The following is a 52,605-nucleotide window of genomic DNA, read 5'->3' as shown; positions in this document are numbered from 1 at the left end:
TAAAAAATCACAAATTACCAAAACAGAATTGTTGGCTCAACCAGAAGCGTTTGATTTAAGGCCAAAACCCGTGTACACGCTTTAAATCTAAATCAATGGAAGTATTTTGGGTTTTTACACAGCCTCGGTCGAGAAGTGACTGATTGTCTGAATAGAGCCCAAAGTCCCAGATCGGTCAAATTCGGACAGAGTACTAACTCTTAAGCAATTTGGATCTTTTTAAAACAAAAATAAGGGAGGCAAAGCCTCCCTTATTAATGCAAAGTTATTGCCGTATAAACTAAAACAGGTCTGCGTTCATAACCTTAGTCCAAGCAGCAACAAAGTCATTCACAAACTTCTCCTTGTTGTCATCTTGCGCATAGACTTCTGCGTAGGCGCGCAGGATAGAGTTAGAGCCAAACACCAGATCGACTCGAGTAGCAGTCCATTTCTTGTCGCCTGTATTGCGCTCAACAATGTCGTAGCTATTTCTGCTGGTAGGTTTCCACTGGTAATTCATATCAGTTAGGTTGACAAAAAAGTCATTGCTTAATACACCTTCTCTTCCTGTGAATACCCCGTGTTTCGTTCCGCCATAGTTTGTGCCAATTACACGCATGCCTCCTACCAGCGCAGTCATCTCTTGGGCGGTGAGTCCCATTAACTGCGTACGGTCTAAAAGCATTTCTTCTGGCATCACAACATAGTTTTCTTTTAACCAATTGCGATAGCCGTCTGCGAGTGGTTCAAGAACTTCAAATGACTCTACATCTGTCATTTCCTGGGTAGCATCACCACGGCCAGGAGTAAATGGTAACTTGACGTCAAATCCTCCAGCTTTGGCGGCCTGTTCAATGCCGATATTGCCACCCAGTACGATGGTGTCAGCAATGCTGATGTCGGATTCTGTGGCAATTTTTTCATAGACCGACAGTACTTTTGCCAAACGCTCAGGCTCGTTTCCGGCCCAGTTTTTTTGAGGTGCCAAACGAATGCGTGCACCATTAGCGCCGCCGCGTTTATCTGAGCCGCGATAAGTGCGAGCGCTATCCCAAGCGGTGGTTACTAGATCGCTGATAGATAGACCGCTTGCTTTGATCTTGGTTTTCACGGCCTCAATGCCATAGTCTTTTGGGCCTACTGGCACAGGGTCTTGCCAGATTAAATCTTCCTGAGGTACATCTGGGCCGAAGTATCTCGCTTTAGGTCCCATGTCGCGATGGGTTAACTTAAACCAAGCCCTAGCAAACGTTTCGGAGAAATAAGCTTGATCCTTGTGGAACTTCTCTGAGATTTTGCGATATTCAGGATCCACCTTCATTGCCATGTCTGCATCGGTCATCATTGGCATGCAGCGAATAGAGGCATCTTCAACACCGACAGGCTTATCTTCTTCTTTAATGTTGATAGGTTCATATTGCCAGGCACCCGCCGGACTCTTAGTCAGCTTCCATTCGTAATTCAATAACAAATGGAAGTAACCGTTATCCCACTGGGTTGGATGTGTTGTCCAGGCGCCTTCAATGCCGCTGGTGACGGTATCCCTGCCAATGCCACGAGTCTTATGATTCATCCAGCCAAGACCTTGCTCATCAATCGGAGCAGCTTCTGGCGCTGGTCCAAGATTGACTGCGTTGCCATTGCCATGTGCTTTGCCGACGGTATGTCCACCAGCCGTAAGCGCAACAGTCTCTTCATCGTTCATGGCCATGCGAGCAAAAGTTACCCGAATGTCATGAGCCGTTTTTAATGGATCTGGATTGCCGTCTACACCTTCTGGATTTACATAGATTAAACCCATCATGACGGCGGCAAGAGGATTGGCTAAGTCTCGTTCGCCAGAGTAGCGACTACCTTTACCACCACTTTTTTGGAGCCATTCTTTTTCAGAGCCCCAATAAATATCTTTTTCTGGATGCCAAATATCTTCGCGACCAAATGAGAAGCCAAATGTTTTCAGGCCCATAGATTCGTAGGCAATAGTGCCAGCCAGGATCATCAGATCGGCCCAGCTGACTGTATTGCCGTATTTCTTTTTGAGGGGCCATAAGAGGCGACGGGCTTTATCGAGATTAGTGTTGTCAGGCCAAGAATTCAATGGGGCAAAGCGTTGATTACCTGTACCGGCTCCACCGCGACCATCAGCAATACGATAGCTACCTGCAGAGTGCCAGGCCAAACGAATCATCAGACCGCCGTAGTGCCCCCAATCTGCTGGCCACCAATCTTGGCTATTGAGTAGCAGCTCTTTCATATCTTTCTTGAGCGCACCTACATCGAGTTTTTTTAATTCATCTCGATAGTTAAATGACGGACCCATTGGATTTGTCTTTGTATCTTGCTGATGAAGAATGTCTAGGTTTAGAGACTTTGGCCACCATGCCATAGGGGTGTTACTTGATCCGGTATTGGCGCCGTGAGCTACTGGGCACATTCCTTGTGATGTCATTTAGATCTCCTTGTAGGTAAATCATTTGTGGTTTTTCAACCTTGACTAGTTCAGACTAACTGATAAAGCAACTGTTCGTATGTATTGGGCTGACTTATCTATTCACCAGCCATGAATATAATAAGAATATTCATCATTTATCTCCTGTGATGGGTCCAAGCTTCGAATTTCTTACCAAATCCCTTTCGTATTGATATTTAAGGAAATACAAGCCTTCTGCTATCCCAGCCAATCGATTTTGAATTGTCATCTTTAACTCCCTTGTGTTTTGTGTTGCGATGGACTTATCTTGTTCCTTAGCAATTGATCTGTCTAATAAATTAATATGAACTTATTAATCGATTAAATCGATAACAAAATTCAAATCATTTTTTTCAGTCCATGCTAATCCAGATGGTTGGGAATAAAGATGATTGCTTGTTGGTGGTTAACGCTTAAGTCCCCCTTGAGTCGGACTCTGCAAGTGGCGGTTAAGTAAGGGCGAGCGACCGCTCTACACCTTATAGCTGCCTTCCGAGTAATAAGGTCAAACAGGCCCTAGTGACAGTTGTAAACCAGCCGCCTTATTGCAGAATAGAAGTGATTGTTAGTTACTTATTTTTTGGGAACGGCCGACGTAGGACCCTTGCTCTATAAGGGGCCTAATCTTCAAATTAATTCCCAAAAAAGCCCGCAGAGCCATATAGAATATGACTTGCATACCCAGATTGTGATTCTGGTTGTCGCGGGTTCGAGCCCCGTCGTTCGCCCCACAGTATTAAAGTAAAAAAGCTCCTCAATGGGAGCTTTTTTACTTTTCGCCACCCATATCTCTTTTGCTCTTATCTCTTACTTCTGGCCGATCTAGCCGATTCAGCGGCAAGGTTAGACATTTTTACAGCTTCGGCGGCGGCCATGGCTGCGCGCTTAGTGGCTTCAGCAGCTTCAGCTGAGGCAAAGATTGAGGACTCCTCGGCTTGATGAGCAACAGCGGCAGCAGCAGCTGCGGCAGCAGCGGAGGCGGCAGCGGCAGCCTCAATGGCAGCTTCGGCGGAGGCAGCAGCGGCATCAGCAGCCGCCTCTGCGGCATCTACTACTGCTTCTGATGCGGCTAGCTTGGCCGCGGTTGCGCAATTCTTGGCGGAGAGGGAGGCTTTTTCAGCGGATATAGCGGCTCTCTTAGCGGCTTCAAGTGCGCTCGAGGTCAAAGCCTTGAGGGTAACTATCGCATCAGCATAGCGAGCATTAACGGTGATGTATCCCTGACGTAGGTTGCTCACCTCGGATTCCAAGCCGATCAGCTTTGCATAGATTTTTGTCAATATCTTCTTTCATATTCCCTTGTTAGTAGTTTACGTTTTCATACTCTGCCTATTTATTGGCAATTGCAAGCCTTTTAGGGCGATTTAGAGCCATAATAAAAAGATGAAAACAAAGCCTATAAATCAGCATAACTTATCTTCTGATTTAGCCATTCGTGACGAGTTAGAAAAGCGAGGCTGGGCTTTATCCGCACTTTCAGAAGCGGCTGCTGCACTGGCACGTGCAAACTCTACTGAGTTATTGATTCAAGAAGTTTGTCAGGCGATTGCTGCACAAGGTCCATACATTCTTGCTTGGGTGGGACAAGCTGAGGGTGACGCCTTTAAGACCGTCAAAGTAGTTGGGGTTGCTGGGGCTGCCTCTGGCTACATTAAAGATATTGTGGTGAGCTGGTCCAGCGCTGAAGTAACTGGACGCGGACCTGCAGGTAGTTGCATTCGGAGTAATAAAACGAGCGTAGTTATCGATGATGAAATAGATCCTGGATTTGTTGCTTGGCGCGAGCGTGCCAAAGAGTTTGGCATTCGTTCGGCAATCGGTTGTCCAATTCCTGATGGTATTACTGGGATGCCCTTTGGTGTACTGATGGTGTATTCGAAAGTTCCGAATACATTTGGAGCTTCTGAAGTTCAGTTATTTGAAAGTCTTGCTAAAGAGATTGGATTTGGACTGCGCTCTATTGAACGTCAACATAAGTTAGATGACCAAATTCATGAAAAAGAAGTAACGCAAGAGCGCCTTGCAACTGCATTACGCGCAACTATTGAGGCTATGTCCAAGACTATGGAGTGGCGCGACCCCTATACTGCCGGTCATCAAAAGAGGGTAGCCAGTATTGCGATGGCTATTGGCCGTCAATTAGGTTGGGACAATGAGCGTATTCAGGCTATCTATATGGCAGCAATGGTGCATGACATTGGCAAGATGGCAGTACCATCAGAAATTTTGACCAAGCCCTCACGATTGACTGACCTGGAAATGCAAATGGTGCAAGGGCACGTAGAGGCTGGCTATCAAATTCTGAAAGATATTCCATTTCCCTGGCCAATCGCAGATATGGTTCGTCAACATCATGAGCGTTTAGATGGCAGTGGTTATCCAATGGGCTTGAAAGACAAGCAGATCAGCCAGGAGGGACGGGTGTTGGCCGTAGCCGATACGATCGAGGCAATGGCAACCCATAGGCCCTATCGCCCCGCTAAGGGATTAAATTCGGCAATGGATGAAATTCAAGCTGAGGCAGGCACCAAGTTAGATGCGAAAGTTGTCGAAGCTGCATTTAAGTTGCTTGAAAATGAAAATGAGCTGCAAAAGATATTAGATACGCATTAACGATGATGATTAAATGGATCGCACTCGGCGCATATTATTTGACTTTACTTGCGCAAGTTTTTGCAACGATATTTGCGCTCAAGATATTTTTTAAATCAAAAGCGTATCGTCTGGCTAGCGGCGCCTTAGCGCTCGGTTTTGGTTTGATGATAGGAAGGCGAATTACTCCTCTTCTGCATTTTTATCTAGATGGCTACTACAACCTCTTGGACGCAGCTTTAGCCTTTTCTATTTCAGTACTGCTTTTTTTGGGTCTGATGCAAATCCAAAAAATTATTTTAGAGTTAGAGGAAAAGAATTTTCTACTTGATCACATTTCAAAGACAGATTCATTAACTCAAGCGTTAAGTCGATTGGAAACTTTCCATCAAGCAGAATTGGAGATTGAAAGATCTTTGCGTAATGGGGAGCCGGTAGCTTTCCTAATGCTGGATATTGACCACTTTAAAAATATCAATGATGAGTATGGCCATCCGCTAGGCGATATCGTTCTGACAAATCTTGTGAAGCACTGCCAAAAAGAGCTCCGTGTTATTGATATCTTCGGGCGTGTAGGGGGCGAGGAATTCTTCGTTGTTTTGCCAGGGGATGATATTGGGAGTGCTTTTGAGGTCGCTGAGCGCTTGCGTAAAAGGGTGCTCTCCACCCCTTCAGCTCTTGTGGGTGGCAAAGAGATCTTCATATCAATCAGTATCGGCGCTGCTAGTTTCAGCCCCAAAATGGATGGAGAGACCAAGTCCAGTCTGGTTTTAAGGACTTTTTATGCCAAGGCCGACCAGGCCATGTACATGGCCAAGTCTAAAGGCCGGAATCGAACGGAGATTTGGACTCAATAGGCTAATAAAATAGCTTATATTCCTAATAAAATTGATAGTAATGCAAAAAAAGCGAAATATTATTCATGCAACTATCAATGCAATTGATGGTGCCAAAGAGCTCATTCTTCAAAAAGCGGCCCGTAGAGAGTTAATTCTTGTGGTGATTGCCATCGGATTTTTTTGTTATCGCCCAAATGTATATACCGTATTAATAGCTGTTCTATCCCTGGTTTTACTAGCGGTTGAAGCTCTTAATACAGCTATTGAAAAGATCTGCGATCTCATTACCTTGGAAGAGCATCCTGAGATTAAAAAGATCAAAGATCTTGGTGCGGCAGCAGTGATGATTATCGTGCTGGCTATTGTTCTCATCTTTATTCGCTACTTATCACCATTCTTCTGATGAGTAACTTTTTAAGTGCCTTTCATATACATATCATTCCTAGGGGTGATGTGGAGTCACCGGACGAATCATCTCTTCAAGCTATTCGCGAGAACTTGCTTCTTTTGATTGCAAGAATTTGTAAAGATTTTCGCGGTGCACCATTTGAAGAGTCTCGCGGAAAAATCATTTATGCATTTGAGCAAATCAGTTTCGCAGCTCAAGCAGCTATGGCCATTCAAATAGAGGCAGATGCGTTGAATGCAAAAAATCATTCAGACCCTATATGTTTGGCCTCGATTGGGATTGTTGCTCTGATTAACCCATTCACTGGATTCAGGGAGGAGGAGCGCTCGATCCAGCTAGCCTCGTTCATGGCAGAGGCTGCTGGCCCTGGAGAGCTTTATCTATCCGAGGGCGCGCATGATTCCTTAAAAAACCCAGGCTCACTTCTATGTCGCTTTACACGACAGCTACTGAGAACTGGTGAAGATAGAGCCCTCAATGCCTATGAAGTCTTTTGGAATCCAACAGAGGTTGATCCAGGAAGGCTCCATAAAGATCCTAATAGCATCGATTTGGAGCTTCAGCCAATTCGCTCCTTTGGTCTGAAATTGGCTGCCGGAGTTTTGCTACTCTTCTTTGGAGTGCTTTTGCTGACTGTAGGCTGGGAAGCACTTTGGGTCTGGTTTATTGCGGTGGTGAATCGCTAATGTTTATGCGCGATCGTCATTTTAGAATCACTGCAAGCTTATGCATGTTTGCCTTGGGTATTGGCGTCATGATTTACTTCGCCGAGGAATTGCTTAATTTTGGTGGCCAACTCTATTTAGGTTGGGGCTCTTTCTTCATCATCTTCTTAATGTCGAAGGTGAAGTATTTCCGCAATCAACCTTGGCGTTCTTTATTCATTGTTTTAGCGCTCTTTGTTAGTTGCCGTTATATGGCATGGCGTATTTTTGACACCTTAATTTATACCGGTTTCTTTGATTTTATCGGGACCGCTCTATTGTTCCTGGCGGAGCTATATGGCTTCACCTTATTTCTACTAGACATGTTTGTGAACTTCTCGCCAATGTCTAGTGAAATCGTTCCCTTATCTCAAGACGAGTCTTCTTATCCCTCTGTAGATATCTTTATTCCTACTTACGATGAGTCTGAAACCATCGTTCGCATGACGGTGACTGCAGCGACTCAGATTCAATACCCTGAAGAAAAGCTCAATATTTATATCCTGGACGACGGCGGGACCCATGCCAAGCGTCGCAGCAAGGAAACGGGCCATCAAGCCTGGAGACGCCATTACAACTTAAGAAGACTTGCTAAAGAGTTGGGTGTGCAATACATCACCCGCGATACCAATCAAAAAGCTAAGGCCGGCAATATCAATCATGCTTTGCAGCATAGCAAAGGCGATCTCATTTTAATTTTGGATTGCGATCAAATACCGACCAAAGATATATTGCACAACACAGTGGGGCAGTTTATAAGCGATCCCAAAATGTTCTTGGTGCAAACCCCGCATTTCTTCATCAATGAAACTCCAGTCAATAATGTGATTACTGGCGTTTCTAATCGCCCGGATGAGAGTGAGATGTTTTATCGCAAGATTCAACCCGCGATGAATTTTTGGAACTCGGCCTTTTTCTGTGGCTCCGCAGCAGTTCTGCGTCGTCAGTACCTCATGGAAGTAGGCGGTATTGCGATTAAGACAATTACGGAAGATTGTGAGACTTCACTGATTCTCCATGCGCATGGCTATAACAGCAGTTATATCAATAAGCCCATGGTCTGCGGTCTTTCCCCAGAAACTCCATCTGACTATCTAACCCAGCATTCTCGTTGGGCCAAGGGGATGCTCCAGATCTTGATGCATTACAACCCCTTGTTTATGCGTGGGCTGAGTCTGCCCCAACGCCTGGCTTATTTTTCTTCGTCATACTCTTGGCTTTTTGGATTTGCTCGCTATATTTTTTTCTTGGCGCCATCAGCATTTTTAATCCTAGGGCTGAATGTGTATTCAGCCAATTGGCACGAGATGGTAGATTTCACCGTTCCTTATGCGCTGAGTATTTTGGTGGTGATCTCATACTTCTTTGCTGGTTCGCGTCAACTCTTCTTCTCGGAAATTTATGAAACTGTAAAAGGTTTTAGGATGATTCGAGAGCTTATGCCAGTTCTCCTAAATCCTTGGAAGCAAAAGTTTCTGGTAACACCAAAGGGTCTTACTTTAGAAAAAGAGCAGCTCAGCTGGGACGCCTTCCCGTTATTTATCCTGGTAACCATCAACGCTGTTTCTATTCTTATTGCTGCTCTTCGCTGGCATTACGAGCCTATTTGGCATGACAACATTGTCATTACTGCAATATGGTGTTGTATCAATATTTGGTTGGGCTTAATGTCTCTAGGTGCCTTTTGGGAAAAACGTCAAGTCAGAGCCTATTACCGAATTGGTGGCGGCGGTACAGTTACGGTGCTTCGTGGTGATGGCCTAGCTGTTATCGAAGCAAATTTAGAGGATGTTTCGGTAAGCGGCATTGGGTTCGTTCTTCCATTCAATACTGACCTGAAAGTTAGCGAATCTATTCAATTGGCCGTGAATGATAGTTATGGAAATCACTATACATTTAGGGCAAAAGTAGTTCGTATGCAAAAAGAGGCCGACCATTATTTTTGTGGCACACAGTTTGTAGAAGAGCAAATTGGAAGTCCTGGCGCTATTGCTTTCGTATATGGTGATAGTGGTCGTTGGCAGTATATATGGGATGCTAGTGCGGAACTCAAGCATGCAAAACTTCAGCTGTATTTGTTAACGAAGTTAGGGTTTAAGGCCGTACGCGAAAACTCTGCGGGCTATTTTGCATACATCACAAAAAGTCTAGGTACTTTTATCGTGATGCTATTTAATCCCTATGTTTGGTTTTACGCGGTCACTGGCTTAACCAATTGGATTATTTATCTATTCTATTTATTTGTGGTCTACACCATTGGTTTGGTCGATCATGAGCAAGCAAGAACCTTCCCTCGTTTACAGGCTGGGGAAAAGATGACCGTGTATTTCCCTAAGTTGGATGCCACGTTAGAGGGATGGGCCTTTGATATATCCCTTACAGGTATCGGTATCAAGGTGAATCTACCGTTCTTAATTGACGATAACGAATTAATAGAGGTTTCTGTATCTGGCGTAATAAAAGCCCAGCAACGCATGGATTGCATGATTCGCCGAGTGATTAAACAAGGCGATGAAGTTATCCTGGGCGCTGAATTTATTGTGGATAACAGTAATTTCTTCAAGATCGTGAGCTTTGTTTATGGCCAAGGATCGAAAATGGTATTTTCATTGGCGGTTCAGAACTTAAGAAGAATTTTGTCTTATCTCTTTTTCACCGGAGAGCTATCTGATGAACGCAAGAGTGTCACTTCCTCTAAACCTTTGGGTTAATGGCTCTTTGAAAATAAAAGCCCTTCATCTCTGTCTAGGTTTTGCATTGCTCTCTTCAGTTGGGATAGCGGAGTCCATCTACGCTTCGGATAGCGCCCTTAGTAGGCAGGAGATTTCAGAAGCCAGAAGGGTATTAACCCAAGCTACGATTCTGCAAAAGAGTGGCAAGTCAGCTGAGGCAAATGCATTTCTAAAAGAGAAGTTCCCAAACGGACCCCCTGCGGGCGATTTGGCGGTTGGCTATTACAAAATTATTGCCAGCTTGCCTGGGGGGTGGAATGAGGCGCGCTCAGGATTGGAGGGCTTAGTTAAATCTGATTCTAAAAACTTGCAATACACCTTAGCTTTAGACGCTTTATTAGGCTCAAAGCCTGAAACCCGTGATCTTGCGTTTCAAAATTTGGCTGCAACATACAAAGTTCGTAAGGTAGATAAGCAGAGAGTGCTTCAAGTTTGGAGAGAGGTGCTCAATGCCCAACAGATTGGCCCAGAACTTATCCCCCTTTATGAGCAGTATCTAAAGTTAGATCCCCATAATCAAGAAATAACCGGTCGTTGGATTATGGAGAAGGATGCGCTTGAAGAGCGTAAACGCATTGCAAGCGATCCTTTACTTAGACGTCGTCAGGTTGGTTTAGACCTACTGGATAAGGGAGATATTGTAGGTGCAGAAGCGCCACTCATGGATACCCTGAAGGCTAGGCCAAAGGATTATTTGGCATTGGGTGGTATGGGCTTAATTCGGATGCGGCAGGGTAACTATGAAGAAGCTGTTGCTTACTATCAGAAAGCCTTAGCACTCAATCCTGAAAACAGCGGCAAGTGGAAGAGTCTGATATCCACCAGTCAGTACTGGGGTCAAATTCATCAGGCTGAAGATGCCCGGGATAAGAAGAATTACTCCTTGGCGATGGAGAAAATCCGCGCCGCTATTCAGCTGGAGCCGCAGGGTGCAGAAGGGATTGCTGTATTGGGCACTATTGAAGCTGAGCGTGGAAATAACAAAGAAGCTGAAAAGCAATTCCGAGAAGCCTTAGCCATTAAATCTGATAACGGGATTGCATTACGGGGATTAGTTCAGCTATTAATTAATACTGGTAGGCGAGATGATGCTCTGGCATTAATTAATGCGCAGGCGCCTGCAAATAGCCCTGCTGGTAAGGGATATGATTATTTGCGTATCAAGATTTTGAGTTCACAGGCAGATGATTTAATAAATAAAGGGCAGGGTGAGGCCGCTATCCCCTATCTTCAGAGCGCGCTAAAGCTTGATCCACTCAATCCTTGGTTGCGCTTTCAGCTGGCTGGAGTTTATGAGGGTCTGGGCTCGGTCGATAAAGGTTTGGTTGTAATGAAAGAGGGCTTGCGACTTGCCCCCAATGATCCCGAGATGACTAATGCGAATGTCCTATTCTTATTAAGTGCAGATAAAACTGAGGAAGCTTTAAGCCTGATGCGCAGTGCGCTGGCTAAACCCTCTTCTGATGCAATATCTCTTCGCTTAACGTATGCCAATGTTCTCAATCGCTTACAGCGTGATGATGAGCTAGGTCCGGTATTGCAGCAGCTTGCCAAAGCCCAGGTATCACCAAGCGATAAGCTGAAATTGACTCAGATACGACTCGATTTTGATATTCGCCAAGCGCTCGAAGCGGGCGACATCCAAAAAGCCATTGTTCTTTTGAAGCAGGCAATAGCGTTAGACAAGGATGAGATTTGGCTGCGCTTAGATTTGGCGCGCTTATATGCAAAGCTGCACCGCCCTAATGAGGGCATTGCAATATTTGATGCCTTTTTAAAAACGCACCCTAATAGTATTGAATGTTTGTATGCCTATGCTTTGTACTTATCTGGCCTAGATCAAAATCAACCAGCACTCAAAATCTTGGAGCGTATTCCAGCATCTGAACGTACTCCTAAAATTACGCGCTTCCAAAGAGGTGTTTGGGTTGATTTACGACTAACTCAGATAAATAGACTCAATGCCCAGGGAAGTCATGACAAGGCTATCGCCCAGCTAAGCGTACTTGAGGATGAGGTATCCAATGACCCCGACCTTTCTTCCTTGGTTGCGTTGATGTGGGGCAAAATCGGAAAAGTGGAGCAAGCCAACGCTCTTTTTCAGAAAATTGAGCAGAGCACTCCAAATCTTTCAGTTGAATGGCATTTGCGTTATGCAAACTTTCTTCTAAATAACGATCAGCCGGAGGCATTCCAAAAGGAGATGGCTCTGGTCTCAAGTCAAAAGTTAAGTCCTGGTCAAAAGCAGGATTATGCTGATCTTCAAGAGGCAGCAGAGCTTAGGGCGATTGGTCAATTCATTCGGTCTGGCGATATTCAGGTTGCTAAAGAAAAGCTTCAACCGCTGATTTCTGCAAAGCCCAATAATTACAAGATGATGTATTTGGATAGTCAGATCCAAAGAAGAGAAGGGTATCTGGATAAGGCGATCGATATTGAGCAACGGGCGCTTATCCAATCCCCAGTGCCGCTCTCTAGCTACAATAGTATTTCCACACTCAAGCCAGTCGCTAGCGTTTCGGGGGTTTCTGTATACCAGATTGAACCACCAATCCTGGAGCCTTCAGCTGTCGCATCAGGAAGCTCATACCAATATAAACAGATAGCCGACATGATTGACATGCGCACTAATTGGCTTGATTCAGCTGTCGACTATTTATCTCTCAATGGCACCCCAGGACAGTCTTATTACCGTGCAACGGAGATTCCACTTGAGTGGAAGATGCCAATGCGCGCAGATGAGAGAATGACCTTCCGCGCAGACCAGGTCAACATTAATGCCGGCACCATTGATGCTGGTAACTCGTATCAAGTAAGTACTTTTGGCACTATGGCTACCGTTTGCGGTGGTGGAACTGGCCCCGGAAAATGTCCAACTGGTTACTCAAATCAATCTGCATCAGGCACCGCTCTCAATATTGGCTATGAGAAGCAAAACTTTAAGGCAGATATTGGTACAACCCCATTAGGCTTTCTCACCCAAAACTGGATTGGTGGAGTAAAGCAGAAGCTGGATGCGGGCCCTGTTGGAATCTCATTGGAATTGGCGCGCCGTCCCATGACCAGTACTTTGCTTTCTTATGCGGGTACTCGTGATCCCGTGACTGGTTCCGTCTGGGGCGGTATGGTTGCGACTGGTGGAACGGTTGGCTTGAGCCTAGATCAGGGTGGTACTTTAGGTGGTTGGACATACTACAGAGCACGTAGCCTTACTGGTACTAACGTTCAGAGCAATAGTGATAATCAATTTATGGCTGGTCTTAATTGGAGAATCATTAATGAGACCGATCGTCAACTCGCTAGTGGTCTGACAGGTATGTTGTGGGGCTTTAAACAAAATGCTGGCGAGTTTACTTATGGACAGGGCGGTTACTATAGCCCGCAAAGCTATCGCTCCGTCACCCTCCCATTAAATTATTCGCAGCGTTTCACGCGCTTCTCTTATATTGTTGGTGGATCCGTCTCGAGCAATTGGTCACGAACAGATGCAGCGCCGTATTATCCTACTAATGCGGCTTATCAAGCTGCCGCTGGTAATCCTTACTATTCTTCAAGTGCGGGCCCTGGTTCAGCATATTCATTTTTGGCAGCTTGGGAATATCAAGTCACCCCATCAGTCTTTGTTGGTAATCGCTTAAAGTTAGAGCGTTCGCCTTACTATGCTCCAAATAGTTTTGTGCTGTACGTCCGGATTGCGCTTGATGGTACTGCGCCAAACCCTGTACCTTTGCAAACGCAGCCGGTAATCCCGACGTCCCGCTTTTAATGAATTTTAGATAATGAACAAATCTATCTCATCCTCTATCTTGTTTCTGGTGATAGGTATGGTCGCATCCTCAATGCTGAGCGCTCAGCCCTTGAGTGGTCCCCCTGTGTTTGATCCCTATCTTCCCGGAGAACTCAATGAACGTGCACTGTATGCGTTGAAGGAGCAAGATATCTCTACTGCAGTCATCCTGCTGGAGAGGGCATATCGCTTAAATCCACATAGCCCTGACATTAAGGCTAACTTAGAAGTAGTTCGAAAGATTGCTCAAGAAAAGAATCCAATTGAGATCAATGGAGAGGTTGTTTATTTAGATGCACTTGGTAATTCAGTCAGCACTGATAAAGTGATAGATATTCCTGCGCTATGGCCGGAGTCTACAGCTAAGCCGAAGCCTTAGTTATTGGTTTCGAATAAATTCCAGTTGATATCGTTGGAGCGGAAGTAGTACGAGGCTCCAAACTTCATAATCACTGAATCTTCATTCTCAGCCACAAAGCGTGTACTCGGTAGATTCTTTAGATAGATCTCTGCGCTTGGACTATTGGCACCAAAAGGTGCTTTGCCCACAAACTTGGAGATTAAGTCGGAAGCTGCCAGGTAGCTAGTCGGCTGTTCGATGATATTTGTCTTGACCGGGCTATCCGCTTTACCAGTAAACATGATTCCCACAGGAACATTGGTCACGTTAGGGCTTGGGATTTCACGCATACCCACGATCTCATTTTTATTTCTGCGAATTGCTGCACCATGCTCAGGGATGAACACAATTACCACTTGTCGGCCAGAGCTATTGACCTTGGCATAAAAGCGATCAATATCACTCAATAATTTACTCGCTCTGCGAGAGTAGGTTTCGACGCTGTTTTCTAGCTTGCCACCATCCAGCGCACGATTACCATCATGCAACGAGATCGTATTGTAGAAAAGGGCGACCCGTTCATTAGGGGACTTCATGCGGGCGTCCCACCAATTGGATAGCACGGAGTAGTCATCATAAATCTGCGAGCCATCAAAACCTCTTAAATAAGGGGTAGCTTGCGTGTTGTCGAACAGCGGAGCAGACATGCCCCCCTCGTTGCGGATTTCCTTCAGGAGGTCGCCGTATTTACCATCATGATTCAAGGCCAACTGAACTTGGAAGCCTGTTTTATTGAGATTGTTAAATAACAGGGAATCTTCAACGGCAGGCTTGTATAAATCGCGTTGGTCCTGTTGTCCACGACTTCCACGCAATAGGCGAATAATCGATGGCCCGCTATAAGAAGAAGCCGAATTAAAGTTGGTAAACAAATAGTGGAAGCGCTGGAACAGCGGATTGTTATCTTCTTTGATGTATTTAAGGTCGTCCCAAGCCAGGGAGCAGACATTTATGACTAGGACATCAAACGGAGCACCACTGGCCTTTTGTGAGCGGTTGAAGGCGGTGCGAGATGCTTCTTCAATAAAGAAGCCATCAAGCGATTCAGTGAGCGCTGTATCGCTGGGCAGGCCAATGACTTGACCATCAGCATCGTAGGCTAAGGAAGGCATAGTCGCCCCCAATGGAAGCAGGGTGCTCATGATTGCTAATGACGCAATGGTGGTCATTCTGATCTTCTTAGAAAGAAGGAAGTAAACAATATAGAGCCCCAGCAAGATGGCAATTACTCGCCAATCAAAAATTCGGGTTAAAAGTTCAAGGTAATACTGATAACTAAAATCGAGTAACTGGCTAATTTTAGGAATGATATTGCGCAGAGGTGGCAGCGGACTATCAAAATACAGAATAACAATACCAATAGGTAGCGCTACCCATTTACGAATTCGAAGCAAAGTCGGATTAGCATGGGAAAAAATTAGAAATAGTGCAAAAGCGGCATTAACAAAAAAATGGAAATGAACATAACCTGTATAGAACAGTATTATTTTGATAATGAAATAGAAATTCCAAATTCCCATATTACTTTTTGAGATCCTCTAAAGCCATGTTGGTAAATAAAGAAAGCATAGAGGAGTAATAGCCTTGGGATGGATTAAAGCTGGGTAATAGGGTTGAATCTACATTCGGATAAGCAAGCGTTATAGCTGCAATGCTATAAAAGCCTGCAGATGCATTGTACGTTGCCATTTCACCGGTATTCACGTTTACCCAAGCTGGTAAGAGCGGTTTCCCAGCAAAAGAGCTCCAGAAGTTTTGAAAGGGCTTAATCGTGGTGGGAGTGGCTTGCTGACCCCAGATCAGATATAGAGGTATGCGGACAGCGTTGTATCCAAATTGATCGCCATCCACAGGGTTGATGCTCTCACCCTCCAATTGCAACCAATCAGGCGGCAGTTGCCATTTACCAAAGCGGGCTTCTTGAATGAGCTGTAAACCGGTTGCCCTTAATTCTTCCCATTCCGGTGCCGGGTCAAGCAAAGCAAGATCGGCAATAGCAGGGAAGACCCAGTAGGAGAGATTGAGTTTCAGGCCCTCTGGCTTTTCAAAGCCTTTTGCCCCAGGAAGTAAAACAATTCCTTTGTTAGTTTTACGTAAAAGCTTTGCTCTAATAGATTGACTGACTTGGATGGCTGCAAACAGATAACTAGGTTCATTCCATTTGCGATATGCACGCGATAAAGCCCAGGCAATAAACAAGTCACCATCGCTGGCATTGTTCATATCATTAATGCCCGTCTTAGGAGACCAACTCCAAGCAAACAATTTATCATCACGCACTTGAAGATTGCGTTGGGTCCAAGTCCAAATTTGCGCAAAGGCAGCCGGGTCATTATTTTGTACTGCAAGTAGCAATGCCATCCCTTGACCCTCGGTATGGCTAATACCATTCAGGCCGACATCGATCACTCGGCCATTTTCAATAAATGCAGATTTGAATTGAGCCCAGTCTTCGCTACCGACTGCATGTGCTAAGGAGTGCAGTACAAGAGTAATGCTCAAAAGCCAAAACCGGAGAAGGGTGCGCCAAGTCATTGAGCGATTGAATTTAGGTGAACTTTAGGCTGGCAATTGATTATGATTTGTAATACTTGCTAATAGGGTACATTATGTATTACCGGCATTTAATTGGCCTATTTTATTTAGATATTTCATGCAGTTAGCAAACCAAACATTTTACTTTGCCATATTCATCGTCCTAGTCGGTCTGATGGGCCGTTTCTTAGCAAATCGGGATGACGACCGCGCTCAATTTAGGGTGATTTATTGGCCAATAGGCCTGAGCTTTTTAGCGGCCTCCATGTTGGGTTATGCAACTGCCCCATGGGGTGGCAAGATGGTGTTGGCCTTGGCCAATATCTTCCTCATTGCAGGCGTCGCCAACATTTCTTTATTGTTTAGCGTTTGGAACGGCGCACTAAGGAATTCAACTAGGCTGGTTACTCTCGCCCTATTTGTAAGTGCCTTCTTAATGTACGTCTATCTGGACTTTTTTGGAGAAACGCAAGACCGCATTCATTTAATGAATGTTGCACTCAGTATCTTTTGCATTTGGCAGATCGTATCTTTAAGTCAGCTATTAAAAAAAGACAACGCTTATCAAATTAAATTATTGCTTGGGGTTGAGTTTTTCCAGCTCGGTACCCGCATCATTCGATCGCTTTTGGCGCTTGAAGAGATAGCTCACCCTGGAACCTTGTATCAAGAAGGCGGCCTGGCTTTTGCTATGCGTATAGCTGCAATATTGTCGATTGTCACGATTTGTATATTAATTACTAACTATTACCTCGAGAAGCTCTGGCATGAATACCGCAGGAGCTCGCATGCCATTGAGGATGGGATGCTCAATAGCCTAAATGCGCTATCCATGGTGAGGGATAACGAAACCGGAAATCATATTCTGCGTACTAAAAACTATGTACGTGCTTTAGCTGAAAGATTGAGGTCAAGCGGGGTCTATGCAGACGAGTTAACTCTAAAAGCAATAGAGAACTTCGTGAAGGCTGCACCATTGCACGATATTGGTAAAGTCGGAATCCCCGATGAAATCTTAAAAAAGCCGGGGTCGCTGACCGATGATGAGTGGCAGACCATGAAAACCCATGCCAATTTGGGTAAAGATGTTCTCAGTGCTGCCAAGCTCAAAGATGCTAAGAACACTCATGTCTTGGATGCTGCAATTAAGATTGCTGGTTGCCATCATGAGAATTGGGATGGCTCAGGCTATCCGTTGGGGCTAAAGGGTGATGAGATTCCCTTGCCAGCCAGGCTGATGTCTTTGGCTGATACCTATGATGCTTTGGTTAATGAACGGGTTTATAAAAAGAAGTGGTCCCATGAAGAGGCTTGTTTAGAGATTAGTCGTCTAAAAGGAATTCGCTTTGATCCGCACATTGTCGAAGCGTTCATTCAGGAAAAAGATAATTTCTTGAGGATCTCTGAGTTATATAGAGACTCGAAATGACGATTAGTTTCGAGCCTAGCTCTAATGTTAGACGTAATTCTCGCCTTATTTTGGGCGCTTCCATTATTTTGGCGATCATCTTCGTCATCAATGCGCTAATTTCCGGATATTTACTTCGCCGTAACACAACAGATGATCGTGCAGATCAACTTGCCACCTTGACATTAATATTGGCCGAGCACACTTCACAGATTATTTTTGCAGCAAATACGGTTCTAAATAGTATTGATGATTTGGTTTATGCGGCAAAAATTGAAGATGAAAAAAGCTATCGTAAGTTCACATCAAATAAAAATCAGTTTGAGCTGCTGGAGGAAAAGGCAAAATCTAATTCCATTTTAGATGTCACTACTTTTGTGGCTAATAACGGTAAAGTGCTTAATTTTTCTCGCTCCTATCCTGCACCTGAAATTAATCTGGCAGATCGTGATTATTTTGTCTATTTGAAAAATCACAATGATCTCGAGACCTTTTATAGCACTCCCGTCCAGAATAAAGGGAACGGTAAATGGGTTTTTTATTTAGCAAGGCGCGTCAATGGTGCGCACGATGAGTTTCTGGGCATCATTTTGGTAGGTGTCTCTGTTGAGGTCTTTTCCTCTTTGTATGAGAGGTTAGGCTCCAACTTGGGTGATGGTGCAGCGATAACTCTTTATCGCCAGGACAAGACCTTATTAACTCGTTGGCCACTAGTTGAAAATCTGATAGGTCGTGTCAATACCAATAGCTTGATTGATCAATCTTTAGGCGCTGCAGCAGACGGTAATGGTGTGATCTTTACATCCAAGACCGGCTTTACTCGGCAAAATACGTCTCCGGTCGAGCGCATGATTTCCTATAGAAAAGTTACTGGATATCCATTCATTGTCGGAGCCGTAGTCCCCGAGACTTTGTATTTAGCCAACTGGTATAAAAATGCAATGGGTGGCTTAATTGCTACCATTTTGAGCATCATCATTTTATTTATTGGAACCTATTTTCTACTGAGGACTTATTGGCGTAATGCTGAGAACCAATATCGTGCGCATCACGATGTCCTCACCAGACTGCCGAATAGAACCTTATTCTCTGACCGCCTTTCTTATTCCCTGGCCAATTGCAAGCGCAACCAAACTAAATTGGCGCTTCTTTTTATTGATTTAGATAATCTTAAAACGATTAATGATGTCTCCGGCCATCTCGTAGGAGATGCAGTCTTGATGCAGGTTGCCGAAAGAATACGAGCCTGTTTACGAGACTCCGATACTGTGGCTCGTCTGGGTGGGGATGAATTTATTGTGCTCTTGCCGGGTGTTGGTGATGAGAAGAATGCTTTGATGGTTGCTGAAAAAATTCGATCCTCTCTCATAATGCCGATGACGGCTGATGGTATTCCTGTAAGTACAAGCGCAAGCATTGGAGTGGCTTTATATCCCGATCATGGATCCAATGAGTCTGATTTAATGAACAATGCCGATATGGCGATGTATGAGGCTAAATCTAGCGGTAGAAATACCATTCAGGTATTCAGCGAGAAGGTGCTTAAATCAGTTTTCAAGGATATTAGTTGAGTCTTGACCTGTATTTTGTCTGGCACTATTTCATTGCATGAAACAATAGGGAATGACTAATTCCGCAGTAGATTCTTCCGAAATTGAAATTACCCCCGATTACCAAGCGGTAATTGAGGCCATTGAGCGTCACGATCCTTATATCTTCGTTAGCGGTAAAGCGGGCACTGGTAAAACAACCCTCATCGGCTACTTACGAGAAACCATACCGGGTAACGTCGTAGTAGTCGCTCCAACAGGGGTTGCCGCGCTCCAGGTTAAAGGAGTGACCATTCATTCCTTCTTTAGGTTGCCTCCACGACTCATTTTTCCAGAAGAAGATATCAAGCCGCTGCGCGATAAGCGCCTTTATAAAGATATTCGCTTGCTCATCATTGATGAGATCTCGATGGTGCGTGCTGATGTCGTGGACGCAATGGATTTATTTCTTCGTGAGAACGGTCCGCAAAAAGGCAAGCCCTTTGGTGGCATTCAGGTGATGTTTGTAGGCGATTTATTCCAGCTGCCACCAGTAGTTTCTAGTGCGGATATGCAAGTCCTAGCAGAGCGTGGTTACGAAGGACCTTATTTCTTTTGCGCTATGGCCTTGCATCGCAAAGACGTCACGATGGTAGAGCTCTCCAAGATCTTCCGTCAAAAGGATGAGCACTTCGCAGGCTTATTAAATCGCATTCGAATTAATCATGACATTGATGAGGCTCTTGATACTCTAAATGCACAGTGCTATCGCAAAGATGCTGAGATAGATGAGCAGACCATTACTCTGACCACTACAAATGCACGAGCAGATCAAATCAATGGTGCTGGCTTGCGCGCAATTACCGTTGAGGGTAAGGTCTACGCAGGTCAGTCAACGGGTAAATTTAATATCGACGAACGCAATTTACCTTCACCCAACAATTTAGTCCTTAAGGTAGGCGCTAAAGTCATGTTCACCGCAACGGATCCTGGATTCCCTAAGCGCTGGGTCAATGGAACGATCGGCGTAGTGCGTGAGTTACTGCCAGATAAGGTGAAGGTGATGGTGCAAAACGGGCCTTATGCAAATACAGTGGAAGTAACAGGTCATCAATGGGAGTCTTATCGTTACGATCACGATATGATGTCTGGAAAGATATCCCCCAGCATCATCGGCACTTATGTTCAGATACCGCTCATGCTGGCTTGGGCTGTAACGATTCATAAGAGCCAGGGCAAAACCCTCGATAAAGTTAAGGTTGACCTATCGTCAGGTGCATTTGCCTCAGGACAAGTTTATGTTGCCCTAAGCCGTTGTAAAACGATTGAAGGCATTTCTCTACAGAGGCCGATTGAGCCCAGAGATGTCAGTTGCGATCAGGAGATCAAGCGCTTCTATCTAAATTGCTTACCCTCCAAGTAGGGGTATATTCCCTTATTTGACGTCTGCCAGGTAATGTAATAACATTGTTATTACTATGAATAAGAACCATAAATCCATTGCTGAAACTACAGCACCACTGCAGGTAGCTATTCGAGCTATTGGCAACTCTAAAGGCGTGGTTATCCCGAAGATTATTCTTGAACAATCTGGAATAAAGGAGATTGTTGAAATGTCAGTCGACGGAGAAAAAATTGTTTTAAGTAAACCTAAAAATACTGTGAGAGAGCATTGGGCTCAAGATGCCCAAAGCCTTGCTAAGGTTGGCGAGGATAAGTTGGTGCTTGGAGATTTTGCAAACGAAGAAGATGGAGATTGGGTTTGGTAAAGAGCAATGTTTCTCGTGGAGAAATTTGGCTTATCAATTTAGATCCTACGATCGGAAGTGAAATTAAAAAAACACGTCCTTGTATTGTGGTATCACCTCAAGAGTTAAATGACCATTTGCGCACCATCATTGTTGCGCCCATGACTAGCAAGGGTAGACCTGCGGGCTTTCGGGTATCTATTACGCATGATGGTAAGAGGGGGCTGATTCTTTTAGATCAAATCAGAGCTGTTGATAAAGCGCGCTTAGTCAAGAAAGTGGGCAAGAGCAATCCAAAAACCCTATCTGCCAGTCTTGGCGTGCTACAAGAGGCTTTTGCTATTTAGTTCTTTATTAGAAGCCAGCTGCCAATCCATCTCTACGGTGATCACTGCCAGCAATAAAAGCAGAGTCGGCATCTTCTGAGAGCTTGGCAATTGCTTGTGCGCTACCAAAGTCCAAGCTGTTTGCTGGTTGTACAGCAACCTCATGTCCTAGCGCTTTCAATCCATCAACCACGCTCTGGGGCATTGCCGCTTCCACAGTGAGCTTGCCTACATCATCAATACGCCAGCGAGGCGCATCAGAACAGGCTTGTGGATTGAGGTATTCATCCACAAAGCGCATCACGAATTGAATATGACCCTGCGGCTGCATATTGCCACCCATTACGCCAAATGCCATAGTAGGTTTGCCATTCTTGGTGAGGAAGGCGGGAAGAATAGTGTGGAAAGGGCGCTTGCCTGGCGCAACTTGGTTAGGGTGTCCATCTTCTAATCTGAAGCTCATGCCACGATTATGAAAAGCAATACCGCCCGGGGCTACCACCCCAGAACCAAAACCTTTGAAGTTAGATTGAATATACGAAATCATCATGCCGGATTCATCGGCGGCGCATAGGTAAACAGTGCCACCAGAATGAGGATCTCCAGGCTCATAGCTACCAGCATTATTGTGATCAATCATGGCTGCGCGACTAGCTAAGTAATTCCGATCTAATAGGGAGCTCACTGGCATTTGCATGGAGCGTGCATCAGAAACGTAGGCATAAACATCAGCAAACGCCATCCGCATGGCTTCAATTTGCAAATGAATGCGTTGCGCTGAGTTAGCAGGGTATTGCTTCACATTGGCTGCTTGCAGAATACCTAAGGCAATTTGAGCGGCGATACCAGATCCGTTTGGCGGAATTTCATGGAGAGTGTAATCACCATAATCGAAGGCTAAAGGCTCAACCCATTCTGGCTGGTTATCGGCGAAGTCTTGCATAGTGAAGCAACCGCCAGTAGCCCCTGCAAAGTCCACCATACTTTGTGCAAGCGGACCCTTATAAAAAGAATCGCCTTCTGTAGCGGCAATTTCTTTTAAGGTTTTGGCTTGTGCGGGGTATTTCCAGATTTGTCCGGCTTGAGGTGCTTTGCCATCAACTAAGAAGGATTCTGTAAATCCCGGTTGGTTTTTTAGAATCGGAATAGCCTCACGCCATTGACGAGCGATAACAGGTGAAACCGGAAAACCATTTTCCGCATAGTCAATCGCACGTTTAAACAATTGCGCAAACGGAAGCTTGCCAAACTTTCTGGAGAGTTCAATCCAGCCAGCAACCATGCCGGGGACGGTGACTGTATTCCAGCCAATGAGATCCATCGCAGATTTACCAGCAAAATACTCTGGCTTCCAAGCAGCAGGGGCTCGGCCAGAGGCATTTAAGCCATGGATCTTCTTACCATCCCAGAGGATTGCAAAACCATCTCCGCCTATCCCATTCATCGTAGGCTCAACTACAGTCAGTGTGATTGCAGTTGCAAGTGCTGCATCCACTGCGTTGCCACCACTCTGCAGAGCCTCGATGCCTGCTTGAGTGGCAAGTGGTTGAGAGCTCGCAACAGTGTTTTTAGCTAGAACAGGGGCACGACTTCCAAAAGGAGGGGATATCAACATAAGAGCTTATCTATTTAACGACTTAATCTACTTTAACATTCGCTGACTTTACAGCCTTATCCCATTTGCTGGCTTCACTTGCGGTGATTTCAGACAATTTTTCGGAGTTTGCAAACTGAGGATGAATACCTTGGGCTGCCATACGCGCTTTGAAATCAGGATTCGTGAGAATTTTACGAATTTCTTTTTCTAATTTTGCAATGATTACTGGAGAAGTTCCTTTGGGAACATATACCGCATAGAAGTTTTCCACATCAAACTGCTTCATACCATCTTGTCCGAGAGTGGGAACATTGGGCAATAAAGGGGAGCGTTCTGCTGCGGCGATCGCAATCGGGCGTAGCTTACCACTCTGGATATGGGGCAATGAGGCAGTCACACTATCAAACATCATCAGGGTGTTGCCCGCAATCAAATCTGGCAAAGCAAAACTGCTGCCCTTATAGGGGATATGGGTTCCTGTTGCGCCGATACGTTGCATAAACAAAGTGGACTCTAAGTGGGAGAGACTGCCATTACCTTGAGATGCGTAATTAAAGTCACCCTTTTTAGATTTGATAAATGCAATAAGCTCCGGGAGATTCTTTGCTGGAACGCTTGGGTTCACCACAATTAAATGAGGAATTGTTCCAATTAATGCCACCGGAACAAAATCTTTCTGCAAATCAGCCGGCGGATTTTTAAATAGGGCTGAAGAAATCGATTGATTTGTCAGCGCACTAATGTTGATGGTGTAGCCATCCGGAGCGGCTTTAGCAGCGGCTTGTAAGCCAATCATTCCACCGGCGCCTGGTTTGTTTTCGACAACGATGGATTGACCCAATGCTTCCGCCAGTGGGGCCGTCACGCTGCGCGCAAAGATATCAGTAGATCCGCCTGCAGGAAAGGACACAATCGCAACAATCGGTTTTTTAGGCCAATCTGTATCGGAGGCGGCAAGCGCCAAGTTACTGAAAGTCAACAGTCCTAAGGAGCCAAGGATGAGGGATTTGAAATAGCGCATTTAATGATCCGAGAGTGAGATGAGTAATATAGTATTTGAAATTCAGAATCTAGTTTTAAAAAGATCAAATAGAGAAACGCATGACAACAATGAATAAAACAAGCAGCGGAATTGATATGTCAGCTTATTGGCTGCCATTTACACCTAACCGCTACTTTCAGCACCATCCGAAGATCATGCAGTCAGCTAAGGGAGCTTACTACTTTGATGATCAGGGTCGTAAGCTATTTGATGGCTTATCTGGGCTGTGGTGCTCTCCATTGGGGCATGCTGATCCACGTATTGGTGCAGCTATTCAAAAGCAGTTTGAAACGATGGATTATTGCCCTGCGTTTCAGATGGCCAGCGAAACCACTTTTAGCTTGGCTAGTCGAATTGCGAAGATGGCACCAGAGGGATTGGACAAAGTATTTTTCACTAACTCTGGTTCTGAGGCGGTTGATACTGCATTGAAGATCGCTATTGGTTATCACCGAGTAATGGGTAATGCATCCCGTATTCGACTGATTGGTCGAGATCGCGCTTATCACGGTGTTGGTATTGCCGGTATATCCGTAGGCGGCATGGTCGCCAATCGCAAAATGTTTGCCAGCATGATGATGCCCGGCGTAGATCATTTGCCACACACGTTAAATCTTTCGCAGATGGCTTTCTCAAAAGGGCAGCCTAAGTGGGGCGCCCATTTGGCAGAAGAGTTAGAAAAGATTGTGGCTCTTCATGATGCCAATACGATTGCCGCTGTCATCATGGAGCCTGTACAGGGATCAACCGGAGTAATAGTTCCACCGGATGGCTATTTACAAAAGATTCGTGAAATCTGTACTAAGCACGGTATTTTGCTGATCTTTGATGAGGTGATTACTGGCTTTGGGCGCTTAGGCGCAAATTTCGGTGCCGATCGTTTTGGTGTGACACCCGACATGATTACGTTTGCTAAAGGAATTACCAATGGTGTTATTCCCATGGGCGGGGTGATTGTGCGTGGCGATATTTACGACAACATTATTGCGAATGGTGGTCAAGAGCAAGCGATTGAATTTTTCCATGGCTACACCTATTCGGGTCATCCAATTCCAGCAGCTGCTGGCCACGCAGTACTCGATATCTTTGAGTCTGATGATTTAGTCAATCGGGCTAAAGCGCTTGAGCCAGTTCTTGAGAATGGATTGCATGCATTAAAGGGCAAGTCAGGCATTTTGGATATCCGTAACTTTGGTTTATCTGGCGCTGTTGAGCTTGACCCTGTGCCAGGAAAGCCTGGTCTTCGTTCCATGAAGGTGCTTGAGGCCTGTATCGAAAGAGGCACTTTAGTGAGAGTAGCGGGTGACGCTATTGCCGTTGGGCCTCCATTTATCTCTAAGCCTGAAGAGATCGAGTTTATGTGTAGCGTTTTAAGTGATGCTATTGACGTAGCGATGCAGATTAAATAAGTGGATTAAAAAACAGAGACCTATCACTTATTAAATAGGTGATAAATCACTGGGATAGCAATAGCGCTCACCACGCCATTCATGCCCATTGCTAGGCTTGCATACGTTCCTGCTTCAGGATGAATGCTAAATGCACGTGAAGTGCCGATACCATGAGCGCCAATACCAATCGCAAAACCTCTTTGCCACCAAGCCTTCATACCCAATGCATTCAGGACAAAGGGCGCCAAAATAGCGCCTAGTATTCCGGTGCTCACTGCAAAGATAGCTGTCAGGGTGGGCGACACACCAATACGCTCTGCGATACCCATAGCAATTGGTGCAGTGACTGATTTGGGATACATAGCACCAGTGATACTGGAGTCTGCGCCAAGCACGGTAGCAATGCCTACCGCACTAATGATCGACACTAATCCGCCAGTACATAGCGAAGCAATCAAGGGGAGTGATCTCCCTTTAAGGCTGCTCAATCCTCTGTAGATGGGGATAGCTAAAGATACTGTCGCGGAACCTAATAGAAAGTGAATAAACTGCGCACCCTCAAAATAGGTTGAGTAGGGCATTTCAATAAATTGAATTGTGCTTGCCACAATCAAAATTGCAATTGCTACTGGATTGGCCAATGGATTCTGATGACTAGCCTTATAAATACTGAGTCCAATTTGATAAGCCGCTAGCGTAATGAACAAGGCAAAAAGCGGGCTACCTGATAAGTAAACCCAAATCTCGACGATGGAGTGCTTTTCACTCATGAGGCTCTTTCTTGCTCAATAAACGGGCGACTAACGCGCTAGAGGCAATAGTGAGGATGACGCTACCAATGAGGGCGCTAATAATGGCCCATGCATTTGCCTTGAGCTGTGGCAAGAAAAGCACCACGCCAACGGCAGCTGGAACAAAGAGAAGTCCAAGGTACTGACTAAAGCCATCACCCACCATAGCTAAGTCGGCATTAATTCCTTTGCGCAAAACAAGCCACAGCACCAAGAGAACTAATCCAATGACCGGGCCAGGGAGCGTCGGCAAAAGGAACTTAGAAACAAGTTCACCCAAGCTTTGAAAGAGAAGGATTTGTACAAGACCAAAAATCATGTATCTATCTTACCGCCTGCGTGAATAGAGTGCCCAGATAACCATCTCAGTGCCTGAGGCACCAAAGAAGGGGTTTTCTGAAGCTGCCCCATGGCTATCTAAGTTAGATTTGAACTATTCAGGGATGTCCTGAGGATTCCAGCCAATATCTTGTATACAAAACCTTGCTACACTGGTCTGAAAATAGCAGTTCATATTAATAAACAGGAGATTCAACATGAAGTCACTGGTATCTGGCTTGCTTCTTGCTTTGTGTTCCAGCCTTTCTTTTTCTGTATCGGCTAAAGATACGGTCAAGATTGCCTACATTGGGCCGTTGACCGGAGGTGTTTCTGCAAATGGGATTGGCGGTCGTAATTCTGCTGATCTAGCAGTTCGCCTCAAAAACCAAGACCCGAATGCTAAATATAAGTATGAATTGGTTATTGCAGATGATGAGTGCAAGCCAAACGTAGGTGTTCAAGTGGCTACGAAAATTGCGTCAGATAGCTCTATCATCGCAGGTGTAACCCATTACTGTTCAGCAGTCGCAATGAGCACTGTCGATGTTTATCATAAGTTTGGATTACCAGTGATGGTGTGGGGTGCTGTTCTACCTGAAATCACTTATGGTAATGACTATAAAGAGATTCATCGCGTAAACGGTACGATGATTAATCAAAATGAAGTGGCAGCAAAATTCTTAACTGGCTTAGGCTACAAGAAGTGGGTCATCATTCATGACACTACCGATTACGGCAAAGGTCACAATAAGTATTTCTCTCAGTTCCTCACTAAAAATGGCGGTCAGATCTTGGGCACCTTTGGTGTCACTGCCGATCAACAAGATTTCACGGCTGAATTAACCAAAATCAAGCAGTTGAATCCTGAAGTGGTTTACTTTGGCGGTCTCACACCAATTGGTATTCGTATCCGCACACAAATGGATCGCTTGGGTATCAAGGCCGTATTTGAAGGAACCTCTGGAATTAAGTCTGATGCTTACATCGAGGGCCTGGGTAAATTATCTGAAGGCTCTTTGTCTTTCATCGAAGGCGCGCCATGGGAAAAACTCCCAGGTGGACTTGAGTTCATTGCCAAGTATTCACAACAAAAGTATCCGGATGCGCCTGAAGCCTACGGTCCTTTTGCCTATACCGCTACTAATTTGATCATGGCTGCAATTGAAAAGGCAGGCCCTAATCGTAAGAAGGTAATGGAAGTTTTAAACAATACCCAAAACGTAGAAACGATTATTGGCAAAGTCAGTTTTGATGATCATCGTCAAAACATTGTTCCTTTGATCTCTAAGTATGTTGCGCAAGATGGCAAATGGGTTCTCTGGGAAGATAGTCTCTATGCTAAGAAGCAGCGTAAGTTAGGTCAGTAATTGAAATCGTAGTAGAAGAGGGTAATTTTGCATGTCATTTGATATTTTTTTGCAGTACTTGCTCAATGGTTTGATGTTGGGTGTAATTTATGCAATCGTGGCAGTTGGATTTACCCTCTACTTCGGTGTTTTAGATGTCATTAAGTTTTCTCATGGTGACATCCTCATGGTGGGGGCCTTTGCTGGCCTCACCGCTTATATCGGTATAGCCGAGACCTTTACTTCTCCTTGGCTACAGCTTCTAGTGTTAATAGTAGTGAGTCTGGCTGTTGCAGCCTTTCTTGGCGCAGTCATTGCGCGCTACCTCATTCTGCCTTTGCAGAAAGCGCCCCCAATCAACACCTTATTGGTAACTTTGATGTTGGGCCTAGCGCTGCGTGAATTAGTCCGTTTGTTTTATCCAAATGGATCGAATCCAAAACCTTTTCCAAAGTTACTGCCTGTAGACGGCATTGCTCTCGGTGAATTTACGTTGCGCTCCGACAGTCTTATCTTGCTTATCACCGGCGTCTTAATCATTATTGCCGTTCAACGCCTGATCACCAAGAGCAAGATTGGCTTAGCTATTCGTGCGGTTGCACAAGATAGCGAAACAGCACGCATTATGGGCATTAACTTCCATCGAATTGTCTTGATCACATTCATGTTGGGTTCAGCCTTGGCTGCATTAGCTGGCTTAATGAACGGCCTGTATTACAACGAAGTCAATTTCAGCATGGGTTTATTGCTAGGTGTGATTGGCTTCTCGGCTGCGGTAGTTGGCGGCTTGGGAAATTTCTATGGAGCAATTGTGGGAGGGTTTTTATTTGCAGGACTCCAAACGATTGGCGCTGTTTTGTTACCCGCCATCATGCCGAGCGTTCCTAGCGCCTATAAGGATGTCTTTGCATTTGCAGTAATTATCATCATCATGGGATTAAAGCCTACAGGCTTGATTTCTGAAAAATCCAGCGAGCGAGTTTAAGTGTGAAGTTATTAATATCTGCCTTCATTGCCTGCCTGGTCTATTGCATTTTATTGTTGGGCTCTGAAAACCAGTTAGAAGTTGGCGCTCTCGTAATCCTTGCATTTGCAACTAGTTTGGTTGGTAAAAAATTAGGGTTGATGGATAAGCTTGCGCTTGCCGTAAGAGAGCATCCGCAGTTTCCTGCTTATGCCTCGATTGCAGGCGTGCTTATAACCATGCTGGTGTTCCACAATTCTCACTTTGCGCTGTTGATGCTCGCTACAGTGCTGATCTATTCCATTGTTTGCCTTGGCTTAAACATTCAATTTGGTTATGTCGGCATCGTGAACTTTGCAGGCGCCGCTTTCTTTGGTATCGGCAGTTATACCGCTGCAATATTGGCGACGCACACAGCGATCCCGCATTTGCTGGTTCTATTTATCGCTGCTAGCATCTCTGCCTTAATTGGTTCTATCTTGATTTATCCTGTATTGAGAACTCGCGGGCACTATGCAGCATTAGTGACTATTGCATTTGGCATCCTATTCCGAAATTTCTTGGAAGTGAATGACACTCTGGGCGGCCCACAGGGATTGAAGATCCCTCCGCTCACTATTTTTGGCTGGAATTTATCTGATGGCTTGGACATTGCTGGTTTTGAGCTGTCTTTTTACATCCCTTATCTACTGATCGCATTAATCTTATTAATCGCTAGCTTCAGAATTACCCGGAACTTAGAGCGCTCATGGATAGGCTTAAGTATGGATATGGTCCGTACTGATGAAATTGCAGCTTCTACTTTTGGTGTGAATATTGCGCACTGGAAGGTGGTGGCATTTACATTGGGTAACTTCATTGCTGGTATGGCGGGAGCGCTCTATGGAATGATGACTGCCTATGTTGCCCCCAATAACTTTACCTTTGCCGACTCTTTGATTTTGGTATCGATTGTGATTTTGGGCGGCATTGGTAATCCATGGGGAATCATTCCTGCGGCAGCCATTGTGGTGATTCTTCCTGAGAAGCTTCAGTTTATTCAGGAATACCGCTTCTTGCTATATGCCATCGTGGTGATCTTGATCTTGCTATTCCGTCCCGATGGTTTACTGCCAAGGCGGATTCGTGAGTATTTCCCGGGTAACAAAGCGGGAGGTCAAAAATGAGCTCATTACCATCATCCAAGAAGCAGATTCTGGTCGCAGAAAAACTCACCATGCGTTTTGGTGGTGTGACAGCATTAGATTCATTAGATCTTCATGTGAACGAGGGTGAGGTATTGGGATTGTTGGGCCCCAATGGCTCAGGCAAGACTACATTCTTTAATGTGATTACTGGCCTGTATCGGGCAAGTTCAGGTAGTGTTTCATTCCGCGGTGATGATTTGACGGATGCCACTGCTCAGCAAGTGTATTTGCATGCGATTACTCGTACGTTTCAGCGCTCACGCTTATCCTTACCGCTGACTGTCTTTGACAACATCGCCATTGGTGATAACCGTCGATTAAATACCGGGCTTTTCTTCAATTTGTTTCAACGAGAGAAGTTCAAACAAGAATACGAAGGCTTGGTTGAGCAGGTGAGACAGTTGCTTCTCACATTTAACCCTAAGTTAGCAGACAAAATATTTGAGCCAGTTGCTAGCCTCCCCATGATTGATCGCCGCCGTATTGAAATCTGCAGAGCCTTGATCAGTCAACCTGATTTACTGCTTTTAGATGAGCCTTCAGCTGGCATGACTCACGATGAGACCGCTGAAGTAATGGATGATATTTTGCAGGTACGCAGCAAGATTAAGCCATTCACCATTATTTTGATTGAGCATGAAATGGGTTTAATTCAGCGGATGACTGAGCGTTGCATTGTTTTGAACTATGGCAAGAAGATTGCTGAGGGCACTTACGATGAGATTGTGAATAACCGCGAAGTGCAAGTCGCTTATTTGGGGCAAGAATAATCATGGCCTTATTAGAAATTGAACACATCTATACCGCGTACGATCGGATTGATGTACTTGAAGATGTATCCATCAAAGTCGAGAAGGGTGAAATCACCTGCATACTCGGCGCTAATGGTGCTGGTAAATCCACTTTAATTCGCTCCATCCTGGGCTTGACTCCAGCCAATCGTGGAAAAATTATTTTTAATGGCGTGGATATTGCCCATTTACCAACACATCGCATTATTGAGGCGGGGATTGCATGCGTTCCTGAGGGGCGTCGTGTGTTTCCACGTATGACGGTGGATGAAAATCTATCCGCCGGAGCTTATTTGGTGACCGACAAAAAGGTCATTGAAGAGCGTCGTGAGCATGTTAAGCATTTGTTTCCGCGTCTTGCAGAGCGTTCCAATCAGCTAGCAGGCACCATGTCGGGTGGTGAGCAGGCCATGCTTGCTATTAGTCGCAGCTTAATGAGTTCGCCTGAGTTGCTGATATTCGATGAGCCTTCGCTGGGCTTATCACCGCTGTTTGTAAAAGAAAACTTTAAGATCATTAAAGAAATCAATCAAATGGGGACCACAGTTTTATTGGTTGAGCAGAATGTTCGTCAAACCTTGGCAATCGCCCATCGTGGGTATGTCATTACCAAGGGTCAAGTGGTGGCTAAGGGAAGTGCTGCTGAATTGGCTGAGAACGCCGAAGTTCAAGCGGCTTATTTTGGATAACTCAAGATGACTAATAGCATTCCCGATCCAGTTGAATTAACTCAAGAGCTGATTCGCTTCAATACTATTAATCCCCCAGGCAATGAAGATCAGGTTTGTGAATATCTAGCCAAACTCTTAGAGTCCGTTGGTTATGAATGTCGCAAGATTGAATTTGCTCCACATCGAATGAGTTTGGTTGCCAAAATCGGCGCCTGCTCCGATCAAAAACCAAGTATTTGTTTTACTGGGCATGTAGACGTTGTCCCTTTGGGTGCTCGTACTTGGAAATATGATCCCTTTGCCGGCATTATTGAAGATGGCAAGCTATATGGGCGTGGCTCTAGTGATATGAAGAGTGGCGTAGCTGCTTTTGTTGTTGCGGCTATGAAAATGGCTGACTCGGCAAAGCAGGGAGGCGGTGTGAGCATGATCATTACCGCAGGAGAAGAGACGGGTTGCGAAGGTGCCTTTCATTTGGCAGCTAACCAGGAAATATTGGATTTTCTGGGCCCTGCTGGATGCTTTATTGTGGCTGAACCTACCGCCAATGAACCTTTGCTAGGTCACAAGGGGGCCTACTGGTTGAAAGCCTCTACTGATGGCGTTACCGCTCATGGCTCGATGCCTGAGCGTGGCGACAACGCGTTTTATAAGTTGGCTAAGGCTGCTTTGACCCTAGAGCAATTTTCCTTTGATACTCCTGTACATGAGTTGATGGGTCAGGGCACCCTCAATGTAGGGACCGCTAAATCGGGCATCAATATCAATTCGGTTCCTGATGCAGCGGAAATGACGCTGGATATTCGTACGGTTGCAGGGCAAAGCCATCAACATATTTATGGCTGCCTATGTAAAGCGCTGGGCCCTACGGTTCGCCTGGACACCATTATTGATATTGAAGGGGTGTTCACGCCCGCTACAGACCCCTGGATGGCAAGCGTATTTGATTTTTGTGAAAAGATTAATGGGGTTCGTCCAATTGAAAAGACGGTGTCTTACTTTACCGATGCCTCAGCATTAAAGCCCGCTATCGGCAATCCACCTACGGTAATCCTAGGGCCAGGCCAGCCAGAAATGGCCCATCAAACTGACGAATCTTGCTACGTCGACAAAATTACAGACGCGACTCAGTTATTTTCTGAATTAATTCTTGATTGGCAGGCTCACTAGTTCTTCGCCCCCAATAAATGTTGCATTGCAATATATTAATTCTTAGTTAAGATAAGCACACGATAAGAAGGGGTAATGAAGTTACCTCTGGAACCATAAAAAGAGTTTATAGGAGAGCACTCATGGCTGAATTGAATGTCAATGGCAAAAAATACAAGGTGGACGTAGATCCAGAAACCCCATTGCTTTGGGTGATCCGCGAACAAGTAGGATTAACCGGCACTAAGTATGGATGTGGAGTAGGTCAATGTGGTGCTTGCACCGTGTTATTTGAAGGCCAGGCCATTCGTAGCTGCTCTATTCCAGTAGGTGCTGCTGAAGGTAAAAAAATCGAGACTATTGAAAGTCTAGAGAAGAGTGGTCAGCTATCCAAGGTTCAAAAAGCGTGGGTTGACAATCAAGTGCCTCAGTGTGGTTATTGTCAGTCTGGCATGGTGATGGCAACCACCGCTTTGTTAAGAAACAATCCAAAACCTACCGATGCACAAATCGACGAGTCCATTACTAATATCTGCCGCTGTGGCACATTCCAGCAAGTACGCGCAGCAATTCATGCGGCTAGCAAGGCTTAAGGGGAAAGACATGACTACAAATACAAATATTTCCCGTCGTCATTTTGTTATTGGCTCTAGCGCTGTTGCGGCTGGCTTGGCCATTGGCTTTGATTTTTCTTTTATATCTACTGCAAATGCTGCAATGGGCACCGGTACAACCGCTATGGCCCCGTTATCAACCCCAGAAATCGGTATCTGGGTTGTAGTTAAGCCAAACGATGATGTTGTTGTCCGGATCGTTCGCTCAGAAATGGGCCAAGGAACCATTACCGGTTTGGCGCAGATGGTTGCTGAAGAACTTCAATGCGACTGGAAAAAAGTAAGTTATGAATATCCATCTCCTGCTGAAAGCTTGGTGCGTAAGGCGGCTTGGGGCAGTTATTCTACTGGCGGAAGTCGTGGTATTCGTACCTCTGAGCAGTATGTTCGTAAAGGGGGTGCCGCCGCCCGCATGATGCTTATTCGGGCTGCCGCTACTCAATGGAATGTACCAGCCTCTGAGTGTGTTGCCATGAACAGCGTTATTACACACACACCATCCGGTAAGAAAACGACTTTTGGAAAAGTTTCTGTTGCCGCATCCCAGTTGGAAGTTCCTAAAGAGATTCCATTAAAGGATCCAAAAGAGTGGAAGCTCATTGGTAAGCCAGTCAATCGTATTGATGGTGTTGCTGATAAGGTTACGGGCCGTCAGGTTTACGCAATTGATTTGAAGATGCCTGATATGTTGGTCGCAACTATCAAACAGTGCCCAGTATTTGGTGGCAAGGTTAAGGCCTACGATTCTGCAAAAGCCATGAATGTGAAGGGCGTTAAGAAAGTGGTTCAAGTCGGCGATAATGCTGTTGCCGTTATTGCTGATACGTTTTGGCATGCTAAAACTGGTCTTGAGCAGGTAAATATTACTTGGGATGAGGGAGCAAATGCTGCCGTTTCGAGCGCATCTATTAAGAAAAACCTAGAAGAAGGTTTGACAGCAAATGATGCTTTTGTCGGAAGCGCTAACGGTGATGTGAAAGCTGCCTTTGCTAGTGCGTCTAAAACAATGGAGGCGACTTATTTCTATCCATTTTTGAGTCACGCAACCTTAGAGCCACAAACTGCTACAGCGAAGTGGACTCCAGAGATGTGTGAGGCATGGGTTCCAACCCAAGATGGTGAGGCATCATTAGCAGCACTGATAGCGGCTGCTGGGTTGCCCGCTGAAAAATGTAATGTCTATAAAGTCAACCTTGGTGGAGGCTTTGGCCGTCGTGGTGCCTTTCAGGACTTCACAACTCAAGCGGTAAATATTGCAAAGCAAATGCCGGGAACACCTATCAAGTTGATTTGGACTCGAGAAGAAGATATGACACATGATCACTATCACCCAGTGATGATGTGTAAGATGTCTGCGTCCATCGATGATAAGAAAAACGTTACCGGTTTAAATATGCGTTTATCAGGCCAATCCATCTTGGCCGCAGTTCGCCCAGCAGTGGTAGCCTCGAATAAAGGTAAGGATCCTGCAGCCTTTCAAGGTGTAGATGAGACCGGTGAGCATGGCATTACTTATACATTCCCAAATTTAAATATTGATCACGCTATGCGTAACACTCATGTCCCGCCAGGTTTTTGGCGTGGCGTGAATGTGAATCAAAATGCTATTTTCTTAGAAACGTTTATGGATGAGTTGGCGGAAGCCACCGGTGTTGATGCCATAGAGTTCCGTCGTCAGCACATGCAGGATTATCCGCGTGCGATTGCAGTTCTCAATGCGGTGGCTGATGGCATTGGCTGGACTAAGCCAGCTGCGCCTGGAGTATTTCGTGGCGTCGCACAGATGCATTCTTATGGAAGCTATGTCGCTGCCGCTTGCGAACTCTCAGTGATCAATGGTACTGATGTGAAAATTCATCGTATCGTAGCGGCAACTGATCCAGGTTATGCAGTGAATCCAGCGCAAATCGAGCGTCAAGTTGCCGGCTCATTTGTTTATGGCTTATCTGCTTTGTTCGAAGAAGAGATCACGATCGAAAAAGGCGCAGTTGTACAGAAGAACTTTGACACCTTTAACTCGATTCGCCTATCTCAAATGCCAAAAGTGGAAACCATCATCATTCAAGGTGGCGGCAAAGAGTGGGGCGGTGTTGGTGAACCAACTATTGCGGTAGCTGCACCAGCAGTACTTAATGCATTCTACCGGGCAACAGGCAAACGCTTGCGCACAGTGCCCTTGAAAAACAGCGGCATTAAGTTGGTCTAAGAGTTAGTTCATAGTGAAATTGTGTCGATGAGAAAGAGGATTGCACTAGCATTTTCATTGCTAGTCATTCTCAATCTCAATGCTGTGCACGCTCAAGTGATTACGGGGGATTCGATTTTCGAATCCCTTTCTTCTGAGGCGGGCAATCCACTACGTGGCAGGGCAATCGTGGCAAGTCGTCAAACGGGTTTGTGCTTGTTGTGTCATAGCGGTCCCTTTCCAGAAGAGCGCTTTCAAGGGAACTTAGCTCCTGAATTGAAGGCGAGCGTAGCAAGGTTAAGTGCGCCTCAATTAAGAGCGCGTATTGTGAATGCAGCACACTTCAACCCCCAAACAATCATGCCGGCCTATTATCAAACAGGGCATCTCAATCGTGTAGCCCCTAAATTTGTTGGTCAAACCATACTGAATGGCCAAGAGATCGAAGATGTGGTCGCTTTTTTAATGACTTTGAATAATCAAAACTAACTGAACTCTAGATGAAAAATATTAGTCAGTATCGACGGCAATGGCTTAAGCAAGCTCAAGGTCTTGGGCTGATAGCCCTAGGCTTACTAGCAAATCCTTTAACAGCCTTTGCTAAAAAACAAGAGGCTGATGAGGCTATTAAAAAGATTGTTGGTGGAGCCACCATTCAGGAGGGTAAGGTAACCTTAACTATTCCTCCACTTGTGGAGAACGGTAATCTAGTGGTTTTGAAGGTGAGTGTTGATAGCTCCATGACCGCCAATGATTACGTTAAGACCATCCATGTGATTGCCGAAGGCAATCCTTTGCCGAATATCTTTACCGTGTACCTTACCCCTCGCTCAGGAACTGCCAATATTACGACGCGCGTCCGTTTGGCTGATAGTCAGAAGGTATGGGCTATTGCGCAAATGAGTAATGGTAGTTTTTGGCAGGGTTCCGCCGAAACCTTAGTAACCCTTTCTGCATGTACGGAGGTGGTATGAGTAAAACTTCCCGTACATCCATCACGATGCCGACGACGGCCAAAAAAGATTCCATTATTGAGATTCGCGCAATTGCGCAGCATGATATGGAGTCAGGTTTTCGATATACCGAGGGTGGTAAGCCCATTCCTCGCGACATCATTCGTACCTTTACCTGCACCTACAACACTGTGGAAGTGTTTAAAGCGGATTTCTATTCAGGAATTGGGGCTAATCCCTTAATCATCTTTACCACTATCGCCGTTGAGTCAGGAACCCTTGAATTCAGGTGGGTTGGGGATGATGGGTACGAGGCGGTAAACCAGTCTCACATTACTGTTTCGTGAAAAAAAAGACATCTCTTTTTCTGAGCAGTCTTTATCTCACGCTTGTTGGCTTCATATGCATGGGTGTGGCTAAAGCAATCCCGCCATCACAACAATCGAGTTATGAATTAATGTCTGCCGAGAACAAGGCAATGCAGGATGATCCTTCACTCAATCCGGCAATGTTCTGGGTTGGTGATGGTGAAAGTTTATGGCAACAGAAGCTTGGTCCGCAAAATAATTCTTGTAGCACCTGCCATGGCGATGCAAAAAAATCCATGCGGGGTGTAGCGACACAATATCCGAAAGTGATAAAAGGCAAACTCCAGACACTGGAAGGTCAAATCAACCAGTGTAGAGTCGGCACTCAATCAGCCCCCGCCTTAGTCTACGAGAGCAAAGATCTCTTAGCCTTAACTGCCTTTATTGCATTTCAGTCCAAGGGCATGCCAATTGTAGTTAATGAAAACTCTGTTAACGCACCTTTCTTAAAAAAGGGTAGGCGGTCATTCAATGAGCGCATGGGACAGCTCAATTTATCTTGTGCGCAATGTCACGAGGATAGGGCGGGTCTAAAGCTTGGCGGAAGCTCAATACCGCAAGGACACCCCAACGCTTATCCCATATATCGCTTAGAGTGGCAAACCCTGGGCTCTTTGCAAAGACGTTTGCGCAACTGCATGAGCGGAGTTAGGGCGCAACAATTTGAGTATGGTTCGCCAGAGATGGCGCAGTTAGAGCTATTTCTGATGTGGCGAGCCAGAGGCCTTCCCCTAGAATCTCCAGGGGTGAGGCCTTAGCAAAGGTTTTTCCTCAGTTAATCAGAAAAGACTACTGAAGTAGCTCCATTAATGAGGACGCGATCGTGTAGGTAGTAGCGTAAAGCCCTTGAGAGAACTGCGCGCTCTAAATCTCGACCCTTACGTACTAAATCATCTGGTGTATCGCCATGGGTAACGCGGGTCACGTCTTGTTCAATGATCGGACCCTCATCCAGATCGCTGGTCACAAAATGGGCGGTAGCACCAATCAGTTTGATGCCGCGCGCATGTGCTTGATGGTAAGGTTTGGCACCCTTAAAGCTAGGTAAGAATGAGTGGTGCACGTTAATGCAGCGGCCAGATAGCTTGGTTGATAAATCATCCGACAAGATTTGCATGTAGCGCGCCAAAATCACCATGTCTACCTTAGACTCTGCAACAATTTCAAGAAGTCTCGCCTCTTGCGCTGGCTTGGTTTCAGGCGTGACTGGTAAGTGGTAGAAAGGGATGTCCGCAAAATCAATGCTGGCATAGACGTCACGAGGATGGTTGGAGACGATGCCGCAGATAATCATTGGCAATTCACCAATGCGCCAGCGATAGAGGAGGTCTACCAGGCAATGGTCTAACTTGGAGGCCATGATTAATACGCGCTTAAGATCCTTTACTGCACGCAAATCCCAAGTAAGTTCAAAACGCTTTGCAATTTCCACAAAGCCCGCTCTAAGTGACTCTACATTCGCAGGACAGCTAAAGCTTACGCGCATAAAAAAGCGCTTTGACGCTTTGTCATCAAACTGTTGAGCTTCTTCAATGTCGCCACCTAGTTCAAATATATAAGTGGAGACCGCAGCAACAATGCCGGGTTTATTCGGGCAGGTAAGAGTAAGGTAATAGTTTTCGGTGGTCATAATAAATCGCTAGTGAATTGCTTATAAGTGGTAATTTTAGTCTGTTATCCCGCTGTTAGGGATTAGGTGATTCAGTTATTGCTGGGCGGATTTTTGAATCGAATCCGCAGGCCCCAATAAGAGCTCGCTATTGTCGGTAATCGAAGGCAGTACAACCTCAATGCAGATGGGCTTTGAGTCAATCACATTAAAGAAGCTACATTCTTTTTTGGTGGCGGCAGATGCGGCGTGCTCTAAGGGGGATTTGCCTGTTGCTGCTGTAGAGGCAAGGCTAACTGCTGTTCCAGGATTGGCTACGGCGGCAGTTCCAACAGCGCTGGCAGCTGCCGTACTGGAGCTACTTAAAGCGGCTAAAGGCGCAGCGCATCCGCTAATAAAAAAAACCGATATACCTAAGACTGCTAAGACAATCGCCTTCAGCGTTAATAAACCTGTTTTACTTTGTCCGGCAAGCAACGTTAAAGACTCCGGCTGGCCAAGATCCATTCTCAATGGTTTCAAAAGAGCTATCTGGAGTTTTTTGTTCTTCCACCACTTTGCCTTTGCCCATGTTCCCGGAAAAGACTTTAAATTCGATGGGGCGATATTTCACAGCACTGCAATCAAATTCATTAAGGCCAATAAGGGAGCTTGCAGTCTCTTTAGTTTTTGGATTTTGTCCCGGCTTTTTGAAATCCAATAAAGACATAATTTGTACTTTATCGCCTTGCTTTTGAATCGTAGCCGCGTCTACGTAAAGAGTAAAGGCATCAGGTTTGCCGATCTCTTGCCATTCTGCAAATGCGTTGGGAGAGCAAATTATGGTGGCGCCTAGAACAAGCAGAGAAGATAATTTTTTCATGAAAGGCCCTTTAAAATTTCTGGTCATAATGAACACATTTTACCTGCCATAAATGGCAGCCGTGAGATTTTTAGCATTTATCGAAATGCTTATTCATTTATTAATTCTAGCTGGCGACCAGTCTTTTCTGGCCTCATCTGCAGGGGAAGGTACTCATTGTTTGCCCACAATGAGTTCATATTGCGATACAGCTTGCTTTGTACCCATCCTGATTGACCTGTCTGATATACAAAAAGTGATTTCTCAAGATCCGATAAATCATAAATTGTCCGTAAGCTTGACGCTTGCAATGTCTGATAGGGATTCTCCGTCTGAATCAGCTCAAGTCGTCCCATATTGACGGAAAAGCCATCCCCAGGGAAGGGGGTTTGGATATTAAACAAGCTTCCTAGTAGCGGCACCTTACTCAGTGGACGATGTTCAGAGATGGCGATATGGGCCTTACCCCAGACCCAAGTCTTGGGATCGTCACCATACTTTTTACTTAAGTAATCTAAGGCTTTATCAAGCGCCTTATTGGATGACTCCTGACAAGATTCAATCTTCTCGGTTTTAGGATCATCACACCAGGGGCTATTGGGATTTTTTACTTGGCGTATTAGTGGGGCGCGGTAGTTGCGTGCTCCATAATTTTCAGTAAACAGATAACTTAATCTAGAGAAGAGATTGCGGGTCAATTGGTCTGCCCAAGCGTTAAAGATAAGTGCGCCTACGCTATCTACTTTCATATTGCCATCAAAGCTTTTACCAATTTCCATTGCTTGCGCACTTAAGGGATGAGAGCTTTGGCTGGCCTTAAATAGTTCTAATAATGGTGTCGCCCCAAGCGATAGGGTATCGCCTTGCATAGCCTTCATATCGTCAGTCGAATGAATGCTTTTGGATTTGATGAGATCAACAATTCGGTCATAACGTGTTGACAATTCCCAGTCGCCCGTTAAAGGATTGGGATCATTGACTGCAATAATTTTTTGATTAGCGGTTGCTATCCAGCCCTGTTCGGGATTATTGATAGAGGGGAGCTGCTCAAAAGGCACATAGTCGTTCCAGTCATACTGACGCTCCCAGCCTGGTGCTGGGGCTACGCCATAGAGGCCCTGGTGCAAGATCCTTTTGGGGGCGACCCCAGCTGCCTGATAAGCAATATTGCCTTCGGCATCCGCCATCACGACGTTTTGCATCGGGGCGTAATTTTTCCGTAGGGCTTGTTTAAATTGATCAAGATCAGCCGCATGATTCATATCCAATAATCCGATGACTGATTGGTTTTCAAGATCAAGTGCTGTCCAGCGTAAGGCAAGAGCAAAGCGATCCGTGTCAATCGTACGTTTGGCCTTTGCATAGGAATCAGAGATAACAGGCCCATGTCGTGTTTCTTTTACCAAGAAAGTCAGTGATGGGGATCCTTTGATATCAATAATCTCTTGATGCACTTTAAATGGGAGTGGTCCATCAGGACCTCGATACATGCCTGGATTCTTTGAGTCAATTTGCTCAATATATAAATCTTGAACATCGGCTCCGGTATTGGTAAAGCTCCATGCAAATTTATCCGTTCTACCCAAAACCACTGCAGGTATTCCGGGGAGAGTGCCGCCGATCACATTTAATCCAGGGGCCTCTAGATGGGCAAAGTACCAAATAGCCGGTGCGGAAAGTCCCAGATGAGGGTCGTTAGCCAATAAGGGCTTACCAGAAGCGCTTAACTTGCCGCCCACAGCCCAATTATTGGAGCCAATACCATCTCTTGCTCCCATTTGATCTAACTGGCTCAACTCGGTTGCGGGTAAGTTCTTGGGCTTACTCTCAATGGGACCTGGAGCGGGATGAAAGACCTGCAGATCTCTATAGAGCTTGGAAAAATCCATATTGCTGACAGGCTCATCATTTTCATATGGCTCAATCACCTCCCAAACTTGTTTTGTTGTGAGGTATTGGGATAACTCAAGCCTTTGTAATTCTTTCTGCCAATTTCCACCTAGGTCATAAGCCATCATCAGCATCCAAGCAACGCTATCCGTCGGAGACCAATGGCCTGGTTTTGAACCCGTTAAGAAATATTCAACCGGGAGAGCCCAACCCAATTGTGCATTGCCAGCATTGACACCATCGGCATAGGCTTGCAATAGACGTTTGGCAGAAACAGGGTAGCGATCAAATTGACGCTCAGCTGCACGTTTGATACCGAGGGTGCGCACAAAGCGATCAATTTTTACAGTGTCATGACCCAGGATTTCGGAAAGTCGACCACTTGCAATGCGTCGATTCATTTCCATTTGCCAGGAGCGTTCACTGGCATGTAGGTAGCCTAAGGCAAAGTAGGCGTCTGCCTGGCTTTTTGCATTAATATGCGGAACATCAGACTCATCAAAGGTGATGGCAACAGAATCACCCAGACTTTTAATTGTGCGTTTCCCGGAGATATTGGATTGGGCAGAATATAAATAGGCAAGAGTGACTGCTAGGCCAGTAATGAGACATAGCCCTATAAGCCACAGTCCAGCCCGTAAAAGCTTGGCGAGCCCCGATGATTTAGCCGGTAAATTCATGGAGATATTTTAGATGCTTTATTCGTCACGCCCTTGGATTGCGGGGCAAAAGGGGCTCCAGGGTCTTATTAGTGGCTTGCGTGCTAAAATTTCGCTTGTCTTGATTTATTTAGCACGGCTTTATTGTTGATGCGAGCCCGAGTGGTGAAATCGGTAGACACAGCAGATTTAAAATCTGCCGACTCAAAAAAGTCGTGCCGGTTCGATTCCGGCCTCGGGCACCAAAGACACTTCTACCTCGTTTATGAATTTACCTAAACTTCTCATTTGCTCTAGCTTGATCTTTTCATCTCTTGCATGGGGCGTTGATGTTCTCGAATTTAATTGCAAGCGCTCGGAAAAGGGCTACACCGAAGAGTATGAGATGAAATTGATGCTCTCCTCGGGCGCTCAAAAGGCCAAGATCTTTTTAGATGGTCGTGACCTAGATCAGTCAGATATGTATGGAACACAAGACGTCAAGAGTATCACCTTGGCCCGCCCCAATATCTTGATATTGATCGAGGCGAATTTTCAGCCTGAAGAAATTATGGGGGTTTCTTATCCTGCAGGTAATGTCATCACCAACATTACGCTTGACCCAGTAACCGGTAAGTTCAAGAAGGTCGAGAAAATACAGGGTGGTATCTTGGGTGCAACTATTGGAAACGGCACCCACACTAGTGAAGAGACTTGTTTTCCCTCGAAAGCGCCCTACAGAACTAAATAAAACTTAGTTTGGCTCGGTTACAAACCCGAGCTTGGTTAAGCCAGCACGGCGCGATGCAGCCAAAACCTGCGCAACATATTCATACTTCACGGATTTATCAGCTCGCAGATTGATCTCTGGTTGAGGATCTTTCTGAGCCGCTTTTTCTGCATAGCCATCAAAGGTCTTTAAATCAATGGGGGTACTGTTCCAAAAGATTTGACCATTGGCATCAATTGATAGCTGAACTGACTCAGGCTTTACTTCATTGCGAACGCTATTAGCCTTTGGAAGCTCAACCTTTACTGCTTGCTGAATCACAGGCAGGGTGATGATGAAAATAATCAACAGTACCAACATGACGTCCACCATCGGCGTCATGTTGATTTCCGACATGATGTTGTCGTCGTTTTGGTCGTCTTGGATATGAAAAGACATGACTATTCTCCGGAGTTAACGCGGGCACCAGTAACGAAGTAGGCCAAAAGATCATTGCCAAAACGATTGAGGTCGGCAACAAATAATTTATTGGCGCGATTGATGGCGTTAAAGGCAAGAACTGCGGGGATCGCTACCGCTAATCCAAGTGCGGTCATGATGAGTGCTTCGCCAATCGGCCCAGCCACTTGATCCAGTTGTGCGCTTCCTGAGGTGCTAATGGAGATTAGGGCGTGATAGATGCCCCAGACGGTACCAAACAAACCAATAAATGGAGCGATAGCGCCAGTAGATCCCAAGAAGGTCAAACCCTTCTGCAATCCAGCTGCAATGCTGTCGACGCTGTTCTTAAGGCTCCTTGCCATCCACTCTGAATAGTTCAGTGTTTGCAGTAATTCACGGTGATTGGTGGATTGACTTTGGTGGTGCGCAGATGCTTTGGTTGCTGACTTCGCAATTTGGTAGTAAGGGTTGATAGCATGGTTGCTAAATGCTTGTAGGCCTTGATCAAACGAAGTAGCGCGCCAGAATTGCTCAAGCTCAGGTTTGAGTTTACGTAGATTGCGTAAATCCCAAAGTCGAGTTAGGAAAATGACCCAAGTCACTATAGAGCAGGTCAGTAGGGCAATTGCCACAAATCGAGTAATCGCATCGCCTTCAAGCCAGAGATTTGCTATGCCAAATGGTGTATTCATATTGATTAATTCTTGAGATTAAATTTGATTAAAAGATTGGTGGAAATTCTTTGGGGTGAGCCATTTACTAAAAAAGGTTTAAAGCGATAACGTCTACCGATGTCAGTTGCAGCGCGATCTAGTCTGGGGAGGTTGCTAGATTGCAGTAATGCCACATCCTCTACGTTGCCGCCCTCATCAATAATTAAACGCACTACTACTGTACCTTGTTCCCCAGAGCGTTTAGAGAATGACGGATAGTAAGCATCTGCATCAGGCTGATAAACCACAATCAGTTTACCAATGTCAGTCTGAATAGGTGTACCGCTAGCACCCCCACTAGTAGCAGGGGCTACAGCAGCATTTTGTTGTGGTGCATCGGATTTGCTTTGAACTTGGTTCGCAGGCGTTGGCGGCTGTGCCTGTGTGGGGCTAGGCTTTTCTGAGGGCTTATCCTTTGGCGTTTCTTTAACCGCTTTCTTCTCTTCTTTTGGTTTAGGCGGAGTGGCAGCAGGTGGTTGTTGAGTTTTAGAGGCTTCAGGACTAACTAAATTTGCCATGACGCGCTCATCATCCATTTGCGGCGGGCGCTGACTAAAGTGCAAAAACTCGAGAGCAGGGAGTGCATGCAAGAGCACCACGATGCCAATAATGATTCGTTCAGTTTTGTTGAACGGAATATAACCATCTAATTTTTTCAGGAAAGTGCTCATCGCACTTCACCTAGGATATTTGCTTCTATAGAATGCAAAGTTAGATCGGCAGACATGAGATCTTGCGCCATCGACATCAGAATAGCCTCATCTTTGCTGCTGATAAACAACATCGATCCATGTTCTTTGCCATCGCTCTTTATATTGAGAGACTCTAGCTGTCTCTTCAGTTGCCTTACTACGGCATCACTAGTATCAATTATTATAATTGATTCACCGAGGAGCTTGCGAATGGCTTTTCTTAAAAAAGGGTAGTGCGTGCAGCCTAAGACCAAGGTATCAGCGCCTGCATCTTGAATGGGCTCAAGATGTTTTGCTAGCAACTCTAAGGTTTCTTCGCTATCCGCTTTACCAGACTCTATCAACGGCACCAATCCTGGGCCAGCTTGTTTGATGAACTGACAATCATTTGGCAGGGTATTTATTAACGCATTGAACTTATCGCTCTTGAGAGTCGCCTCAGTAGCAAGGATGCCGACTATATTGTTTTGCGATTGCATGGCTGCTGGCTTAATGCCTGGCTCAACCCCAATGATCAGAACAGAGGTTGACTCCCGAATTTGTTTAATCGCTTCAGCGGTTGCAGTGTTGCAAGCAACTACGATGGCGTCACATCCTTTGCTAGCTAGATAGTTGCAAAGAGCGAGGCTGCGCTTTGCAATCCACTCGCTTGATTTTTCGCCGTAAGGCGCGTTGGCTGAATCAGCAAGATAAATATAGTCATGCTGGGGCAGCTGACGCAGAGCCTCATCCAATATGGATAAGCCTCCAACGCCAGAATCGAAAACCCCGATGAGTGCCAATGTGGACTATGCTTGCTCTGTAATGAAGTTGTTAGGGTGTTAAGCAATCTTCACTGGAATGCCGGCAATCTTCGCTTGCCATTCACGGGGACCTTCATTGTGCATCGAGATGCCTTCTGAGTTCACTGCAACAGTTACTGGCATGTCTTTGACATCAAACTCGTAAATGGCTTCCATGCCTAAATCGGCAAAGCCAACTACTTTAGAAGTTTGAATGGCTTTAGATACCAAGTACGCAGCGCCGCCAACAGCCATTAAGTAAGCTGACTTATGTTTCTTGATGGCTTCAATCGCCTCTGGTCCTCGCTCAGCTTTACCAATCATCGAGATCAAGCCAGTTTTGGCAAGCATCATCTCAGTAAATTTATCCATACGAGTTGCAGTAGTAGGGCCTGCTGGACCAACTGCCTCATCACGTACTGGATCAACTGGTCCAACGTAATAGATCACGCGGTTTTTAAAGCTCACTGGCAACTCTTCGCCTTTAGCGAGCATGTCTTGAATGCGCTTATGAGCGGCATCACGACCAGTCAAAATCTTGCCGTTCAGTAATAGTGTTTCACCAAGTTTCCAACTAGCTACTTCTTCAGCAGTGAGGGTGTCTAAATTCACACGCTTGGATTTTTGAACGTCTGGTGTCCAAGTTACATCTGGCCAATCTGAGAGTGAAGGGGCTTCGAGTTTCGCAGGACCATCGCCATGTAAGTGGAAATGAATGTGACGAGTCGCCGCGCAATTCGGAATCATGGCTACTGGCAATGAAGCAGCATGCGTTGGGTAATCCAAGATCTTGATATCGAGCACAGTGGCTAAACCACCTAGGCCTTGAGCGCCGATGCCGAGTTTGTTTACTTTTTCATAGAGTTCGAGTCGTAGTTCATCAACGCGATTTTTAGGTCCACGCTCAATGAGTTCTTGAATATCTACGGGACCCATCAGTGCTTCTTTAGCCATGAGCATGGCTTTTTCTGGTGTGCCGCCAATACCAATGCCGAGGATGCCTGGAGGGCACCAACCTGCGCCCATTGTAGGAACGGTCTTGAGAACCCAATCCACAATGGAATCAGAAGGGTTGAGCATGACCATCTTGGCTTTGTTTTCTGAGCCACCACCTTTAGCCGCACAAATCACTTCAACATCATCGCCCGGGACGATTTCATAGTGGATCACGGCTGGGGTGTTATCACCGGTATTTCTTCGTTTGCCTGCTGGATCTGCCAACACTGAAGCGCGCAACATATTGTCAGGGTTAAGGTATGCGCGACGCACGCCTTCATTCACCATATCTGTGACGCTCATGGTTGCATCAGGCCATTGAACATTCATGCCGATTTTGAGAAAGACCACAGCAATGCCGGTATCTTGGCACATCGGTCTATGACCTTCGGCGCACATACGGCTGTTGGTCAAAATTTGAGCAATCGCATCTTTGGCACCATGACCTTGTTCCAATTCATAAGCCTTGCCCATGGCGGTAATAAAGTCCTTGGGATGGTAGTAGGAGATGAATTGAAATGCGTCCGCAACGCTTTGAATCAGGTCGTTTTGTTTGATATTGGTCATGGTTATCTGCTTATTTCCACATTATTAGTAAGGTTTGCCCTATTTTAAGGGTTTGCCATAGAGCAAATCCCCAGTGTTTTCACTTATCTTCTAAGGTCTTGAGACTCTAAATATGCCATTTTGCGACATTTTCTCGCATTTGTTGTTGATTTTAGATTATTGATTATTAGATAGAGGGCTGTGAAGCATGGAACCATTAAAGCAAGAAAACCGCGTTTTTAACCCACCTGCAGACTTTGTAAAGGGTGCGGCAATTCCAGGTATGGAGGCTTATAACAAGCTCTGTGCTGAAGCCAATTCAGATTACGACGGTTTTTGGGGTCGTCTTGCAAAAGAGAACCTCTATTGGAAAAAGCCTTTTACCAAGGTTTTAGATGAATCCAAGGCGCCTTTCTACAAATGGTTTGAAGATGGCACCACTAATGCTTCATACAACTGTTTGGATCGCCAAGTTGAAGCCGGCTTTGGTGATAAGACGGCCATTATTTTTGAAGCAGATGACGGTACAGTTACTAAAGTAACTTACAAAGAGATGCTCGAGCGTGTTTGCAAAATGGCAAACGCATTGCGCAAGATGGGTGTTAAGTCTGGCGACAGCGTCATCATTTACATGGCAATGACGATTGAAGGCATTGTTGCTATGCAGGCATGTGCGCGTATTGGCGCAATTCATTCTGTAGTGTTTGGCGGTTTCTCTGCCCAAGCATTGCGTGACCGCATTATGGACGTGGGCGCAGTTGCAGTGATTACTGCTGATGGCCAGTTCCGCGGTGGCAAAGCATTGCCACTCAAAGCAATTTGTGACGAAGCGCTTTCCACCGGCGAATGCCCTAAGGTTAAGCATGTCATCGTGAGCAAGCGTACTGGTACTGATATCACGATGCAAGCAGGGCGTGACGTTTGGATGCAGGAGATCGTAGCCAATGAAGCGACAACTTGTGAGCCAGAGTGGGTAAGCGCTGAGCATCCATTATTTATTCTTTATACATCCGGTTCAACCGGTAAGCCAAAGGGCGTGCAGCACTCAACAGGTGGCTACCTTTTGTGGGCCATTCTCACAATGAAGTGGACTTTCGACATTAAGCCTAATGACGTGTTCTGGTGTACTGCCGACATTGGTTGGGTAACGGGTCACTCTTATATTACTTATGGCCCACTCGCAGTCGGCGCTACTGAGATCGTATTTGAGGGTGTGCCAACCTATCCAAATGCTGGCCGTTTTTGGGACATGATCCAAAAACATAAAGCCTCTATTTTCTACACAGCACCAACTGCAATTCGTTCATTGATCAAGGCATCCAGCAATGATGAAGCAGTGCATCCAAAGAGCTACGATTTGTCATCACTGCGCCTTCTAGGTTCTGTAGGGGAGCCAATCAATCCAGAGGCATGGATGTGGTACTACGAGCATGTTGGTAATTCAAAGTGCCCAATCGCAGATACGTTCTGGCAAACAGAAACTGGTGGTCACATGATTTCACCATTGCCAGGCGCAACCCCAATGATTCCTGGTTCATGCACATTGCCATTGCCAGGTATTCAGGCGGCGATTGTGGATGAGGCTGGTGTAGATGTTCCTAACGGTCAAGGCGGTATCTTGGTTGTGAAGCGTCCATGGCCTTCTATGATTCGTACGATTTGGAATGATGCAGATCGTTTCGTGAAATCCTATTTCCCAGAAGAATTGGGCGGTACCTTGTATCTGGCAGGTGACGGTGCAATCCGTAACAAAGAGACTGGCTACTTCACGATTACTGGTCGTATCGATGATGTATTGAATGTTTCTGGTCACCGTATGGGAACCATGGAAATTGAATCTTGCTTAGTGGCTAATCCTTTAGTTGCTGAGGCAGCAGTTGTAGGTCGTCCTGACGAGCTGACTGGTGAAGCCATTTGCGTATTTGTTGTTCTGAAGGGCGGACGCCCAACTGGTGATGAAGCCAAGAAGCTTGCTACTGAGCTACGTAACTGGGTAGGTAAGGAGATCGGCCCGATCGCTAAGCCTAAGGATGTTCGTTTTGGTGATAACTTGCCTAAGACCCGTTCTGGCAAGATCATGCGTCGTCTCTTACGTGTGATTGCTAAAGGCGAGGAAGTAACTCAAGACACCTCAACCCTGGAAAATCCACATATCTTGGACCAGCTCAAAGAGTCTCTGTAATAAGCTAAATCAAGATTTAGACCAAACCCCTTCGGGAATCGTATAATCATCGGTTCCGGAAGGGTGGATGAGCGGTTTAAGTCACACGCCTGGAAAGCGTGCGTAGGTTAATAGCCTACCGCGGGTTCGAATCCCGCCTCTTCCGCCAGTAGCACCCTGAGAGCCCCTATCCACGGGGCTCTTTCTTTTTGAGGGCTCTCTACCCACCACTCTACCCACCACCAAAACATTGTCTGAATATGGCTTTGGACGAATCTATTTGGACGGTCAAAACAAGGTGTAACGGAGAGATTTATTGCCTATTCGCAGGCTTGACTAAGGATTTTTGTTAATCGGGCCTCCAAGGCACCACCTTTTCTGGCCAAGACGACGAATTTGACTCGGTTATCAGATGGGCTGGGCTTAAATGCTAAATAGCCTTGGGCAACTAACTCGGTCAGGGCTTTATGTAAGGTTGCTTGTGATGCAATCGAGCGCATACCAATAATGTCCTGGACTCGATAAGGGTTGCTGGAGTCTCTCTTAATGACCGCCAAGAGCACTTCGCGTTGATTAGATGTAATGCCAGCCCAAAGCTTGTTAGAGGCTTCTAGGAACATTAAATAGGATTGGCTGGACACCGTCCTATATTAGAACTCGTCAGAGCTTGCGGGGTTGATTAAGATCAATATATGAACGAATTAGAGTACGCAGGAAAAATCAAGGGAATGAAGACTCTCAAGCAGATGATTGAGAGCAAAGACGTTGTGCCCGCTTCTCAGTTGGCAAAAAATAAAGCAGCAGCAGAGGCTCAGGAAAAAGCCTTTGAAGAGGCTGCAAGGTCTGAAGAGTCGCACCGTAAAACCAAGATCTCCACCGGTAAAGTGGAGGGGCGCGATCATTGGACGCGTGAGCCATATATTGGGGATTAACCCCCCTCATTCCTAGCCAAGGTACGCATGAATATCTTTATCGATACGAATATTTTGCTGGATTTATATCACTTATCTGGACCCGACTTGGATGAGTTAAAAAAAATAATAAAACTTCATCAGACAGCTCAAATAAAAATTTATTTGCCCAGGCAAGTTAAGGATGAGTTTTATCGCAATCGCGAGAGGGTTGTAAAAGAGTCGATTGAATTATTTGAAAAAAGTAAGGCATCCTCATCTTTGCCGAATATGGCAAAAACACATGATCGGATTCCTGAGTTGAGAAGCCTTCAGGAAACCTTCAATCAGCTGGTAAAGGATATTAAAGCAGATGTAACTTTGCAGGCAGTTGAGAATAGATTGAAAGCTGATGAGCTTATTGAGGTCCTATTCGATCAATTTAAAGATGAAGCTTTAGATCAAGAAATTTTTGTAAAAGCCAGAGTCCGACAACAAATTGGAAATCCACCGGGAAAAAAGGATAGTCTGGGTGATGCAATAAATTGGGAATGGTTGATAGTTTCTGTGCCTGATTTGGAGGATTTAAATATTGTTAGTGGGGATGGTGACTTTGAGTCAGTACTTACCCCGGGAGTCTTAAAGGACTTCCTTCAGAGAGAGTGGGAGGCTAGCAAACGATCAGAAATAAGATTGTTCAAGGGGTTGCCTGAGCTGCTTAAAGAATACTTTCCGGATATAAAACTTTCAGATGAGATTGATAAGAAAGATGCAATCATGAAGTTGGAGTCTTCGTATAATTTTTCCGCTACTCATGCTGCTATTGCAAAGCTAAATAAATATGATGAATTCAATGAAAATGAGCAGCTTAGGCTTGTGAATGCTTTTATTGAGAATCAGCAAGTCAATTGGATTTTAGGTGATGAAGATGTATTTGAATTTGCCAAGAAATTACTAGGTCAAATAAAGAACGTCGCAATACAAATTGATGCCGTTCCTCTTGAGGCTATGATTGCTGAGGTGTTAAAGGCGCGTAACGAAGATGCCGTTTAGGCATAACTTTTTTACTACCAGCCTTTAATGCTGGGTACTTGATTCACCTGTGGGGGTGTTCCAATTGTTGTGTTTGGCGGGGTAGTAATCGGCGCTTGGATATTTCCTTGATATTGACCCTGAGGCCCATAGAAATTTGTTTGATTACCTTGTGCTTGAGCTGATCCCTGGAATGCCCCAGTAGCACTGTAAGAGTTAGACACTCCATTGGGAGAGGTTTGTATATAGCCTTTGTATTCACCGTTAGGGCCATAAATAGCCTGACTATTGGCAAACCCCGAAATGAGCAGTGCGACCAAACAAAATTGATATTTCATTAACTTTCCCCTGTTGCGTCAGTTTAAGTGTATGCCTATAAAGGCTCAGATAGTGAGCCTGGTATGCAAACCCTAAAAATGCCATTAAATGACTGATTTCCTTATATTATTAAGGGATATATATAACTTTTGGCATTATTGAATGAGCAAGAAATCCCTTAGCGAACGAGATATTTGTACGAAATTCATTACGCCAGCCATTCTTGGCGCAGGTTGGGATTTGCACACCCAAATTCGCGAGGAATTAAGTTTTACTAAAGGCCGCATTATTGTTCGCGGCAAATTACATACCCGCGGACAGCAAAAGCGCGCAGATTATGTCCTGTATTACAAATCTAATATTCCCATCGCCGTAATCGAGGCTAAAGAAAACAACCTCAGTGTTGGCGCGGGAATGCAGCAAGCACTTGATTACGCGGAAACGCTGGATGTTCCTTTTGTCTTTAGCTCAAATGGCGATGCATTCTTAATGCATGATCGAACTGGCCAGGCGGATAAGGTAGAGCAAGAGCTTTCTTTGGACGCATTCCCGTCGCCAGAAGAGCTATGGGCGCGTTATTGCAGATGGAAGGGTGTTGATACCCCTGAGGCAAAAAATACCGTAGAAATGCCTTATTACGACGATGGCACTGGGCGCGCTCCAAGGTATTACCAAGTCAATGCAGTCAATAGAACAATCGAAGCTGTAGCCAATGGTGCCAATCGTATTCTGCTGGTAATGGCTACGGGTACCGGGAAGACATACACAGCTTTTCAGATCATCTGGCGCTTATGGAAGTCTGGAACCAAGAAGCGCATTTTATTTTTAGCTGATCGCAATATCCTTGTGGATCAAACCAAGAATAATGACTTCAAGCCATTTGGCGCTGCAATGACTAAGATCAGCAAGCGTCAGATTGATAAGAGCTACGAAATTTACTTATCCCTTTACCAGGCTGTTACTGGTAACGATGAAGAAAAGAATATTTATAAGCAGTTCTCACCAGACTTCTTTGATTTGATCGTGATTGATGAGTGTCATCGCGGCAGCGCCTCTGAAGATTCAGCTTGGCGTGAGATCTTGGATTACTTTTCCTCTGCCACACACATTGGCTTAACAGCTACACCAAAAGAAACCAAAGAAATATCAAGCATTACTTATTTTGGTGACCCTGTTTACAGCTACTCACTAAAGCAGGGTATTGAAGATGGTTTCCTTGCTCCGTATAAAGTAATCCGGATTGATATAGATAGGGATCTCCAAGGCTGGAGACCCAGTGCTGGACAAGTAGATAAACGTGGTCAATTAATCGAGGATCGCATCTACAACCAGAACGACATGGATCGAACCCTGGTCTTAGAAAAGCGTACAGAGCTAGTTGCAAAGAAAATCACTGAGTTCTTAACGGCTACTGATCCATTTGCTAAGACTATCGTATTTTGTGATGACATTGATCACGCAGAGCGCATGCGTCAAGCCTTGGTTAATCTAAATC

Annotated in this window: 49 protein-coding genes and 2 tRNA genes (1 of these 51 only partly in view); 32 read left to right on the top strand and 19 right to left on the bottom strand. The window is 45.4% G+C overall.

Features of this window, described 5'->3' with window-relative positions; translation table 11 throughout:
• Positions 1-280: 280 nt before the first annotated feature.
• Together katG and ICN34_RS10615 are read right to left on the bottom strand one after the other, a co-directional pair.
• On the bottom strand, positions 281-2,431 hold the full coding sequence (gene katG, locus ICN34_RS10620) for a catalase/peroxidase HPI (RefSeq protein ID WP_216122592.1): 2,151 nt from the start codon (positions 2,429-2,431) through the stop codon (positions 281-283).
• A gap of 821 nt (positions 2,432-3,252) precedes the next feature.
• On the bottom strand, positions 3,253-3,732 hold the full coding sequence (locus ICN34_RS10615; RefSeq protein WP_216122590.1) for a hypothetical protein: 480 nt from the start codon (positions 3,730-3,732) through the stop codon (positions 3,253-3,255).
• A 103-nt stretch (positions 3,733-3,835) separates the two neighbouring features.
• On the opposite strand from ICN34_RS10615, the gene ICN34_RS10610 reads away from it, so the two are divergent.
• The 7 genes from ICN34_RS10610 to ICN34_RS10580 are packed head-to-tail and all read left to right on the top strand — an operon-like array spanning position 3,836 to position 13,894.
• The gene (locus tag ICN34_RS10610; protein ID WP_216122588.1) at positions 3,836-5,065 is read left to right on the top strand and encodes an HD domain-containing phosphohydrolase; all 1,230 of its coding nucleotides are present in this window, start codon (positions 3,836-3,838) and stop codon (positions 5,063-5,065) included.
• Positions 5,066-5,067: 2 nt separating this feature from the next.
• Positions 5,068-5,901 (top strand): GGDEF domain-containing protein, encoded by an 834-nt coding sequence (locus ICN34_RS10605; RefSeq protein ID WP_216122586.1) that lies wholly within the window; start codon positions 5,068-5,070, stop codon positions 5,899-5,901.
• 40 nt (positions 5,902-5,941) lie between these two features.
• Positions 5,942-6,286 carry a diacylglycerol kinase gene (locus ICN34_RS10600; protein ID WP_216122584.1) on the top strand — a complete coding sequence of 115 codons (345 nt, stop codon included), beginning with the start codon at positions 5,942-5,944 and terminating at the stop codon, positions 6,284-6,286.
• On the top strand, positions 6,286-6,978 hold the full coding sequence (locus ICN34_RS10595; RefSeq protein WP_216122583.1) for a hypothetical protein: 693 nt from the start codon (positions 6,286-6,288) through the stop codon (positions 6,976-6,978). The genes ICN34_RS10600 and ICN34_RS10595 overlap by 1 nt, the downstream gene beginning before the upstream one ends.
• A gap of 5 nt (positions 6,979-6,983) precedes the next feature.
• Complete coding sequence (gene bcsA, locus ICN34_RS10590; protein ID WP_216122581.1) at positions 6,984-9,707, top strand: UDP-forming cellulose synthase catalytic subunit; 2,724 nt, start codon at positions 6,984-6,986, stop codon at positions 9,705-9,707.
• Complete coding sequence (locus tag ICN34_RS10585; RefSeq protein ID WP_216122579.1) at positions 9,667-13,494, top strand: cellulose synthase subunit BcsC-related outer membrane protein; 3,828 nt, start codon at positions 9,667-9,669, stop codon at positions 13,492-13,494. The genes bcsA and ICN34_RS10585 overlap by 41 nt, the downstream gene beginning before the upstream one ends.
• Before the next feature lie 13 nt (positions 13,495-13,507).
• A complete protein-coding gene (locus ICN34_RS10580) occupies positions 13,508-13,894 on the top strand; it encodes a tetratricopeptide repeat protein (protein WP_216122577.1) in 387 nt (128 codons plus the stop codon).
• On the opposite strand, the gene bcsG is transcribed toward ICN34_RS10580, so the two are convergent.
• Both bcsG and ICN34_RS10570 read right to left on the bottom strand, forming a co-directional pair.
• On the bottom strand, positions 13,891-15,435 hold the full coding sequence (gene bcsG, locus ICN34_RS10575; RefSeq protein ID WP_216122575.1) for a cellulose biosynthesis protein BcsG: 1,545 nt from the start codon (positions 15,433-15,435) through the stop codon (positions 13,891-13,893). The genes ICN34_RS10580 and bcsG overlap by 4 nt on opposite strands.
• Position 15,436: 1 nt before the next feature.
• Positions 15,437-16,450 carry a glycosyl hydrolase family 8 gene (locus ICN34_RS10570; RefSeq protein WP_216122573.1) on the bottom strand — a complete coding sequence of 338 codons (1,014 nt, stop codon included), beginning with the start codon at positions 16,448-16,450 and terminating at the stop codon, positions 15,437-15,439.
• Between the two features lie 118 nt (positions 16,451-16,568).
• On the opposite strand from ICN34_RS10570, the gene ICN34_RS10565 reads away from it, so the two are divergent.
• Genes ICN34_RS10565 through ICN34_RS10545 form a run of 5 tightly spaced genes read left to right on the top strand, consistent with a single transcriptional unit; the run spans position 16,569 to position 21,482 of the window.
• A complete protein-coding gene (locus ICN34_RS10565; RefSeq protein ID WP_216122571.1) occupies positions 16,569-17,879 on the top strand; it encodes an HD-GYP domain-containing protein in 1,311 nt (436 codons plus the stop codon).
• The gene (locus ICN34_RS10560; RefSeq protein WP_216122569.1) at positions 17,876-19,429 is read left to right on the top strand and encodes a sensor domain-containing diguanylate cyclase; all 1,554 of its coding nucleotides are present in this window, start codon (positions 17,876-17,878) and stop codon (positions 19,427-19,429) included. The genes ICN34_RS10565 and ICN34_RS10560 overlap by 4 nt, the downstream gene beginning before the upstream one ends.
• A gap of 52 nt (positions 19,430-19,481) precedes the next feature.
• Entirely contained in the window at positions 19,482-20,810 is a 1,329-nt protein-coding gene (locus ICN34_RS11580) for an ATP-dependent RecD-like DNA helicase (RefSeq protein ID WP_216122567.1), read from the top strand.
• A gap of 55 nt (positions 20,811-20,865) precedes the next feature.
• Positions 20,866-21,156: an AbrB/MazE/SpoVT family DNA-binding domain-containing protein gene (locus tag ICN34_RS10550; RefSeq protein WP_255538652.1), complete on the top strand. Its 291-nt coding sequence runs from the start codon at positions 20,866-20,868 to the stop codon at positions 21,154-21,156.
• Entirely contained in the window at positions 21,150-21,482 is a 333-nt protein-coding gene (locus ICN34_RS10545) for a type II toxin-antitoxin system PemK/MazF family toxin (RefSeq protein ID WP_216860768.1), read from the top strand. Before ICN34_RS10550 ends, ICN34_RS10545 begins: the two co-directional genes overlap by 7 nt.
• A 7-nt stretch (positions 21,483-21,489) precedes the next feature.
• On the opposite strand, the gene ICN34_RS10540 is transcribed toward ICN34_RS10545, so the two are convergent.
• Both ICN34_RS10540 and ICN34_RS10535 read right to left on the bottom strand, forming a co-directional pair.
• Positions 21,490-23,076, bottom strand: coding sequence for a gamma-glutamyltransferase family protein (locus ICN34_RS10540; protein WP_216122565.1), 1,587 nt, complete (start codon positions 23,074-23,076; stop codon positions 21,490-21,492).
• A 22-nt stretch (positions 23,077-23,098) separates the two neighbouring features.
• Complete coding sequence (locus ICN34_RS10535; RefSeq protein ID WP_216122563.1) at positions 23,099-24,079, bottom strand: tripartite tricarboxylate transporter substrate binding protein; 981 nt, start codon at positions 24,077-24,079, stop codon at positions 23,099-23,101.
• Positions 24,080-24,168: 89 nt separating this feature from the next.
• Here ICN34_RS10535 and ICN34_RS10530 point away from each other — a divergent pair, with 89 nt between their 5' ends.
• Entirely contained in the window at positions 24,169-25,509 is a 1,341-nt protein-coding gene (locus ICN34_RS10530; protein ID WP_216122599.1) for an aspartate aminotransferase family protein, read from the top strand.
• Positions 25,510-25,532: 23 nt separating this feature from the next.
• Here ICN34_RS10530 and ICN34_RS10525 read toward each other — a convergent pair whose 3' ends face one another.
• Positions 25,533-26,261, bottom strand: a complete 729-nt coding sequence (locus ICN34_RS10525; RefSeq protein WP_216122561.1) for an LrgB family protein — start codon at positions 26,259-26,261, stop codon at positions 25,533-25,535.
• Complete coding sequence (locus tag ICN34_RS10520; protein WP_216122560.1) at positions 26,254-26,601, bottom strand: CidA/LrgA family protein; 348 nt, start codon at positions 26,599-26,601, stop codon at positions 26,254-26,256. Before ICN34_RS10520 ends, ICN34_RS10525 begins: the two co-directional genes overlap by 8 nt.
• Before the next feature lie 217 nt (positions 26,602-26,818).
• On the opposite strand from ICN34_RS10520, the gene ICN34_RS10515 reads away from it, so the two are divergent.
• The 12 genes from ICN34_RS10515 (at position 26,819) to soxA (ending at position 37,589) form a co-directional block, all read left to right on the top strand.
• Positions 26,819-27,970 (top strand): branched-chain amino acid ABC transporter substrate-binding protein, encoded by a 1,152-nt coding sequence (locus tag ICN34_RS10515; protein ID WP_216122558.1) that lies wholly within the window; start codon positions 26,819-26,821, stop codon positions 27,968-27,970.
• Positions 27,971-28,001: 31 nt separating this feature from the next.
• Positions 28,002-28,934, top strand: a complete 933-nt coding sequence (locus ICN34_RS10510) for a branched-chain amino acid ABC transporter permease (protein ID WP_216122556.1) — start codon at positions 28,002-28,004, stop codon at positions 28,932-28,934.
• Positions 28,935-28,936: 2 nt separating this feature from the next.
• Positions 28,937-30,079 (top strand): branched-chain amino acid ABC transporter permease, encoded by a 1,143-nt coding sequence (locus ICN34_RS10505; protein WP_072583532.1) that lies wholly within the window; start codon positions 28,937-28,939, stop codon positions 30,077-30,079.
• Positions 30,076-30,870, top strand: coding sequence for an ABC transporter ATP-binding protein (locus ICN34_RS10500; protein WP_216122554.1), 795 nt, complete (start codon positions 30,076-30,078; stop codon positions 30,868-30,870). Before ICN34_RS10505 ends, ICN34_RS10500 begins: the two co-directional genes overlap by 4 nt.
• Before the next feature lie 2 nt (positions 30,871-30,872).
• Positions 30,873-31,580, top strand: a complete 708-nt coding sequence (locus ICN34_RS10495; protein ID WP_072583534.1) for an ABC transporter ATP-binding protein — start codon at positions 30,873-30,875, stop codon at positions 31,578-31,580.
• A gap of 6 nt (positions 31,581-31,586) precedes the next feature.
• On the top strand, positions 31,587-32,732 hold the full coding sequence (locus ICN34_RS10490; RefSeq protein WP_216122553.1) for a M20 family metallopeptidase: 1,146 nt from the start codon (positions 31,587-31,589) through the stop codon (positions 32,730-32,732).
• Positions 32,733-32,854: 122 nt separating this feature from the next.
• Positions 32,855-33,304, top strand: coding sequence for a (2Fe-2S)-binding protein (locus ICN34_RS10485; protein ID WP_216122551.1), 450 nt, complete (start codon positions 32,855-32,857; stop codon positions 33,302-33,304).
• A gap of 10 nt (positions 33,305-33,314) precedes the next feature.
• Positions 33,315-35,531 carry a molybdopterin cofactor-binding domain-containing protein gene (locus ICN34_RS10480; protein ID WP_216122548.1) on the top strand — a complete coding sequence of 739 codons (2,217 nt, stop codon included), beginning with the start codon at positions 33,315-33,317 and terminating at the stop codon, positions 35,529-35,531.
• Between the two features lie 27 nt (positions 35,532-35,558).
• Positions 35,559-35,999, top strand: coding sequence for a sulfur oxidation c-type cytochrome SoxX (gene soxX, locus ICN34_RS10475; protein WP_216122546.1), 441 nt, complete (start codon positions 35,559-35,561; stop codon positions 35,997-35,999).
• A gap of 11 nt (positions 36,000-36,010) precedes the next feature.
• Positions 36,011-36,484 (top strand): SoxY-related AACIE arm protein, encoded by a 474-nt coding sequence (locus ICN34_RS10470; protein ID WP_072583539.1) that lies wholly within the window; start codon positions 36,011-36,013, stop codon positions 36,482-36,484.
• On the top strand, positions 36,481-36,810 hold the full coding sequence (locus ICN34_RS10465) for a thiosulfate oxidation carrier complex protein SoxZ (protein WP_072583540.1): 330 nt from the start codon (positions 36,481-36,483) through the stop codon (positions 36,808-36,810). Before ICN34_RS10470 ends, ICN34_RS10465 begins: the two co-directional genes overlap by 4 nt.
• Positions 36,807-37,589, top strand: a complete 783-nt coding sequence (gene soxA / locus ICN34_RS10460; RefSeq protein WP_370624017.1) for a sulfur oxidation c-type cytochrome SoxA — start codon at positions 36,807-36,809, stop codon at positions 37,587-37,589. Before ICN34_RS10465 ends, soxA begins: the two co-directional genes overlap by 4 nt.
• A gap of 17 nt (positions 37,590-37,606) precedes the next feature.
• Here soxA and purU read toward each other — a convergent pair whose 3' ends face one another.
• The 4 genes from purU to ICN34_RS10440 all read right to left on the bottom strand — a co-directional run bounded on the left by purU (position 37,607) and on the right by ICN34_RS10440 (position 41,851).
• Complete coding sequence (gene purU / locus ICN34_RS10455; RefSeq protein WP_216122544.1) at positions 37,607-38,461, bottom strand: formyltetrahydrofolate deformylase; 855 nt, start codon at positions 38,459-38,461, stop codon at positions 37,607-37,609.
• Between the two features lie 75 nt (positions 38,462-38,536).
• Entirely contained in the window at positions 38,537-38,947 is a 411-nt protein-coding gene (locus tag ICN34_RS10450) for a hypothetical protein (protein ID WP_216122542.1), read from the bottom strand.
• On the bottom strand, positions 38,898-39,302 hold the full coding sequence (locus ICN34_RS10445) for a surface-adhesin E family protein (RefSeq protein WP_216122541.1): 405 nt from the start codon (positions 39,300-39,302) through the stop codon (positions 38,898-38,900). The genes ICN34_RS10450 and ICN34_RS10445 overlap by 50 nt, the downstream gene beginning before the upstream one ends.
• 89 nt (positions 39,303-39,391) lie before the next feature.
• Positions 39,392-41,851: a penicillin acylase family protein gene (locus tag ICN34_RS10440; RefSeq protein ID WP_216122539.1), complete on the bottom strand. Its 2,460-nt coding sequence runs from the start codon at positions 41,849-41,851 to the stop codon at positions 39,392-39,394.
• Between the two features lie 135 nt (positions 41,852-41,986).
• Here ICN34_RS10440 and ICN34_RS10435 point away from each other — a divergent pair.
• Together ICN34_RS10435 and ICN34_RS10430 are read left to right on the top strand one after the other, a co-directional pair.
• Positions 41,987-42,075 (top strand) — tRNA-Leu (locus ICN34_RS10435).
• A gap of 20 nt (positions 42,076-42,095) precedes the next feature.
• On the top strand, positions 42,096-42,560 hold the full coding sequence (locus ICN34_RS10430) for a hypothetical protein (protein ID WP_237767778.1): 465 nt from the start codon (positions 42,096-42,098) through the stop codon (positions 42,558-42,560).
• A 3-nt stretch (positions 42,561-42,563) separates the two neighbouring features.
• On the opposite strand, the gene ICN34_RS10425 is transcribed toward ICN34_RS10430, so the two are convergent.
• The 5 genes from ICN34_RS10425 to ICN34_RS10405 are packed head-to-tail and all read right to left on the bottom strand — an operon-like array spanning position 42,564 to position 46,730.
• Positions 42,564-42,977 (bottom strand): biopolymer transporter ExbD, encoded by a 414-nt coding sequence (locus ICN34_RS10425; RefSeq protein ID WP_215361198.1) that lies wholly within the window; start codon positions 42,975-42,977, stop codon positions 42,564-42,566.
• A 2-nt stretch (positions 42,978-42,979) separates the two neighbouring features.
• On the bottom strand, positions 42,980-43,672 hold the full coding sequence (locus tag ICN34_RS10420; RefSeq protein ID WP_216122537.1) for a MotA/TolQ/ExbB proton channel family protein: 693 nt from the start codon (positions 43,670-43,672) through the stop codon (positions 42,980-42,982).
• Positions 43,673-43,677: 5 nt separating this feature from the next.
• Complete coding sequence (locus ICN34_RS10415; protein WP_072583548.1) at positions 43,678-44,364, bottom strand: energy transducer TonB; 687 nt, start codon at positions 44,362-44,364, stop codon at positions 43,678-43,680.
• A complete protein-coding gene (gene murI, locus ICN34_RS10410) occupies positions 44,361-45,167 on the bottom strand; it encodes a glutamate racemase (protein WP_216122535.1) in 807 nt (268 codons plus the stop codon). Before murI ends, ICN34_RS10415 begins: the two co-directional genes overlap by 4 nt.
• Positions 45,168-45,206: 39 nt before the next feature.
• Complete coding sequence (locus ICN34_RS10405; protein WP_216122533.1) at positions 45,207-46,730, bottom strand: fumarate hydratase; 1,524 nt, start codon at positions 46,728-46,730, stop codon at positions 45,207-45,209.
• 187 nt (positions 46,731-46,917) lie between these two features.
• On the opposite strand from ICN34_RS10405, the gene acs reads away from it, so the two are divergent.
• Positions 46,918-48,891, top strand: coding sequence for an acetate--CoA ligase (acs, locus tag ICN34_RS10400; protein WP_216122531.1), 1,974 nt, complete (start codon positions 46,918-46,920; stop codon positions 48,889-48,891).
• Between the two features lie 57 nt (positions 48,892-48,948).
• Positions 48,949-49,039, top strand: a tRNA-Ser gene (locus ICN34_RS10395).
• A gap of 151 nt (positions 49,040-49,190) precedes the next feature.
• Here the strand turns inward: ICN34_RS10395 and ICN34_RS10390 are convergent.
• Positions 49,191-49,511 carry a MarR family winged helix-turn-helix transcriptional regulator gene (locus ICN34_RS10390; RefSeq protein WP_216122529.1) on the bottom strand — a complete coding sequence of 107 codons (321 nt, stop codon included), beginning with the start codon at positions 49,509-49,511 and terminating at the stop codon, positions 49,191-49,193.
• Between the two features lie 51 nt (positions 49,512-49,562).
• On the opposite strand from ICN34_RS10390, the gene ICN34_RS10385 reads away from it, so the two are divergent.
• On the top strand, positions 49,563-49,802 hold the full coding sequence (locus tag ICN34_RS10385; protein ID WP_216122527.1) for a hypothetical protein: 240 nt from the start codon (positions 49,563-49,565) through the stop codon (positions 49,800-49,802).
• A gap of 27 nt (positions 49,803-49,829) precedes the next feature.
• Positions 49,830-50,813: a PIN domain-containing protein gene (locus ICN34_RS10380; protein WP_216122525.1), complete on the top strand. Its 984-nt coding sequence runs from the start codon at positions 49,830-49,832 to the stop codon at positions 50,811-50,813.
• 14 nt (positions 50,814-50,827) lie between these two features.
• Here the strand turns inward: ICN34_RS10380 and ICN34_RS10375 are convergent, their stop codons facing one another.
• On the bottom strand, positions 50,828-51,130 hold the full coding sequence (locus tag ICN34_RS10375) for a hypothetical protein (RefSeq protein ID WP_216122523.1): 303 nt from the start codon (positions 51,128-51,130) through the stop codon (positions 50,828-50,830).
• 142 nt (positions 51,131-51,272) lie between these two features.
• On the opposite strand from ICN34_RS10375, the gene hsdR reads away from it, so the two are divergent.
• Positions 51,273-52,605, top strand: the 5' portion of a protein-coding gene (gene hsdR / locus ICN34_RS10370) for an EcoAI/FtnUII family type I restriction enzme subunit R (RefSeq protein ID WP_216122520.1). Its footprint extends 1,010 nt past the window's final position; only the first 1,333 of its 2,343 coding nucleotides appear in the window; it begins with the start codon at positions 51,273-51,275; its stop codon lies beyond the right edge, outside the window.

This window comes from Polynucleobacter sp. Tro8-14-1 (genome assembly GCF_018881655.1).
In the GTDB taxonomy this organism is placed as follows: domain Bacteria; phylum Pseudomonadota; class Gammaproteobacteria; order Burkholderiales; family Burkholderiaceae; genus Polynucleobacter.
The sequence above is the reverse complement of the archived record's forward strand: the minus strand, read 5'-3'. Positions and strand labels throughout refer to the sequence as shown.

Excerpts from the sequence above, each read along its gene's own strand:
- katG (WP_216122592.1), bottom strand. The coding sequence starts at position 2,431 with ATGACATCACAAGGAATGTGCCCAGTAGCTCACGGCGCCAATACCGGA.
- ICN34_RS10610 (WP_216122588.1), top strand. The coding sequence starts at position 3,836 with ATGAAAACAAAGCCTATAAATCAGCATAACTTATCTTCTGATTTAGCC.
- ICN34_RS10605 (WP_216122586.1), top strand. The coding sequence starts at position 5,068 with ATGATGATTAAATGGATCGCACTCGGCGCATATTATTTGACTTTACTT.
- ICN34_RS10600 (WP_216122584.1), top strand. The coding sequence starts at position 5,942 with ATGCAAAAAAAGCGAAATATTATTCATGCAACTATCAATGCAATTGAT.
- ICN34_RS10595 (WP_216122583.1), top strand. The coding sequence starts at position 6,286 with ATGAGTAACTTTTTAAGTGCCTTTCATATACATATCATTCCTAGGGGT.
- bcsA (WP_216122581.1), top strand. The coding sequence starts at position 6,984 with ATGCGCGATCGTCATTTTAGAATCACTGCAAGCTTATGCATGTTTGCC.
- ICN34_RS10585 (WP_216122579.1), top strand. The coding sequence starts at position 9,667 with ATGAACGCAAGAGTGTCACTTCCTCTAAACCTTTGGGTTAATGGCTCT.
- ICN34_RS10580 (WP_216122577.1), top strand. The coding sequence starts at position 13,508 with ATGAACAAATCTATCTCATCCTCTATCTTGTTTCTGGTGATAGGTATG.
- bcsG (WP_216122575.1), bottom strand. The coding sequence starts at position 15,435 with ATGGGAATTTGGAATTTCTATTTCATTATCAAAATAATACTGTTCTAT.
- ICN34_RS10570 (WP_216122573.1), bottom strand. The coding sequence starts at position 16,450 with ATGACTTGGCGCACCCTTCTCCGGTTTTGGCTTTTGAGCATTACTCTT.
- ICN34_RS10565 (WP_216122571.1), top strand. The coding sequence starts at position 16,569 with ATGCAGTTAGCAAACCAAACATTTTACTTTGCCATATTCATCGTCCTA.
- ICN34_RS10560 (WP_216122569.1), top strand. The coding sequence starts at position 17,876 with ATGACGATTAGTTTCGAGCCTAGCTCTAATGTTAGACGTAATTCTCGC.
- ICN34_RS11580 (WP_216122567.1), top strand. The coding sequence starts at position 19,482 with ATGACTAATTCCGCAGTAGATTCTTCCGAAATTGAAATTACCCCCGAT.
- ICN34_RS10550 (WP_255538652.1), top strand. The coding sequence starts at position 20,866 with ATGAATAAGAACCATAAATCCATTGCTGAAACTACAGCACCACTGCAG.
- ICN34_RS10540 (WP_216122565.1), bottom strand. The coding sequence starts at position 23,076 with ATGTTGATATCCCCTCCTTTTGGAAGTCGTGCCCCTGTTCTAGCTAAA.
- ICN34_RS10535 (WP_216122563.1), bottom strand. The coding sequence starts at position 24,079 with ATGCGCTATTTCAAATCCCTCATCCTTGGCTCCTTAGGACTGTTGACT.
- ICN34_RS10530 (WP_216122599.1), top strand. The coding sequence starts at position 24,169 with ATGAATAAAACAAGCAGCGGAATTGATATGTCAGCTTATTGGCTGCCA.
- ICN34_RS10525 (WP_216122561.1), bottom strand. The coding sequence starts at position 26,261 with ATGAGTGAAAAGCACTCCATCGTCGAGATTTGGGTTTACTTATCAGGT.
- ICN34_RS10520 (WP_216122560.1), bottom strand. The coding sequence starts at position 26,601 with ATGATTTTTGGTCTTGTACAAATCCTTCTCTTTCAAAGCTTGGGTGAA.
- ICN34_RS10515 (WP_216122558.1), top strand. The coding sequence starts at position 26,819 with ATGAAGTCACTGGTATCTGGCTTGCTTCTTGCTTTGTGTTCCAGCCTT.
- ICN34_RS10510 (WP_216122556.1), top strand. The coding sequence starts at position 28,002 with ATGTCATTTGATATTTTTTTGCAGTACTTGCTCAATGGTTTGATGTTG.
- ICN34_RS10500 (WP_216122554.1), top strand. The coding sequence starts at position 30,076 with ATGAGCTCATTACCATCATCCAAGAAGCAGATTCTGGTCGCAGAAAAA.
- ICN34_RS10495 (WP_072583534.1), top strand. The coding sequence starts at position 30,873 with ATGGCCTTATTAGAAATTGAACACATCTATACCGCGTACGATCGGATT.
- ICN34_RS10490 (WP_216122553.1), top strand. The coding sequence starts at position 31,587 with ATGACTAATAGCATTCCCGATCCAGTTGAATTAACTCAAGAGCTGATT.
- ICN34_RS10485 (WP_216122551.1), top strand. The coding sequence starts at position 32,855 with ATGGCTGAATTGAATGTCAATGGCAAAAAATACAAGGTGGACGTAGAT.
- ICN34_RS10480 (WP_216122548.1), top strand. The coding sequence starts at position 33,315 with ATGACTACAAATACAAATATTTCCCGTCGTCATTTTGTTATTGGCTCT.
- soxX (WP_216122546.1), top strand. The coding sequence starts at position 35,559 with ATGAGAAAGAGGATTGCACTAGCATTTTCATTGCTAGTCATTCTCAAT.
- ICN34_RS10470 (WP_072583539.1), top strand. The coding sequence starts at position 36,011 with ATGAAAAATATTAGTCAGTATCGACGGCAATGGCTTAAGCAAGCTCAA.
- ICN34_RS10465 (WP_072583540.1), top strand. The coding sequence starts at position 36,481 with ATGAGTAAAACTTCCCGTACATCCATCACGATGCCGACGACGGCCAAA.
- purU (WP_216122544.1), bottom strand. The coding sequence starts at position 38,461 with ATGACCACCGAAAACTATTACCTTACTCTTACCTGCCCGAATAAACCC.
- ICN34_RS10450 (WP_216122542.1), bottom strand. The coding sequence starts at position 38,947 with ATGGATCTTGGCCAGCCGGAGTCTTTAACGTTGCTTGCCGGACAAAGT.
- ICN34_RS10445 (WP_216122541.1), bottom strand. The coding sequence starts at position 39,302 with ATGAAAAAATTATCTTCTCTGCTTGTTCTAGGCGCCACCATAATTTGC.
- ICN34_RS10440 (WP_216122539.1), bottom strand. The coding sequence starts at position 41,851 with ATGAATTTACCGGCTAAATCATCGGGGCTCGCCAAGCTTTTACGGGCT.
- ICN34_RS10430 (WP_237767778.1), top strand. The coding sequence starts at position 42,096 with ATGAATTTACCTAAACTTCTCATTTGCTCTAGCTTGATCTTTTCATCT.
- ICN34_RS10425 (WP_215361198.1), bottom strand. The coding sequence starts at position 42,977 with ATGTCTTTTCATATCCAAGACGACCAAAACGACGACAACATCATGTCG.
- ICN34_RS10420 (WP_216122537.1), bottom strand. The coding sequence starts at position 43,672 with ATGAATACACCATTTGGCATAGCAAATCTCTGGCTTGAAGGCGATGCG.
- ICN34_RS10415 (WP_072583548.1), bottom strand. The coding sequence starts at position 44,364 with ATGAGCACTTTCCTGAAAAAATTAGATGGTTATATTCCGTTCAACAAA.
- ICN34_RS10405 (WP_216122533.1), bottom strand. The coding sequence starts at position 46,730 with ATGACCAATATCAAACAAAACGACCTGATTCAAAGCGTTGCGGACGCA.
- acs (WP_216122531.1), top strand. The coding sequence starts at position 46,918 with ATGGAACCATTAAAGCAAGAAAACCGCGTTTTTAACCCACCTGCAGAC.
- ICN34_RS10385 (WP_216122527.1), top strand. The coding sequence starts at position 49,563 with ATGAACGAATTAGAGTACGCAGGAAAAATCAAGGGAATGAAGACTCTC.
- ICN34_RS10380 (WP_216122525.1), top strand. The coding sequence starts at position 49,830 with ATGAATATCTTTATCGATACGAATATTTTGCTGGATTTATATCACTTA.
- ICN34_RS10375 (WP_216122523.1), bottom strand. The coding sequence starts at position 51,130 with ATGAAATATCAATTTTGTTTGGTCGCACTGCTCATTTCGGGGTTTGCC.